The 57,671-nt window shown below is 52.4% G+C and carries 48 protein-coding genes and 1 other RNA gene (1 of these 49 running past the window's edge); 9 read left to right on the top strand and 40 right to left on the bottom strand.

From position 1 onward, the window contains the following. Nucleotides 1–288 carry the 3' portion of a hypothetical protein gene (locus tag JW953_12475; GenBank protein ID MBN1993507.1) on the top strand. 450 nt of this gene lie to the left of the window's left edge, so 288 of the gene's 738 nt are visible here — the last part of the coding sequence; its start codon lies off the left edge, out of view; it ends in the stop codon at nt 286–288. Between the two features lie 750 nt (nt 289–1,038). Here the strand turns inward: JW953_12475 and clpX are convergent. The 3 genes from clpX to tig are packed head-to-tail and all read right to left on the bottom strand — an operon-like array spanning nt 1,039 to nt 4,604. After that, nucleotides 1,039–2,445 (bottom strand): ATP-dependent Clp protease ATP-binding subunit ClpX, encoded by a 1,407-nt coding sequence (gene clpX / locus JW953_12470; GenBank protein ID MBN1993506.1) that lies wholly within the window; start codon nt 2,443–2,445, stop codon nt 1,039–1,041. Nucleotides 2,446–2,450: 5 nt separating this feature from the next. Next, nucleotides 2,451–3,104 (bottom strand): ATP-dependent Clp protease proteolytic subunit, encoded by a 654-nt coding sequence (locus tag JW953_12465; protein ID MBN1993505.1) that lies wholly within the window; start codon nt 3,102–3,104, stop codon nt 2,451–2,453. A gap of 30 nt (nt 3,105–3,134) precedes the next feature. Next, on the bottom strand, nt 3,135–4,604 hold the full coding sequence (tig, locus tag JW953_12460) for a trigger factor (GenBank protein ID MBN1993504.1): 1,470 nt from the start codon (nt 4,602–4,604) through the stop codon (nt 3,135–3,137). 294 nt (nt 4,605–4,898) lie between these two features. On the opposite strand from tig, the gene ssrS reads away from it, so the two are divergent. Then, nucleotides 4,899–5,082: non-coding RNA, 6S RNA (gene ssrS, locus JW953_12455), on the top strand. Nucleotides 5,083–5,117: 35 nt separating this feature from the next. Here ssrS and JW953_12450 read toward each other — a convergent pair. Beyond that, on the bottom strand, nt 5,118–5,339 hold the full coding sequence (locus JW953_12450; protein ID MBN1993503.1) for a hypothetical protein: 222 nt from the start codon (nt 5,337–5,339) through the stop codon (nt 5,118–5,120). A gap of 141 nt (nt 5,340–5,480) precedes the next feature. Between JW953_12450 and zwf the strand changes: the two genes are divergently transcribed. Together zwf and pgl are read left to right on the top strand one after the other, a co-directional pair. Beyond that, nucleotides 5,481–7,031 carry a glucose-6-phosphate dehydrogenase gene (zwf, locus tag JW953_12445; GenBank protein MBN1993502.1) on the top strand — a complete coding sequence of 517 codons (1,551 nt, stop codon included), beginning with the start codon at nt 5,481–5,483 and terminating at the stop codon, nt 7,029–7,031. Then, nucleotides 7,032–7,778, top strand: coding sequence for a 6-phosphogluconolactonase (pgl, locus tag JW953_12440; GenBank protein MBN1993501.1), 747 nt, complete (start codon nt 7,032–7,034; stop codon nt 7,776–7,778). A gap of 73 nt (nt 7,779–7,851) precedes the next feature. Here the strand turns inward: pgl and JW953_12435 are convergent, their stop codons facing one another. The 25 genes from JW953_12435 to JW953_12315 all read right to left on the bottom strand — a co-directional run bounded on the left by JW953_12435 (nt 7,852) and on the right by JW953_12315 (nt 38,908). Continuing rightward, nucleotides 7,852–8,433: a peptidylprolyl isomerase gene (locus JW953_12435; protein ID MBN1993500.1), complete on the bottom strand. Its 582-nt coding sequence runs from the start codon at nt 8,431–8,433 to the stop codon at nt 7,852–7,854. A gap of 69 nt (nt 8,434–8,502) precedes the next feature. Then, on the bottom strand, nt 8,503–8,958 hold the full coding sequence (locus JW953_12430; GenBank protein MBN1993499.1) for a peptidylprolyl isomerase: 456 nt from the start codon (nt 8,956–8,958) through the stop codon (nt 8,503–8,505). Between the two features lie 68 nt (nt 8,959–9,026). Continuing rightward, entirely contained in the window at nt 9,027–13,010 is a 3,984-nt protein-coding gene (locus JW953_12425; GenBank protein ID MBN1993498.1) for a tetratricopeptide repeat protein, read from the bottom strand. A 51-nt stretch (nt 13,011–13,061) separates the two neighbouring features. Beyond that, on the bottom strand, nt 13,062–14,024 hold the full coding sequence (locus JW953_12420; GenBank protein ID MBN1993497.1) for a methyltransferase domain-containing protein: 963 nt from the start codon (nt 14,022–14,024) through the stop codon (nt 13,062–13,064). Between the two features lie 68 nt (nt 14,025–14,092). Next, nucleotides 14,093–15,283, bottom strand: a complete 1,191-nt coding sequence (locus JW953_12415; protein ID MBN1993496.1) for a glycosyltransferase family 4 protein — start codon at nt 15,281–15,283, stop codon at nt 14,093–14,095. After that, a complete protein-coding gene (locus JW953_12410; GenBank protein MBN1993495.1) occupies nt 15,283–16,386 on the bottom strand; it encodes a glycosyltransferase in 1,104 nt (367 codons plus the stop codon). Before JW953_12410 ends, JW953_12415 begins: the two co-directional genes overlap by 1 nt. Further along, entirely contained in the window at nt 16,386–18,314 is a 1,929-nt protein-coding gene (asnB, locus tag JW953_12405) for an asparagine synthase (glutamine-hydrolyzing) (GenBank protein ID MBN1993494.1), read from the bottom strand. Before asnB ends, JW953_12410 begins: the two co-directional genes overlap by 1 nt. Nucleotides 18,315–18,415: 101 nt before the next feature. Then, nucleotides 18,416–20,008: a hypothetical protein gene (locus JW953_12400; GenBank protein ID MBN1993493.1), complete on the bottom strand. Its 1,593-nt coding sequence runs from the start codon at nt 20,006–20,008 to the stop codon at nt 18,416–18,418. A 63-nt stretch (nt 20,009–20,071) separates the two neighbouring features. Then, nucleotides 20,072–20,860 carry a class I SAM-dependent methyltransferase gene (locus tag JW953_12395; GenBank protein MBN1993492.1) on the bottom strand — a complete coding sequence of 263 codons (789 nt, stop codon included), beginning with the start codon at nt 20,858–20,860 and terminating at the stop codon, nt 20,072–20,074. A 42-nt stretch (nt 20,861–20,902) separates the two neighbouring features. After that, nucleotides 20,903–22,036 (bottom strand): glycosyltransferase family 4 protein, encoded by a 1,134-nt coding sequence (locus tag JW953_12390; GenBank protein MBN1993491.1) that lies wholly within the window; start codon nt 22,034–22,036, stop codon nt 20,903–20,905. Between the two features lie 363 nt (nt 22,037–22,399). Beyond that, the gene (locus tag JW953_12385) at nt 22,400–23,209 is read right to left on the bottom strand and encodes a class I SAM-dependent methyltransferase (protein MBN1993490.1); all 810 of its coding nucleotides are present in this window, start codon (nt 23,207–23,209) and stop codon (nt 22,400–22,402) included. Nucleotides 23,210–23,231: 22 nt separating this feature from the next. Then, complete coding sequence (locus JW953_12380; protein ID MBN1993489.1) at nt 23,232–24,824, bottom strand: polysaccharide biosynthesis C-terminal domain-containing protein; 1,593 nt, start codon at nt 24,822–24,824, stop codon at nt 23,232–23,234. 24 nt (nt 24,825–24,848) lie between these two features. Then, nucleotides 24,849–25,715 (bottom strand): glycosyltransferase family 2 protein, encoded by an 867-nt coding sequence (locus JW953_12375; protein MBN1993488.1) that lies wholly within the window; start codon nt 25,713–25,715, stop codon nt 24,849–24,851. After that, complete coding sequence (locus JW953_12370; protein ID MBN1993487.1) at nt 25,712–27,487, bottom strand: hypothetical protein; 1,776 nt, start codon at nt 27,485–27,487, stop codon at nt 25,712–25,714. The genes JW953_12375 and JW953_12370 overlap by 4 nt, the downstream gene beginning before the upstream one ends. A gap of 45 nt (nt 27,488–27,532) precedes the next feature. Further along, complete coding sequence (locus JW953_12365; protein MBN1993486.1) at nt 27,533–28,660, bottom strand: glycosyltransferase family 4 protein; 1,128 nt, start codon at nt 28,658–28,660, stop codon at nt 27,533–27,535. Nucleotides 28,661–28,675: 15 nt separating this feature from the next. Then, entirely contained in the window at nt 28,676–29,359 is a 684-nt protein-coding gene (locus tag JW953_12360) for a hypothetical protein (protein ID MBN1993485.1), read from the bottom strand. 475 nt (nt 29,360–29,834) lie between these two features. Next, entirely contained in the window at nt 29,835–30,638 is an 804-nt protein-coding gene (locus tag JW953_12355) for a class I SAM-dependent methyltransferase (GenBank protein MBN1993484.1), read from the bottom strand. 33 nt (nt 30,639–30,671) lie between these two features. Then, a complete protein-coding gene (locus JW953_12350; GenBank protein ID MBN1993483.1) occupies nt 30,672–31,610 on the bottom strand; it encodes a flippase-like domain-containing protein in 939 nt (312 codons plus the stop codon). Beyond that, a complete protein-coding gene (locus JW953_12345) occupies nt 31,610–32,791 on the bottom strand; it encodes a glycosyltransferase (GenBank protein MBN1993482.1) in 1,182 nt (393 codons plus the stop codon). Before JW953_12345 ends, JW953_12350 begins: the two co-directional genes overlap by 1 nt. Nucleotides 32,792–32,795: 4 nt before the next feature. After that, the gene (locus JW953_12340; protein ID MBN1993481.1) at nt 32,796–34,439 is read right to left on the bottom strand and encodes a glycosyltransferase family 39 protein; all 1,644 of its coding nucleotides are present in this window, start codon (nt 34,437–34,439) and stop codon (nt 32,796–32,798) included. Further along, complete coding sequence (locus tag JW953_12335; protein MBN1993480.1) at nt 34,432–35,052, bottom strand: methyltransferase domain-containing protein; 621 nt, start codon at nt 35,050–35,052, stop codon at nt 34,432–34,434. The genes JW953_12340 and JW953_12335 overlap by 8 nt, the downstream gene beginning before the upstream one ends. 1 nt (nt 35,053) lies before the next feature. Beyond that, entirely contained in the window at nt 35,054–36,496 is a 1,443-nt protein-coding gene (locus JW953_12330; protein MBN1993479.1) for an FAD-dependent oxidoreductase, read from the bottom strand. Then, nucleotides 36,474–37,421, bottom strand: a complete 948-nt coding sequence (locus JW953_12325; protein ID MBN1993478.1) for an NAD(P)-dependent oxidoreductase — start codon at nt 37,419–37,421, stop codon at nt 36,474–36,476. Before JW953_12325 ends, JW953_12330 begins: the two co-directional genes overlap by 23 nt. Further along, nucleotides 37,406–38,374, bottom strand: coding sequence for an NAD-dependent epimerase/dehydratase family protein (locus JW953_12320; protein ID MBN1993477.1), 969 nt, complete (start codon nt 38,372–38,374; stop codon nt 37,406–37,408). The genes JW953_12325 and JW953_12320 overlap by 16 nt, the downstream gene beginning before the upstream one ends. An 18-nt stretch (nt 38,375–38,392) precedes the next feature. Beyond that, entirely contained in the window at nt 38,393–38,908 is a 516-nt protein-coding gene (locus tag JW953_12315; GenBank protein MBN1993476.1) for a winged helix-turn-helix transcriptional regulator, read from the bottom strand. Nucleotides 38,909–39,864: 956 nt separating this feature from the next. Here JW953_12315 and JW953_12310 point away from each other — a divergent pair. From JW953_12310 to JW953_12300, 3 genes are all read left to right on the top strand, one after another. Beyond that, on the top strand, nt 39,865–40,095 hold the full coding sequence (locus JW953_12310; GenBank protein ID MBN1993475.1) for a hypothetical protein: 231 nt from the start codon (nt 39,865–39,867) through the stop codon (nt 40,093–40,095). A gap of 83 nt (nt 40,096–40,178) precedes the next feature. Further along, the gene (locus tag JW953_12305) at nt 40,179–42,029 is read left to right on the top strand and encodes an ABC transporter ATP-binding protein (GenBank protein ID MBN1993474.1); all 1,851 of its coding nucleotides are present in this window, start codon (nt 40,179–40,181) and stop codon (nt 42,027–42,029) included. 192 nt (nt 42,030–42,221) lie between these two features. Continuing rightward, complete coding sequence (locus JW953_12300) at nt 42,222–44,042, top strand: ABC transporter ATP-binding protein (GenBank protein ID MBN1993473.1); 1,821 nt, start codon at nt 42,222–42,224, stop codon at nt 44,040–44,042. A gap of 52 nt (nt 44,043–44,094) precedes the next feature. Here the strand turns inward: JW953_12300 and JW953_12295 are convergent, their stop codons facing one another. The 10 genes from JW953_12295 to JW953_12250 form a co-directional block, all read right to left on the bottom strand. After that, nucleotides 44,095–44,301, bottom strand: coding sequence for a hypothetical protein (locus tag JW953_12295; GenBank protein MBN1993472.1), 207 nt, complete (start codon nt 44,299–44,301; stop codon nt 44,095–44,097). Between the two features lie 181 nt (nt 44,302–44,482). Next, a complete protein-coding gene (locus JW953_12290) occupies nt 44,483–47,041 on the bottom strand; it encodes a glutamate synthase (GenBank protein MBN1993471.1) in 2,559 nt (852 codons plus the stop codon). Beyond that, nucleotides 47,038–50,031, bottom strand: a complete 2,994-nt coding sequence (locus JW953_12285) for a 4Fe-4S binding protein (protein MBN1993470.1) — start codon at nt 50,029–50,031, stop codon at nt 47,038–47,040. The genes JW953_12290 and JW953_12285 overlap by 4 nt, the downstream gene beginning before the upstream one ends. A 2-nt stretch (nt 50,032–50,033) precedes the next feature. After that, on the bottom strand, nt 50,034–50,966 hold the full coding sequence (locus JW953_12280; GenBank protein ID MBN1993469.1) for a methylenetetrahydrofolate reductase: 933 nt from the start codon (nt 50,964–50,966) through the stop codon (nt 50,034–50,036). After that, a complete protein-coding gene (locus tag JW953_12275; protein ID MBN1993468.1) occupies nt 50,963–51,634 on the bottom strand; it encodes a methylenetetrahydrofolate reductase C-terminal domain-containing protein in 672 nt (223 codons plus the stop codon). The genes JW953_12280 and JW953_12275 overlap by 4 nt, the downstream gene beginning before the upstream one ends. Next, nucleotides 51,631–52,062 carry a hydrogenase iron-sulfur subunit gene (locus JW953_12270; GenBank protein ID MBN1993467.1) on the bottom strand — a complete coding sequence of 144 codons (432 nt, stop codon included), beginning with the start codon at nt 52,060–52,062 and terminating at the stop codon, nt 51,631–51,633. Before JW953_12270 ends, JW953_12275 begins: the two co-directional genes overlap by 4 nt. A 115-nt stretch (nt 52,063–52,177) precedes the next feature. Beyond that, nucleotides 52,178–53,257: a 4Fe-4S binding protein gene (locus tag JW953_12265; GenBank protein ID MBN1993466.1), complete on the bottom strand. Its 1,080-nt coding sequence runs from the start codon at nt 53,255–53,257 to the stop codon at nt 52,178–52,180. Nucleotides 53,258–53,361: 104 nt separating this feature from the next. After that, nucleotides 53,362–54,201, bottom strand: coding sequence for a kinase/pyrophosphorylase (locus JW953_12260; protein MBN1993465.1), 840 nt, complete (start codon nt 54,199–54,201; stop codon nt 53,362–53,364). Then, complete coding sequence (locus JW953_12255) at nt 54,198–54,353, bottom strand: hypothetical protein (GenBank protein ID MBN1993464.1); 156 nt, start codon at nt 54,351–54,353, stop codon at nt 54,198–54,200. The genes JW953_12260 and JW953_12255 overlap by 4 nt, the downstream gene beginning before the upstream one ends. Before the next feature lie 109 nt (nt 54,354–54,462). Continuing rightward, nucleotides 54,463–54,621 (bottom strand): hypothetical protein, encoded by a 159-nt coding sequence (locus JW953_12250; protein ID MBN1993463.1) that lies wholly within the window; start codon nt 54,619–54,621, stop codon nt 54,463–54,465. Nucleotides 54,622–54,667: 46 nt separating this feature from the next. Here JW953_12250 and JW953_12245 point away from each other — a divergent pair, with 46 nt between their 5' ends. Together JW953_12245 and JW953_12240 are read left to right on the top strand one after the other, a co-directional pair. Continuing rightward, on the top strand, nt 54,668–55,495 hold the full coding sequence (locus tag JW953_12245; protein MBN1993462.1) for a pentapeptide repeat-containing protein: 828 nt from the start codon (nt 54,668–54,670) through the stop codon (nt 55,493–55,495). Further along, nucleotides 55,488–56,306 (top strand): hypothetical protein, encoded by an 819-nt coding sequence (locus JW953_12240; GenBank protein ID MBN1993461.1) that lies wholly within the window; start codon nt 55,488–55,490, stop codon nt 56,304–56,306. The genes JW953_12245 and JW953_12240 overlap by 8 nt, the downstream gene beginning before the upstream one ends. 4 nt (nt 56,307–56,310) lie before the next feature. Here the strand turns inward: JW953_12240 and JW953_12235 are convergent, their stop codons facing one another. Further along, complete coding sequence (locus JW953_12235; protein MBN1993460.1) at nt 56,311–57,288, bottom strand: hypothetical protein; 978 nt, start codon at nt 57,286–57,288, stop codon at nt 56,311–56,313. Nucleotides 57,289–57,671: the final 383 nt, after the last annotated feature.

The following is a 57,671-nucleotide window of genomic DNA, read 5'->3' as shown; positions in this document are numbered from 1 at the left end:
GCCCCTAATGAGGGACGCCAGACCGAATTGCGGGAAAAGTTCAACCAACGTCGCTTGCAAGAAATAGAGCAACTGATAGAGCAAAATCGAGCAGCGGTAGTTCAGTTCAGGGGAATCCTGGAAACAAAAGGCGATAACTTGTGGGTTGTGGCCGGTCACACCATTTTCCTGCCGCCTGATATTGAAATTGAGAAAAACATTCATGAAGGGGATACCGTAGAAATAATAGGTTTGTTAAGGGCCAATAATAGGGTCTTGATAGCTGATACCATTAGCGTGGTCAAATGAGTATTGAGAACCACCTACATTAGCAAAACTTAAAAATCTCCTCCGCCTCCACTATCCCCTTTTATTTATCAGGAATTTGAGATATAATATTATTATTGATTTGAGGGTCATCAGTACCTTTATCCTAATCTCAATCTGGTGGTTATCAAGTTAAAATAGAAAGTAGGATTTTTATGGTAGTTTGACTTTTCACCAGAAGAGAGTCACTTGTTCAAATCAAAATTCAATAGAAAGGAGGTTAATTGCCTCAATGTTGTTCTTGCCCCAAGAAGAAGGTCAGGGCTTGGTCGAGTATGCGTTGATCCTAGTTTTAATGGCTATTGTCGTTATCGCTATCCTGCTAATACTTGGCCCGGCTGTTGGTAATGTGTTCAGCAACATCGTTTGCAATTCTTTCTGGAATGATTGTTAACGGTGGCCCGGATTGTTGAACTCACAAAATCCCAATGGGATACCATTTATCTTATTATTTGTTAAGCAATTTTTTATAAATTAGGTGGGTTCACCAAAAAACTAAAACTCCCTGGACTTTATTTAAGTAAAGTCAGGAGGGAAAAAGTATGACAAAAAGGGTGTCAGCAGCGCCCTTTTTGTTTTTAAGGCGCAAGCGGCCGCAGCGTTCGCTGTCTTTCATGACAGAAGCCTCCTGGGTTGGGTCACTCAACCCAACTTTACCCGAGAGGCTTCTTTTTTTCAATGCCCTGGAGCAAAGGTCAAACTCCGGGACTGCTTTTTTAATTTTCCGGCCCCTTAAGCCGCCTTATCCATATCATCCAGGGCCATTCCCACCGGACGCCCGTATTCATCATACAACTCCGGCCTGGTTTTTCCCCTGATCACGTCGGCCGTAACTACGCATTTTTTTATTTCTTTGCGCGAGGGGATCTCGTACATGACCTCCAACAACGCCTCTTCCACAATAGCCCGCAAGCCGCGAGCGCCGGTTTTATATCTGAGGGCCATGTCGGCCGCTAGGGAAATGGCTTCTTGCGTGAAAACAAGTTCCACGTCATCCACCATAGCCAGGAGGCGCTGAAATTGTTTAACAATAGCATTGCGGGGATCGGTAAGAATGCTCATAAAGGCAGCGTGATCTAAGGGTTCAACAGTAACCACCACCGGCAGGCGTCCGGCAAATTCGGGGATCAGGCCATAAGCCAGTAGATCATCCGGCGTTACCTGGCTCAACAATTGAGCGGAATAAACAATATCCTCTTGTTCCTTCAACCGCCGCTGTTCTTCTTTGGACAAAGCCGTGACCTCTTGCAGATGACCGCCCCGGCTCGGGGCAGCCGTTGTTTTTCCTTCGTCCGTTTTGCCAAACGTTTTGCCCTGCCCTTTAACAAAACCCATCCGGCCCTTGATGCCCAGCCGTTCTTCAATCATCTTATCCAGGTTATCAAAAGCTCCGCCGCAAATAAAGAGGATGTTTGAGGTATCAATTTGAATAAAATCCTGGTGGGGGTGTTTGCGTCCCCCTTGCGGCGGCACATTGGCCTGCACGCCTTCAATAATTTTTAGCAGGGCCTGCTGCACGCCCTCGCCCGAAACGTCGCGCGTAATCGAGGGGCTATCGCCCGATTTGCGGGCTACTTTGTCAATTTCATCAATGTAGATAATGCCCTGCTGGGCTTTCTGCACATCGTAATCGGCCGTTTGAATCAGGCGCAGCAAAATATTTTCCACATCCTCGCCTACGTAACCGGCCTCGGTAAGGGCCGTAGCATCGGTAATGCAAAACGGCACGTCTAAAATGCGGGCCAACGTTTGGGCCAACAGGGTTTTGCCACAACCCGTTGGCCCAATCAACAAAATATTGCTTTTTTGCAATTCAACATCGTCTTCGCCGGCCTGGGGGCGATTAATGCGTTTGTAATGATTATAAACGGCCACCGAAAGAACTTTTTTGGCCCGGTCCTGACCCACAACCCACTCGTTCAATTGCTCATAAATCTCTTTGGGCGAAGGGATACGCTTTTGCTGAAAATCAGTGGCCGCCGTAGCAGGCGTATCTTCTGCCAGAATGTCTTGACACAGATCAACACACTCATCGCAGATAAATACCTGATCCGGTCCGGCGATGAGCCGGTTTACCTCTTCTTGCGTCCGCTTACAGAATGAACAAACTTGTAGGTCAGAACCAAATCTGTGGGCCATTGACGCTATTCTTTCTTGTTAGTGTTAGATTCTTCAGCGTTACTTTCCATCGGCTCAATGGCCGACTCGCCCAGGATGTCGTCAACCAGGCCATAATCTTTGGCCCCATGCGCATCCATAAACCGGTCTCGCTCAAAATCCTCGGCAATACGTTCAACAGGTTGGCCGGTGTGCCGGCTCAGAATACCGTGCAGCAAATCTTGCATCCGCTTCAACTCTTTGTATTGAATCTCAACGTCCGGGGCATATCCCTGGGCACCACCGCCGGCGGGATGCATGTGAATGGTAGCGTGGGGCAAAGCATAGCGCCGGCCCTCTGAACCGGCAGCCAGCAAAACGGTGCCCATACTGGCGGTCCAGCCTACGGCAAACGTGCTGATGGGCGCCGGAACTTGCTGCATGGTGTCGTAAATAGCCAGGCCGGGGTAAATTGCCCCTCCGGGTGAGTTAATATACATTTGAATTTCACGTTCAGGGTCTTCTCGGCTCAAGAAAAGCAGTTGGGCAACGATCAAATTGGCCACCTGGTCGTTAATGGGGGTACCCAAAAAGATAATTCGTTCTTTTAACAATAGGGAATAAATGTCATAGGCCCGCTCGCTGCGCCCGGTAGTTTCGATGACCATGGGCACTACGGCTTGGGGTAAATAAACTGACATTTTAACAGCAACTCCTTTCAGTTTTAACGCTTATACTGTCTGCTCAACATCTGTTTCGGCCACCGTTTCTTCAGAGGTGGTTTCCGCAGGCAAGGTCTCGGCAGTTTTAGCCTCGGTTCCTTTAGCCACAGCGGCCGGTGGCTCATCATCCTCGGCCATTTCTTCCGCTTCCGCTTTGGCGCCAGGTTCGGGCGCTTCGCCTTTAGCAATGGCGGCCAATCGTTCAAAAATCTTGTCGGTTAACACATCATTGGCAATGGAAGCCTGGTGGGCCGGCGAGGACAACACCCTCTGCCAAAACTGCTCGCCTGCCCCCGACAAATCGGCAATGGCCCTAGCCCGCTCCAGAATTTCCATGTTGCTGATCTCCAGGCCCTCCAATTCGGCCACTTTGCTCAACACCAAGCTGTTGCGCAAAGTTTCAATAACACTCTCTCGGATCTCCTCACGCAGTTGCTCTTTGTTTTTGTGCTGCATGTTCAGGAAACCATCCAGGGTTAAACTGGCTTGTTTTAAGCGCTCTTCAAAACGTTCCAATTCCTGGTCAATCCGGTGTTCTTCCAGGGCTTCCGGCCATTCCAATTTTTCCACTCCGGCCAAGATTTCGTCCAGGGCTTCGTGGCCTAATTCATGATCATATTGAAATTGTCGCCGCCGGGCAAGAGTTTCTCGGATCTGCGTCTTCAATTCATCAAGGGTCTCAACATCGCCCACTGTTTGGGCAAAGTCGTCATCCAGGGGGTCAAGCTCCTTTTCTTTAACACTGCCAACTTCAACCGTAAAGTTTATCTCTTTGCCCGCGTGCCGTTCCGCCGACCAATCTGCGGGATAATTGATGGTAAACGTTTTGCTCTCACCGGCGCTCAAGCCAAGCAGGGGCGTAATAAAATCCACCTGAGCCGCGTCTGGTTCGTCATCATCCTCGTTCTCTTCATCAGGTGGCGTCAACTCAAATTCCACCGCGTCGTTTTCGGACAGCACTTCATCGCCGTGTTTTTCAACCACCGACATAGTGAGCAGGTCGCCCATTTGCGCCGGGCGTTCAACCGGGGTCCAGGTGGCGTTTTGCTCTTGCAGCGTTTGCAGCGCCTCGGCCACCTCCTCATCGCTAATTTCTACTGTTTTGGCCTCAAGGCGAACGGCGCGGTAATCGCCCAATTCAACCACCGGCGGGCCGGGCACTCTGGCCTTGATGGTTAACGGTTCCCAGGTAATCTCGTCAAACTTGAGCGGCGCCTGGGGATCCAAACCGGCTTCATCCAGGGCATCCGTTACTATTTTTTCGCCCGAATGTTCCAGCACTTCTTGCTGAATGGTTTCCAGGCCAAAACGGCGGACAATGGTATGATAAGGGGCCTTACCGGGCCGGAAACCAGGGATCTGGACCTGGCGAGAAATTCGCCGCGCGGCCTTTTTGAGCAAATCCTGTTCCTGGGCCGGGTCGGCCTGAATGGTCATTAAAATTTCACATCGTTCTAGTTCTTCAGTTGTAACCTTCACCGGGGTAAACCTCGTCTCTAATTAATTTAAGAAAGTGAATTTATCATAGCATAAAGGAGAACCCCAAGCAAATTGTTGTAAAATTCGGTCACAATGAAACAATGAGGAAAGATGATGAGCAACCGGCCGGCTGCTCAATTTTAAGGAGCTTAAGCTTGAATCCAATGATACCGGCATTAGTAGTTTATGTCAAGTCACGCCCGCCAATATTGACCCCCAATCTGGTCAATAAAGCGCCTTAATAACAGAATTCCGGCAAACTTGTCAATCCAGGCTGTTTGTGCTAAACTGTGATTAACCCTGCTGTTCGCGTGATGCTCCGTGCGTCTTGAGCCAACATTTCATAGAATGGGGGCTGCTGTTTTAGAGGGGATGCGGTAGCCTGCGGCAAGGCAAGGCAACACCTTCTATCCACGCCCCCCCCTGCTTAAAGCAGGTTCAAAGACAAATGGATGGCACACGGTCCAGCGGGGGGACTTTAAAGCGCGATTCTAAAGAATCGTGCTTTTTTTATTACCAATCCACGTGGCAGCAGCCATCTCGCCATTCCAGGGTGAGATTGCCCTGATTGGTATGCAGCCGGATAAAGTTTTGGCCAATGTGTACACCGGCGTCGCAAATTCTCCAAAGCATAACCACACTGAGCAGGGCAATGGTGATTAACGTGGGCAGATGGAAAAAAGTATCCAAAAATTTAGGCAATAGAGCCTGACTTTCTCTTGATGGGTTTGACACGCCGCCTGACCTCTGTTGGATAATTTTACGCTTGATTATACCCGAACCGGCCAAATTTCTGAATTTTTCTTTTCTTTCTTCTATGCTAGAATACCTACTTGCCGTTCCAAATTCATTCCCAATTATTTAAGGAAGACGTAAATGGATAAGGTAGACCTCTCCATCGCCCCTGAAGCGGTCAAAGATACTTTACGCAAAGTGCCCGCCCCTTGCGTGGTTATTATTTTTGGCGCTTCGGGGGATTTAACCCGGCGGAAATTGATGTCGGCCCTGTTCAGCCTGGCCTGCGAAGGACTAGCGCCGGATAATTTTGCCGTGGTGGGCGTGGCCCGCAGCAATCTAACCAATGATACTTTACGGTCCAGAACGCTGGAAGGCATCGAGGCTTACTCGCGCATCAAACCGGACCATCTCTGTGAGAAATGGCCTCATTTTAGCAACAATTTGTTCTATCACCAGGCTGATTACAACGACCCGGCCGGCTACCAGGGTTTGATCGAACAGCTCAAAAAAATCAATAAAGAACGAAATATTAGCTGCAATTATCTCTTTTACCTGGCCACACCGCCCACCTTGTACCCCGTCATTGTCAAACAACTCGGCCAAGCCGGCCTGGCCCAACCAACCAGGGATAGCTGGCGGCGCATCATCATCGAAAAACCATTTGGCCATGATCTGGCCTCGGCGGTGGAGTTGAATAAACAAGTTCATCAAGTTTTTGACGAAAGCCAGGTATACCGGATTGACCATTACCTGGGCAAAGAAACGGTGCAAAATCTGCTGGTTTTTCGGTTTGCCAATGCCATTTTTGAACCGCTATGGAACCGGAACTATATTGACCACGTGCAAATTACGGTAGCGGAGGAGGTCGGCCTGGGCAGCCGGGCCGGCTATTACGATACGGCAGGCGTGATGCGGGATATGTTCCAAAATCACCTGCTCCAACTGCTTACCCTGACTGCTATGGAGCCGCCAGCCGAATTCAACGCTACGTCTCTGCGCGATGAAAAGGTGAAAGTACTTAAAGCCGTCCGTTGCATCAAACCGGAAGAAGTCGGCTCATATACGGTCCGCGCGCAATATCGCACCTACCGGGATGAGCAGGGGGTCGCGCCCGGCACCGAAACCCCCACTTTTGCCGTGCTCAAATTATTTGTAGACAACTGGCGCTGGCGGAATGTTCCTTTTTACCTGCGTTCCGGTAAGGCTCTGGCCAATAAAGTCACCGAAATTTCGGTGCAGTTTCGCCATGTGCCTCACCTGATGTTTCCGCTGGCCCCGGACCAGCAACTGCCCCCCAACGTTTTAGGGCTGTGCATCCAACCCAACGAAGGCATGAACCTGCGCTTTGAAACCAAAATACCCGGCGCCGGCATGCGCACCCATCCGGTGGATATGACCTTTCTCTACGAGCAAGATTTTGGCAAAGGCATCCTGCCCGACGCTTACGAGCGGCTCATTCTGGACGCTCTGCACGGCGACGCCTCGCTCTTTACCCGCAGCGACGAGATTGAACTGGCCTGGAGTCTGGTTGACCCCATTCTGCAAGGCTGGTCAAAAAAAGACGCGCCCGCCCTGGCTTTTTACGAATCCGGCACCTGGGGCCCCGGCGACGCCGAGGAGTTCATTCGAGCCGATGGGCGCCAATGGCTGTACGGGTGCAGCGAAAAAACATCTAGCGGATGTGGCTAAATGCAAGCTAAAATTCATTTTCACTCATTCTCCACGCCTGAGCAATTGAGCCTGGCCGCCGCCAAGCACGTGGCTCGTCTTTCGGCGCAGGCGGTGGCGGCCCGGGGCCGCTTCACGGTAGCCCTGTCCGGCGGGTCTCTGATCAAACTATTAGGCCCGGCGATAGTGGCCGAGCCGTGGCGCGACCGGGTGGATTGGTCAAAATGGCATGTGTTTTGGGCCGATGAACGCTGCGTGCCCCTGACCAACCCGGAGAGCAATTATTACCTGGCCCAAAAATATCTCCTGGCCTACGTAAACCTGCCCCCGGCCCAAATTTATCCCCTGGACGATTCGCTTGACCCGCAGGCGGCGGCTGAGGCTTATCAAAATACGTTGGCCCAAGTTTTTAGTCCCGGCGCGGGACGTTGGCCTTGTTTTGACCTGATCCTGTTGGGTTTGGGCGAAGACGGCCACACCGCCTCGCTGTTTCCCCAACACGCCTTACTCAACGAAACAGAACGCTGGGTGGCGGCCATTTTTGACTCACCTAAGCCGCCACCGGAACGCATCACCCTGACCTTGCCCGTCATCAACCACGCCCGCCAGGTTGTTTTTATAACCGCCGGGCCAGGCAAAGCTGAGGCTCTGGCCCAAGTATTTGATTCGACCTTGACCCATAAACTCCCTGCCCAACTGGCGCAGCCAATCAATGGTGAAGCTCACTGGTTTGTGGATGAAGCGGCAGCAGCCGACTTGCCCAGATGATCCGGCCCCATAATAAAAAACCCCTGGAAATCAGCCAGGGGTTTTTGTATTTTTTACGGCCGGGCCGGCCAGCCTACTCTTCAATCACAATCCGGTCAATGGTATCGCCAACCTCAATTGAGCGAACCACGTCCATGCCGGCCTCCACTTGGCCAAATACGCTGTATTGGCCGTCAAGAAACGGGGTAGGGGCCAGGGTAATGTAAAACTGGCTGCCGCTCGACTCGCGCTGGGGATTGACCTGATCCGGCAAACGGGCCATAGCCAGCGCTCCTTCGCCGTGGGTTAAATTGAACTCGCCGGGAACGGTATAGCCGGGGCCGCCTTTACCCACCCCCAGGGGATCGCCTCCCTGAATCACAAAATCAGGTTCAACCCGATGGAACGTCAAGCCATGGTAAAAACCTTCTTTGCTCAAAAAGACAAAGTTATTCACGTGCTCCGGCGCGGCTTGAGCGTTCAACGAAACCACAATTTCACCTTTATTGGTCTGGATAATAGCCCGATAGGTTTTTTGGAGGTCAATGGTGAGTTGGGGCCTGGCCGAATAATAATCGGCCCGTTGTGCTGCCGGTAAAGCAGCTACCCCTTCGCTCTGCGGCGTATCCTCCGGCGGCGGAGGTTCCGGGGTGGGGGTACTGCCGCAGCTTACCATAAACATCAGCAACACAACAACCCAACATACCAGAATAAATCTGCCGATTGGGATTTTCATGACTTTCACCTAACTCTCGGTGATAATGACCTGATTGATCACATCGCCATTTTGTAGCGATGTGACCACGTTCTGCCCGCTGGTGACCTTACCAAAAACGGTATGTTTGCCATCCAAATGAGGCTGCGGTCCGTGACAGATGAAGAACTGGGAGCCGTTGGTATTGGGGCCGGCATTGGCCATGCTCAAACTGCCCGTTTCATGCTTTTGCTTAGAATTACCGCGCGTCTCATCCTCAAAGCTGTAACCTGGTCCCCCCCGGCCATCTCCGTTGGGACAGCCGCCCTGGGCCATAAAACCGGGAATCACCCGGTGGAACGTTAAACCATCGTAGAATTTATCACGGGCCAGAAAAACAAAATTGTTCACGGTTTTGGGCGTATCAGCCGCAAATAGATCAAGCTCAATATCTCCTTTGACGGTTTTCAGCGTGGCTTGATACCTTTTGGTGGAATCAATGACCATTTCTGGATAACTACTATATTGTTTAGGCACAGTTTTCTCCTTAATTTAAATTTTTTACCCTATCAATTTCATTCTGAGGCCGGCATTTGGCTCTCGATATCGGCAATAAATTGCTGCCAACTTGGCTGGTCAGACTCTGGGGCCACGGTTTGGGCCTGTTGGGCAAAGCGCAGGGCTTCCGGCCACTGGCCCAGTTGTTGGTAAAGAACGGCTAAGTTCTTTAAACTGTCGTAATCGTTGGGCAGTTGCTGCAAAACCAATTGATTTTCCTGGATCGCTTCTTGGAGGCGGCCTTGGCGGGCGTGAATAAAGGCCAATGCGCTGTGGGCTTCCACGTCGTTAGAATTGTTTTGGACCAGCATCAGGTAAAGCGGCAATGCCTGGTCAAATGCTTCTGAATTCAGGTAGATGTTAGCCAGGTCCCGGATAGTTCTATCCGAATTATCGCCCAATGCCCGGCATTGTTCTAAATGAAGGGTTGCCTGATCATACTGGCCGGCCAGAAGATAGGCGCGACCAATGGTGCATTGCACCTGGGCGGCGCGTTGTTGCGCCCGTTTTCTGGTCTCGTCGTCTGCAGCCAAAGCCAGTTTCTCTTCTCTATCCAGAGCCACTTGCTGCATCGCGGCCACAATATCGTCTAACCGTCCGGCAGACACGTAGAAATTGAGACGTTGGTCAAGAAACTGATCGGCAAAGAAAGAGAAGCCATCAGGATCCGAATACCTGGGCGGCAATTTCATAGCTTCACGGTGGGCCTTGAGCGCCTCGTCAACGTTGCCTAGAGCAGCGTAGGTATCGCCCAGCAGCAGCCAGGTGGGGGGATAGCGGGAGTCAATGGCAATGGATTTTTTCAGCCGATCAATGGCCGCGTCGTAATTTTGCCGGATGTAGTGGGTTTGCGCCCACAAGTTATGGTAAATCACGTTTGAAGGTGCCAGGATGGTGGCTTTTTCAAAAAACTCCAGCGCATCCGAAAACCGGCCAGGGTCAAATACTTGCCCCAGGGTGAAGTAGTACCGGCCCATATTGCCCGTGTTGTCGGGATTGTAGGGATTGATCCTCCTGGCTTCCAGGGCAATTTCCTCGCCTTTTTGCCAGCCCTGCTGGCGCCGGGCCGCATCAACATTGCCGTCTTGGGCCATTAATTGATAATCCAGGGCCAACATCAGGTAGTAAAAATCCTCGTCGCTGTCTATTGATTTGCCTCTTTCATGCAGGGCAATGGCCTGGTCCCACTGGCCCTGGTTTCGATAGCGTTCACCGTCCTTTAAGTATAAATCCGCCCGCACCACGTTGATGTTTTTGAACCAGATCAGGCCAAAGATAGCCAGGATCAAAGGAGGATAAAGCCACCAGTTTTCGGCGCGTAAAAATGGCTGGCCCCGCATTTGCCGCCAGGCCAGAACGAGCGCCAGAATCAAAAACAGAACAAATAAAAAACCATAAAACGACAACAAACCCCAAACCAATACATTGGCCGCCGTTATCACGTCGCTGATGCGGGTTACCATCACCTGCACGCCAAGCAGGAAGGTGTGGGTGAGGTAGTGGATAAAGAAATAACTCAGGGACGCAAAAGCGTAAAGGGTAATCAAACGCGTATATTTTTTGTCAATATTGAAAACAAAGAGCAAAAACGCAACCGGCCATAAAAAGAAACCGGCAATACGGCGCAGAATTTGGAGCCAGGTGGCCCGGTCATCCCAATACTCCTGCCAGCGGATCACGGTATCCGAGAGGGCAATAGCCAGGCCCACATACCAGGTAATAACGTACATCCACAATAAACTCAGGCTATCTTTATCGCCAAGGCTGAAAACAAAATGGGGAGTGATGAAATCAAAGGTTAAAATAATTAAAATAATGGCCATAGCCAGGCCCTGGCTGCCCACCCATACAGCCCAGCTCTCGCCTTGCAGCGCTTGAGCCGGCGCTTCACGCGTTTTTGTTTGACATGCATTCGCTCCGGGTGTTTTTGCGCCGGTTCGGCGCCGAGTTCGCCTTTTTTTAGGCCGGCGGACTTTGTTTTCGTAATCAAGAAAGGCAGGTTCTTCCGGTTCAACCGCCAGGGTGGCCATTGTGCCTGTTTCCAGGCCCAATTCCGCTTCTGTTTTAGTAGTTGTTTCCTCGGCCTGGTTCTGAATCTGGTTGATCCTGGAAAGGGCCACCATTAAACCGGCGTAGATCCAAAAATAGGTGTAAGTGGCGGCAATAGAGAAGACAAAGTGAACCTCGATGAAGTGGCCGATGAGCGCTCCCAACAAACCAATCAAGAGCAGGGGATGGGCCGAAAACTCAACCCGGTCCTTATTTTCTTTTTGGGTAACAATGGCCTGCCAAACCAGGTGAATGACCACGCCCGCAATCAAACCCAGCGGCAAACCCAGCGGCATAAAGGTAAAGGGGCTGTCTTCAGCGTCCAGCAGATACGGCGCTACCAGGCCGGCAACGCTGCCCGCCAGCAGCAAAATGATGAGCCGCCACCTGGCCGGCTTATCCGGGACCCAGCCTAACCAGAGCAGGGCGTAATAAAAAAGGCTGGTCATTAAAAAGTAAAAGGCCAGAAACCCCAAAACCCCGGTGATCACCAAACTATCCATGGTTTCGTTATGAGAGCGGTCGGCGGAACTGCCCCGGTTCTCTACCTCAACCAGGTTGGGGGGGTAAACAAAAGCAAAGGCATTGAACATTGAATCCGGGCCGTAGCCAAGCAACGGCCTGAGCAGGTTGAACTTATCTGGAGGGGAAACTTCATCGCCCGGAATGCCCAACGGTTCGTGCGGAGCGACCAATCTCATAGCCGAATCCCAGATGAGCACGCGCACCCGGCCGGTGGCCTGGGTTTCGGTGATGTTAGCCAAACGCTCGAGATAGGGCAATCGGCGGATAGGGTCAAGATAGGGGTCCAGCCCTATTCCCCGAATATTCAGGGCTAACACAAAAATAACGCCCAGCACGGCCAAACCAAACCAACTTAGCCAGAGCCAACGCCATCCCTTCTCAGTCGCGGCCATATACGTGTATAAGCCCAAAAAGCCCAGTAACCCGCCCAGGGCCGCTCCCATTAAAGAGACGCCTCCAATTGAATAATTTAAGGCCAGCAGCAAGTTATCCAGGCCCCACCCCAACAAATAGCCCAGCCCGCCGCCCAGCCCGCCGGCTACGCCCAATAGGGCCATAAATCCAAAGCCCATGCCTATTTCTTTGAAAGAAAGGGATACAGGATTGGGGTGCAAGCGGCGCAGCACCAAGAGAATGAGCAAGCCCATGATAAAACTGGCCCCCAAAATACCCAGTAAAGGGCCGCGACTCCGGCTAAACAAGATGGTGATCACTTGAATGGCCAGGGTAAAAATGTAAACCGCAGCCAGGATGGTGTAACCCCAAGAAGCCTTTTCCTCTTTGATAATTGCGGACATGGCTTCAATCAGGCGGCTCAAAGTAAGCGGCACAATCATAATCAGGTATGAGGCCACAAAAATAGGGTTGCCCATGTTAGAAGCTACCCGGTAAGTAACATCTCCGGCCCAGGGCAGGGGATCAAGGCCATAATGCTGCACAATGCCGTACAAACCCACCGGAATGCTGGCCAAAATAATAATGGTCACCAATCTATCTACCTGCTCGCGGGTGCGCAAATTACCGGCCATCAAAGCAAAAACTACCACGTAAGACAGGTAGGAATAAGTGCCCTGCATGCGCTGGTAGGAGCCCCATAAGCTCACCCTGGGCGAGATAGAAAAGATAGTGCTAATGATATAAACCAGAACCAACAACGCCGTTGGCAAAAATAAGGGGGTTTTGAGCCACCGGCGAAAATGTTCCGACAGCACAAAGCTTGAACCATCAGCCTCACTCACGCCCCGCTCAACCACCGATATAATCCAGGCCAAAATCATCACCCCAACAATTGAGCGCAGCAAGGTAATTTTATCCGGCTCAAAGGTGCGCGCGGTGTAGATGTTAAAAAATAACGGGACCGCTACGGCGGCAGCCAGCCAGCCAGCTTCAATAACGCGGTCACAAAAAATGGAGAGTTTTGTTCTCATAAGAACCTCGGGTTGAAATTATGCTTCATTCCGGTTTGATTACCCGGCAAACTACCTTTTACGGGCCTGAATAAAAGTTCCGCTCGTGGTCAAGTCATTGTCAGACATATTCTTGAATCTTGGGGCCAGCGCTTTCCTTGGCACGGGTGAGGCGTTTTTGATTTTGAGATCACACATAACTTCAAAATCAAACCTTTGGCAGAGTTCAAGATGCGCGCCGTAAGACTGCCGGTTCAAGAGATAGGCTCGCTTCCCCCTGATCAATTTCCACATAAAATCGGAATACGCCCAGTGCCCGTTCCAGGCGCGGGCGGTGTTATGACTCTTAAAATCAATCTGATGCGACATAAAACCGCCGGGTTTGAGCCAACGATACATCATCTCGTAAGTATAAGCCAGATCGTCTACGTGTTCCAATACCGCCTGCGAATAGATCATGTCAACCGACTGCTCTTGCAAAACCTGCGGATCAAACCAGGGGGCAAAATAGGATATTTGAATATTGTGCGGCTGCTTGTGGCCGATATAACGCACCGCCTCTCTGATAGCCGCCAGCCGGGACGGATTCAGGGCTTCTCCCAGCCGGGTTTCCGTTAAAATGTGGGCCGGAAAGTGATAGGCCGGCAAACCGGGCTTGAGGTAAGGGAACTCGCTCTCGCCCGGGATTGGCTCGCGCTTTTGAAACAGAGCAACCAGCTCATCCAAAATCTCCAGGTTACGGGTTTGCCGAACATACTTGACCACGTCAAAAGCGTAGTACCGGCCGGCGCCGGAGAGCAACGCCGCCAGGCCAATGCCCAACGACGCGCCGGGGCCTAACTCGGCCACCACTTGGGGATGGGTGGATAAACCGTTTTCGCCCGCCAGCGTTAGATGTCTTAACCACACGGCATAACAATACCGGGCCGAAACCGTGCCGAACTTTCTGTTCCGCAAGGCCAGCTCTAGCTGAGACAAACCGGGTATGTAAGTAGCCAATCCCCTGGCTATGGCAATTGGATTGGAATACACCATGTTCCTTAAATGGAGTCACAAAGCTAACTTTGCGACTCCATCAGTCACCATTAGTTAATATATAACCACTACCCATATTTTGGGTGATCACGTTGGGTCAATAGTTGAATATACAACTCAGCGATCTCGTTTGCCATTTTTTGCGCGCCAAATTCGGCGGCGCGTTGCCGGCCGGCCGCGCCCATGGCCGCGGCCACCTGCGGGTTTTGCAGCAGATCAAGCACGGCTTGGGCCAGGGCCGCAACATCGCCGGGCGGAACCAACCGGCCATTGACACCATCAGTTATCGCTTCGGCGTTGCCGTCAATGGCGGTGGCCACAATGGGCAAGCCCGTGGCCATGGCCTGCGGGAGCACGCGCGGCAACCCCTCCCATAACGACGAAAGGACAAAGATATCAAAGGCGGCCATCAGTTCCGGGATGTCCCGGCGCAAGCCGGTCAAAACAAACCGTTCAGCCAGGCCCAACCGGGCAATTTCGGCTTCAACCTGGGCGCGTAACGGGCCGCCGCCGACCAGCACAAACCGGGCTTCGGGCGCGCTGGAGGCAATTATACCCGCTGCCTGCACAAAATCAAGCGGCGCTTTTTGCGGCGACAGCCGGGTGACCGTGCCCACCACCGGCGCGTCTACAGCAATGTTCAACGCAGCACGGGTTTGGGCCGGGGCAACCCCGGGGTGTCCAAAACGGTCCAGTTCAATGCCGCTGCGAATCACCACGTAATCTTCGGGCCGACCAATGCCATCGGCCAGGCCCTTTTTAATGTTCAGCGGCGAAACCACCACCAATTGTTTGGTAATAAACAAACTCAATTTTTCCAGGATGATATACAACCGGCGCACCAAAGGGTGTTGGTATTCATGATGCCCCCATCCGTGCACGGTATGCACAATAACGGGCGCGCCGGCCAGCCAGGCGGCCCAACGCCCCAGGATACCGGCTTTGGAGCTGTTGGTATGGACAATGGTGTAGCGATTCCGTTTGATAAAGCGGACCAGCCGAAAAAACGCCCGCAAATCTTTTAGCGGATTGATCTCGCGGACAAGAGTTGGTTCAATAGTGAGGGAGATGCCCCGCTGGCGGATACTATCAATCAAACTGCCCTCCGGGCCGGTTTGCGGGCCGCTGAACACGTCCACCTCAAAACGGTCCGGGTCCAGCATATCGGCCACGAGCATTACGGTTTCCTGCGCCCCGCCGATAATGAGCCGGGTGATCACCTGGAGCACTTTTACTCTGGAAGTTTGGGAGACGCTCATCAATCCTCTACTTTTATAAGCAATTCTTTGTACAAGGATTCGGTCCGCTCAACATTCTGTTGAATATCAAAATGCTGCTGTACCCGCGACTGTCCGGCCCGACCCATTTGACCCCGCAAATTGGTATCAACCAGCAGGTGATGTATCGCCCCGGCCAAAGCCATAGGATCTCCCGGAGGCACGATAAGGCCGGTGACGCCATCTACCACCACTTCCGGCGTGCCGCCCACGGCCGTAGCCACCACCGGCAGTCCGGCGGCCATTGCCTCCAGGATTGTATTTGGCAGGCCCTCGTGCCAGGAGGGCTGGACAAAGAGATCAAAGGCGGGCAGCAGGTGGGGAACATCGGCGCGATAACCGGCCCAATGAACCTGCTGGGTTATCCCCAGGTCGCCGGCCAGTTGGGTCAGGTTGGCTCGTTCAGGGCCATCGCCGACAACCACCAGGCGGGCATGCGGCACCTGAACCAACGCCCGGAGCAAAACATCCAGCCCTTTGACCGGCGCAAACCGGCTGACCGCGCCCACAACCAGGCTCTCAAGCGGCAGCCCCAGGGACTGCCGGGCCGCAGCACGAGCCGGAGGCGGCGCCGGGTTTAACTCTATGCCGTTGGGGATGACCACCACTTTTTCCGCGGGCAGGCCAATATGGGAAAGGCAGAACTCCCGCACGTTGGCTGAATTGGCAATCACCCGATCAACCAATTTGATGGTTGAACGATTGAGCCGGTAGCGCCACTCGCTTTCCATCACCATCGTGCGTTCGGCGCAGATGATAACCGGCACGCCGGCCAGCCGCCCCAGCACCCGGCCAGGCAGGTTGGCGTGGAACAGCCAAGTGTGCAAAATGTCCGGCTGCTCACGGCGCAGCAAGCGATAAAGTCGTCCCAAGGCATCCCCGCGCCACTTGGCCGTCATTCCTAAATCAAAAACGGGGATATCCAGGTTGCGAATTTCGGTGGCTACCGTCCCCTCTCCATTGTACAGGCAAGCCACCACCGGCGCAAACCGGTCCCGGTCCAGGTATTTCAACAGGCGAAATAGAGCTTTTTGCGCGCCGCCAACGGAGAGTTCGGTGATCAGGTGGAAGAGTTTGACGGGCATCAAAGAATCCCTTCGGCCGAGCCGAATAGGGCTGACCGGGGGCGGTCAACATAAGTACGAAACCAAAGTTCAAGCATCAATAATTGCCAAATCCGCTGCCAGTGATTGGCCCGGCCGCTAACGTGCTCGTTAAGCATTGTTGTGACCCCGGCCCGGGCAAACAAGCCCCGGTGCAGCGTGGCGGGATCAAGTAACACCGTTTCGGCCACCGGGCGCAGTTGGTGCCGGAACCAGCGGCCAAGGGGCAAAGCAAACCCCTGCTTGTCGCGCCGCAGAACGGCTTCCGGCAGGTGACGCCGGAGGGCATGTTTGAGAATATATTTTGACACCCGCCCCCGCAGTTTATAGTCAACCGGCAGTTGGGCCGCAAACTCGGCCAATTGATGGTCCAAAAAAGGGGAGCGCGCCTCTAACGAATGGACCATGGTGGCAATGTCTACTTTAACCAATAAATCGTCGGGCAAGTAGAGATGGGCGTCTACAAACTGGGCCTGCTCAACCGCATCGTTAGTATCAGCCGCAGCGTAAAGTTGCTCAATCAGGTCCAGCGAGTCAACCGCCGCCAGCCGGGCCTGGAAATCCGGCGTGTAGAGCCGCGCCTTATCCGGGTTAGACAGCAGGACGGTCCACCGGGCGTAACGTTGAGACGGGGCGGCATCGGCAGCCAGCACAAACCGCTTCAAACGACGCCAGAAATCCTTGCGCCCGGTGGTTTCCGGCAGTCGCTGCGCCAGGGGATTGATGACGCCCCGGCGCAGCCAACGCGGCGCCCGCTCATAACGGCCGGCCAGACGCAGGGCCAGGTAACGATCATAACCGGCAAAGGCCTCATCGCCGCCATCGCCGTTGAGGGCCACAATTACGTGGCGACGGGTTTCGCGGGCCACGTAATAGGTGGGCAACGCCGAGGAGTCGGCGTAAGGCTCGCCATAGGCCCAAACCAACTCCGGCAGCACGGCCAGGGCATCGGGCCTAACAATGAACTCGTGGTGGTCGGTGGCGTACCATTCCGCCACCTGGCGGGCGTAGGGCAGTTCATCAAACGATTGTTCGGCAAAACCAATAGAAAAAGTTTTGACCGGCTCCGGCGTGGCTTGAGCCATCAGCGCCACCACCGCGCCGGAGTCAATGCCTCCACTGAGAAAAGCGCCCAGGGGCACATCGCTCATTAAGCGCAACCGCGTGGCCTGACGCAGCAGTTCCAGCAGGCGTTCAGCCGCTTCCGCCTCGGTCAGCTTCAATTTGGGAGTATAGCGCAAACGCCAGTAGCGTTCAATAGAAATGTGACCATTTTCCCAAAAGAGCGTGCTGGCCGGCGGGAGTTTACGAATCTGACTAAAAGCGGTGAGCGGGGTGGGGATGTAGCCGTAGGTGAGGTAATGATGCAGGGCTGTTTCATCTACGTTGCGGGAGACAGCGGGGTCCTGGAGTAGCGCCTTGATCTCGGAAGCAAAGGTCAGGCCGTCAGCCGTTTGGGCGTAGAGCAGGGGTTTTTGGCCAAAACGGTCGCGGGCCAGCAGCAGGCTGTGCCGGCGCTCATCCCAGAGGGCAAAGGCGAACATGCCCCGCAGATGCCGCACGCAGTCGCGGCCATATTCTTCGTAGAGGTGCAAAATGGTTTCGGTGTCGGCTACGCCCCGGTAATGATGGCCGCGCTTTTCCAGGTTGGCCCGCAATTCCAGGTGGTTGTAGATTTCGCCGTTAAAGGTGAGCCAAATTGCGCCGTCCTCATTGCGCATGGGTTGGCGGCCGGTGGGGGAGAGGTCAATAATGGCCAGGCGGCGCTGGCCCAGGCCAATGGGGCCGTTACTCCAAACGCCGTCATCATCTGGACCGCGATGGATCAGCAGGGTATTCATGCGATGGATGAGGTTTTCATCCACGCTTTGATGGGGGTCAAAATGTAGTTTGCCGGTAATGCCACACACAATAAATTGTTTGATGATCAGGGCGCAAAGAATAAAAGATTCTTTACCCCCCCGATAATACCCTTTGTGATTTTCACCTGGAAACGCAGCTATTTTGCAACTCAGGGAAAATAAACCAACCGCGCCTTTTTAATGATGAAAGGGATATAGATGTAATAAATCCGCAGGGCCGTAATGCCGGCCCTGGCAGTATTGTTGAGGGTGACCGTCTCCACCCGCGTGCCGGTAATCACGGCCGTGTTGATCAAGGTGGCACTCCGCGGCAAACCAGGATCAATCACTCCACTGATGGTGATCACCCCGCCCTCTCCCTTGTTCAATCCGGCTACCGCAAATACCTCCGCCGTGGCCGTGGTGGTGCGGGTCAGGGCCACCCCGCTGCTGCTGACACTCTGCACGGTGAAGGTAGGCAACGGCACGTAATCGGTGAGAACGACCGCAAGAGCTGGCGTGTCGTTGAGGTTGGAAAAAGCCAGGGTATAGGTGATGGTCTGGCCCGGCATTACCGGCGTGATTGGCGCAACCGATTTGTGTAGCGATAGATCCGGCGGATTGAGTGAAGCCTTGTAGATCTTTGAGTTGATGTTGTGAGTGGAATCGTTATTATTATTGGCTACGGCCAGGTAGGAGTCGTTGTTGAAGGTAAAATAGCGCCAATCAGCCGCCCCGGTGGTGGAAATAACCTGGTGTTCAACAAAGCTGGCGCCATTCCAGCGGTATAGTCTGGAATTGATGCTTCTGGTGGCGCCGTTATAATAATTCGCCACCGCCAGGTAATGGTCACTCCCGCCAATGGTGAAATACTCCCAATCATAGGCCCCGTTGGTGGCAATAGATTGACATTCCACAAAGCTGCTGCCGTTCCATTGGTAGATTTTTGAGTTGATGTTGTAGGTGGAGCCATTGTAGTGGTTGGCCACTGCCAGATAGTGGTTGCTGCCAATGGTGAAATACTTCCAGGCTGTAGCGCCATTCGTGGGGATTTGTTGAATTGGGATTTGTTCAAAGTCAGCGCCATCCCACCGGTAGATCTTTGAATCTCTATTGTAGGAGGAACCGTTGTATAAATTGGTTACCGCCAGGTAGTAGTCACTGCCAATGGTAAAAAACTCCCAATCTTCAGCGCCACTGGTAGAAATTAATTGAAATACCTCAAAATCAGCACCATTCCAGCGATAGACTTTTGAATCAATGTTGAAACTGGAACCATTATGATAATTGGCCACCACCAGGTAGTGGTTGCTGCCAATAGTAAAAAACTCCCAGTTCTTCGCTCCATTGGTGGCAATGGACTGAAATTCAGCAAAACTGGTGCCATTCCATCGGTAGATTTTTGAGTCAAGATTCCAACTAACACCGTCAGCCGAATTGGCCACTACCAGGTAGTGGTTATTATCAATGGTGAAGAACTCCCAATCTTGAGCGCCAACTGTAGGGATGGATTGAAATTCGACAAAACTGGCGCCATTCCACTGGTAGATCTTTGAATCCACAAAATGCGTGGTTCCATTTGAAACATTGGCCACCGCCAAATAATAATTACCGTCAATGGTGAAGAACTCCCAGTCCATGGCCCCATTGGTGGGAATGTTCTGTGCCTCGGTGAACTCATCTATGGCTTGGGCCAAAACAGGATACAATAATACCAAAAACAGAATGCCGGACAACAAACAGCTTAAAATGACTCTTTTCATTACTCCCTCCAGAGATCTAAAGTATTGATTGCAGTTGGATGGCAGGATTATATTCGGTTTAATTCATTTGTCTAAATATTTGGTATCTTTGCGGATGAAGACAAACTGATTGCACCCGATGGTCTTTGTTGGCACTGAATTTTGCAGAACAAATCCCCTTTGCCGGCAAAAACGGGCCACTTCCGCCAAAGAAGCATATTCGTAGGGCAATCCGCCGGCCCAATCTATGGCGTCGTAATAAACCGACATGCCCCGGTTATCTCGTAGGGGAGGCCTGCCCTTTAACCACCTCACTCCCACCCGGGGGATGACCAATAACCAGACCAGCAACTTTTTGCCCCAATTCCCGGAACGATTATAAATCTGTTTAAACTTTAACCACAAGCCCGACGACCAATGCCGGTTATAAATGGAAATAACCAACAAGCCGCGCTCATTGACCAACGTAGTCGCATGGTCTATAGCCTGCCACATAGCCCCGGTATGGTGAAGCGCGCCCCAGGCGTAAACAATATCCGCCCGGGGCAAACGGTTGAGCAGCTCTTGATCAAGGATTGAGCCTTCCAGAATGGTCCAATGGGCCGCGTCGGCCTGCTGTTTGATCTTTTGGCAAGCCCGGATGCTTTGGGGGTCGGCATCCAGGCTGACAACCGTTTGCGCGCCCATGTTCACTGCGGCCAGGGAGAAAATGCCGCTTCCGGCCCCAATGTCTATAAAGGTTTTGCCGGCCAAACCGGCCAAACCCAACAAGCCGGCCAGAGACTGCTCGGCCTCCCTCAACTTCTCTTCATCCAAAGTTTGAATATAGTTGAGCCAATTTTCGCCAAAGGAAAAGGTTACCGGCTGCGTCATGGATGCTCCTTACTTTCTGCTCAACAACCACGATTTCACCATTCAGTTGGGCGAAAGTTCGCGATAAAGTTGCAGGTAATGTTCGGTCACAATCTTCATTGAATAATTATGCTCTACGTGTTGGCGGGCGGTCCGGCCCAAGCGGCGGCGCAGATTGGGCCGGGTGAGTAACTGAACCAGGGCTTGAGTGAGGGCGGCAACATCCTCCGGGGGCACCAATAGCCCGGTTTGGTCTGGGGTAATGAGGTAGGGGATACCGCCCACCCGGGTGGCCGCAATCGCCAGGCCAGAGGCCATGGCTTCTAACACGGCATTGGGCATTCCTTCGGAACGGGAAGGCAAGACAAAAATATCCGCTTGTTGCAGATACCGGTCAATACCGGTGGTAGCGCCCGTAAAAACAACCCGCTCGCCTAAAGCCAGTTGCTCCCGTAAAGCTTCCAGGTCAACCCGTTCCGGCCCATCTCCAACAATCAACAGAGTAAACTCCCCCGGGATTTTAAGTTGCAAGACCTCTTTCCAGGCCAGCAATAAGAGATCAAGCCCCTTTTCATAAGACAGCCGACCCACCGACACAACGGTCAAAGAACGAGATTCCATTTTTCGTTTAACAAAGGCAAAACGTTGGGTATCAACGCCATTTACTCCCCGCACAATCTGGTGACGAGCAATACCCAATTGGCCAAGCTCTTGGATACTTTCCTCATTCAGAACCAAAAACCTATCAGCCTGACGCAGCAGGCGCCGGCGCAGGGTTAAGCATGGCCGGCGGCGAATTTCCCTTATTTCCCCATAAGCGCCACTGCCGGCCACCTTAATCAAAACAGGTTTCCTGGTGCAAAGTTTAGCAATCAGAGCGGCCATGGCCGGGGACAGAGTTTGATGGGCATGCACAACATCATATAAACGAGCATGCCAAATTAACCATACAATCACCCCGCCCGTAAACATGAGGGTGGAAATATAGTTGTTATTGCACCCCCACACCAGCAAACGATAAATGGGAAGACCATCCAGAACCTGGTATTTTGAAAGGCCAGGGTATTGCCGGGTGAGGATACAAACCTCAACTCCCCGCTTGAGCAGGTGCATGCTCAAGGCCTGGGCCTGTTTTTCCGTTCCGCCAATAATGGGGAAAAAACTGGAGATGACCATTACAACACGTAATTTTTTCATTTTACTCTTTGAGTTATTTCCGGCTTAAAATACTCAAACGTTGACCCCCGGCTTGAGGGAATTTTACCACTGCACCGCTAAAACAAATCTGACTCCTGCCAAGTAAAGGCGAGGCAACTCGGAATGGAGGTACTTTTGGAAAGATACGTTGCTTTCTGCCTCGCCCCTATCATCTCACCGGGATAGCTCCATTATAACAGTGTTCCAAAAAAATTGAACACTGTTCAAAAAAATTATAACAGTGTTCAAACATGATTTGAACACCGTTCAAAATCATCTTGAGTAGATTTGCGGATGAAACCTAATTGACTCTCACCCGGCAGGTGATCAAGGCGCTCTTTTTCTTATCCAGGTGGGGAAGGGTTAGCCAAACTCAATCCTTTGCGCTTCAATTATTTGAACCTGCCCCCGTTTACGTAAAAACGGCAACAATACAGCCAATACTTTAGATATCCAGACAACAATCTGCCAAATTGCAACATATCTATGCAAACCTAAAAAGGTAAGCGGGAAAATTGGCAGAATTAAGGTGCTGATATTAACCTTCATGCCGGCCTGGTTGAAGAAGTGACAATATTGCGCAGGCGTACAAACGCCCACATGCAGTTCGTCTTTCTCAACTTCAGACCTAGACACTGGCCGCTTAACCTGCCATTGACGTAGTCTGTAATATAAACCGGGTGGTATCAAAGCTTTATAAAAATCCAGGGAATTGAGGTAAGTATCGCCGTTTGGCTCCAGGGCCAATAACCACCCTCCCGGTTTAAGCAAACGAGAAATTTCAAGAATGGCCAACTCTGGATGGGGAAGATGGTGGAGCGTGCCCAGGCTAACCACTGCATCAAATGTCTCGCTAACCAGGGGTAACTTTTCCGCATCGCTTTGAATCCAGCCTGCCCTGGCATAGGTAAAAATACGTTCTCTGGCCCGGTGAACAAACTGCGCCGAAATATCAACGCCGATGACTAAACTTTCCACGGCGGCCAAACGAAACGCCGTATGGCCATGGCCACACCCCAAGTCCAACACTCGCTTATGCGCTAAACGGTCACCCCAACGCTTAAAAGTATATTTTGAGCGCATTAAATTCATGTAGGCGCTTCGCTCAGATTTATCTTCATACTCTCGAAAAAACCTATCGTAATGTTCACGCTGTTTTTCTTTAATATCCACTGACCTACCTCACAATAGCCCGTCAGCCAGACCCAAAATACCTGGATAAAATTGTCGTCAAAACTTTTAACTCTGCCAGTTTCAGCACGGATGCAACCAACAAATAACTAATAGTACCGATGAACACAGATATTGCCACCAATAATATTAACGGCAATGAGGATAATAGGATCAGCGTCAGATACAAACCAAGCCCCATACTTAAAGCAGCCAGGCTAATCTTGGCCAGGGCGATCCATAAAATACGTTCTCTTAATGAACCAAGTTTACGATTTAAAAACCACAGGCTCACCAAGGCCATCACAAAAGCGTCCATAGAGGTGGCCAGGGCAACGGCCAGATGGTTCATGAATTTGATCAGGGTGGCGCTGAACAAAACATGGATAACCGCTCCGGTAACAACCGTAAAAAGAATCAAATACGACTCTTTACGGGCCAAAAACAGCCGAACAGCAATAAAGACGATGGCTTGAGGGACCAGGCCCAAGGCATAAAAGCCCAGGGCCGAGGCGGTCATAGTTGTATCTTGGGCGACAAACGCGCCACGCTCGTAGAGCAGTTGAACGATGGGTTGGCTGAGCACCATCAAAGCCACGGTGGCCGGAATTAAAAAGAATGCGGCAATTCGCACGGCCAGGGAAAAATCCCGTTTGAGCGCCGGCTCATCCTTTTGGGCCACATGCCAGGAAAATTGGGTGATCACTACGGTGGTTACGGCCAATACGCACACCTGGAACGGCAATTGGTAAATATTTAGGGCAAAGCCCAAGGCCGCAATACTGCCTGCCGGTAAATGCGAGCTGAGACTGCGGTCCACCCAACCAACGCCGATCCCCACCAGACGGACCCAAAACATCAATAAGGTAAACGCGCCCAATGTTTCAAAGACCATGCGGAAATTCAAACGAAACCTCACCCGCATCAAGCCCCGCCGAACCAGCCCCCTCACCAGAATACCCGCCTGCACTACCGTGCCCATCACCAGGCCCCAGGTGAGGCTCTGGATGCCAAGGCCGCCGGAAAACAGCCACATCGCCCCAATGGTCACCAGGCTGACGCTGAGCGGGGAAAGGCCAACCAGAAGATAGGCTCGATGGGCGGTTAAGGTAGACAGAAGAAAGTTAGCCAGCGGCAAAAACAGGGCCAGCAGCGCCATCACGCGCACAATGTGGGTAGCCACCCCAAATGTTTCCGGGGGGAAACCGGGGGCAACCAATGAAACTAATTGGGGAGAGAATAGATACATCCCCACCGCCAGGCTGCCGGCGACCACGAACACCAGCACCCCCACCGTTTCATATACCACTTGCGCTTTTTCGCGGTTGCGGGCCAACTGCTCAACATACACCGGGATAAAGGTGTCTTCAACCAAAGGGCGGGCGACAATGGGCGAAAAACCGGAGATATACAAACCCACGTTAAAGGCATCGGTTAAGGCGCTGGCCCCAAAAAGAGCGCCCACCAACATTTCTCGGGCCAGGAGGAAGGCTTTGGCCAGCACTTGAGCCAGCATCAACAGGGCCACAGGTTTCACCACCCGGCTGGCGGGCAAGGCCTTTTCATCAGAAAGGGGCATCCCTATTTTAGCCTCATTTTGAGCCGTTTCACCTGCCACTTGAACCTCAATCTTACGCCTACCTCAACTTCGATGCCGCAAACTTACAATTAAATCGGCCAGCAAGCCCATGGCAATAATCTGTAATCCGGATAAAAAAAGAAAGATAGGGGCCTGGGCAATTCCAAACGTGAGCATAAGCTGATACAATCCCATGCCTAATCCTAACAGCACTAACGCTGCTCCCGGCGGCAAAAATACTTTGAGGGGGTTAAAGAGCAAGGCGGTGCGGACAGTGAGGGCAAAAAAGTAAAACGCATCCGCCGGTTTGATTTTGGATTTTCCCACCCGCCGGTGATAGGCAATGGGCAGGTACTCAATAATCCCGCCGTCGGCCAGGGTCAACAAAGTGATGGTGGTGGTAAAAGAAAACTTGTTGGGCAAAAGCGGCAAGTAGCGCAAGGCATCGGCGCGATAAAAAGCGCGCAAGCCGGAGTTAAGATCGGGAATTTGGGCCTCGGCCACGTATTCGGCCAGCTTTCGTAAAAACCATTTCGCCGGGCGGCGTAAAACCGGGATCCGGACGTTGGGGTGGGTGCGCGCCCCCACCACCATATCCGCCTGGGCCATTTGGGTCAACAGGTCAGGGATACGGTTGTTGGGATAAGTGCCGTCGGCGTCGGTGATAACAATGATCTGGCCGGCGGCATGGCGAATACCGGCCTTTAAGGCCGCGCCATAACCCCGATTAGAGGGAAGGCGCAAAACCTTGACCTGGGGGCAGGTTTGCGCCACTTGGGCCGTATTATCACCGGAGCCGTCGTCCACAACAATGATCTCATACCGGGGCGTTGCGCCGTTTAAGATTTCAACTACCTGCTTCAGTACAGGGCCAATGGCGACTTCCTCGTTATAGGCGGGGATGACCACACTAACTGTTGGGCCGGTCATTTCAATTTCCATATTCTTGCCCCAAACTTATCCAACACCAATTCAAAATGTTGATCGTCACGCGCAATTGTGTCCCAGAACTGAGGGTATGGATTAGGCACGGGCGCAAAGTAGATATAGTCTACCCGCGCTTGTTTAAGTTTCTGATAAAGATATTCTCCATCACCTGAAACATCAAACTCCCGGTTGGTAAGAAAGATAAAATCCGGGTCCCAAAACCGGGTCAAACGATATGCTCGTTTTTGATCATACCAATGAACAAAACTATGGTAGACCAACACGTTCACGGTATTGCCCTCGGGCGCGTGTGTTTGAAAATATTCCTGAACGGCCAGGTGGTGCGGCTCGGCATAGTAGGGGACGGGGTGTTTAAGGTAAAGAACGCCTAATTCAAAAGCCATCAGCAGGGCTAAACCAAGAGCAAACCACGGCCAAGATAAACAACGGGCAATCCGTTTTTGCGCCCAAACAACAATGGCTATCACGGCCAGGCCGCCATAGAGGGCATAAACAGCCACATAGGGGTAAAAATATCGTTCTAACCAGCGCGCGCCGGTAACCACCAAAAAAAGAAACGTCAACAACACAGCCAGCGCCACTATCCAGGGCAGCGGTTGTTTGCGACAGCGGATCATTATCACCACCGCCAATGGGGCCAGGGTAAAACTGAGAGCCATATCCTTGATGAAGGCCAGGGGCGAGACCCAGGCTATTTGCAGAATATCGCCGGTCATTGCCGCGCCAAGCAAACTTAATGTACGGATCGGTTCATGGGTGGGGAACAAACTAACCATAAACGGATAGAGGGGATTGCCCCAAACAAGCGCATTTCGGCCCAACCAAAGCAAGGCCGGTAGGGTCGCTATCACGCCTAAAAGCAATTTCACCGGCAAACGGCGCGGCTGAACCGCCAAAGCGATCACAAGTACTAAAGCTACCGGAATAGGCGCTGAAAACTTAGACAGCACCGCCAGGCCGGCCGCCATCGCCAACATGGCGTAGCTTACCAAAGATTTACCGTTAAAGTAACGCTCCAGCCAATAGAACATTGCGGTCACAGAAAAAAGCAACGGCGGTTCCTGGATAATGCCAATGAAAGAACGAAAAAAAGCCTGGCTGATAATAAGCACCCCGGCCAGTAAATAAGGCGCTGCTTTAGCTGAAGTATGCTCAGCCCCCCAGCCTATTAATAACAGTAGGGTTAAGGTGGAAAAGAAAACAGGAATACCGCGAGAGAACTCATCGTTACGCCCCCACAGAGAAAATTCCCAGGCATTGTAAAGCATCATCAGGGGGGCATTGCTGTAACCCAATTCCAGGCGGGTTAAATCCAAAGTGGGAATCCGGCCGGTATAGGCCACCTCGGCGCCGGCGCCCAGATACTTGCTCCAGGTATCGCTATGATAGGGATAATGACGAATAAACAACGCTCCCAGGCAAAATAATAAAAACAAGGTCAAGACCAAGATATGATGATAATTTATTTCCGGCCCACCGTTAAATGTAGGAGAGAGGAAAAAACGCCGGCAGCAGGCCAGGGCCGCCACCAACACCAGGGCCGTTCCGCCAACGCTCCATAGATAAAACCAACCGGCCAGCCCCAATCCGATCATCACGGTGAGCAGGATAGTATTGGCCACCAGAACTGAAACGAGCACATGTTGAAAACGGCGGCTATAGCCAAATGCGATCCCATGGAATAAGAGGGGCAGGGCAAGAAGCCAGATCAGGCCTAATAAAGTATTGAGGAGCAGTAATAGATATTCGGTCAAAGTTGAACCTTTGCTGAGGGTAGGGATGAAGACGTTATCCGCTCATTAACCCCAAACTGCATTGTCTTTTTTCATAGCTCGATACAGATCGGCCAGGCTTTTGGTCATCTGCCGGTAAGTGTAACGTTCTTGAACAGCACAATATCCGGCCTGGCCCAGTTGGAGCCGTTTTTCTTTGTTTTTAAGTAAGGCCAACAAGGTTTGTATAATTTGAGCTTCATCCAGGGGATCAACAATATAACCACACTTTTCCTTTTGCACAATCTCGGCCACGCCCACTCGCCGGGAAACGATAATGGGTAAACTAAAGGCCATCGCCTCCAAAACAACTACCTCAAAAGCGCCAAATGTGGCAATGTCTATAAAAATATCGGCATTAGCATAGTAATCCAAAAAGTTCACGCCATCGGGCACTTCGCCAATAAAGTCAATAACATTATTCAGATTCAATTTGTCAATCAGTTGTTCCAATTTTTGGGCATATCCTTCACGGTGACGCCTCCCCACCAGCATACACTTGACCGGCCGGCCGGCGCTATTACCAACCGCCCGCATACAACGAATCAGGGTTTCTAAATTTTTATCAGGATGTTTACGCCCCACAAACAGAATCTTTAACGCTTGCTCTTCAACATAACCGTTTTTTTTCTTCTCATCATAGTGAGAGCGTAACCGCGATACATCAATGCCCAAGGGCACTTTGATAATTTTTTTTTCATTCACCCCAATGCTGACCAGCCACTGCTTTTCCTCTTTGGTATAAGCCACCACAGTATCTGCCAGCAACCAGGCCAGGTGGGAATTTAACCGCCACAGCGCGGCTTTCCGCACAATATGATCAGCCGTTGTTACCACCAACGGTTTGCGCCGCATTTTAGCCACCACCGCGGCCAGGGTACAGATAGGAAACGCGGTATGGTACACATGCACCAACTCCGCCCAATTCACCAATCTGTACAGTAACCGCCAATCACCGGGCCAGATGGGTATTCCCTTGATTGTTTTGAACTGATAGCCTTCTAAACCCGGCGCTGTAAGGGCCGGCTGTTGAGCCTGGTAATTACTGCCGGGCACAGCCAACTTACACGCTATGTCCCACTCGGGGAAGGCCCGGACATGGTTGCCCAAATAACCGGCCCGCGTAAAACCTGGCCCAATCACAGTTATGTTCATGCTTCTCCCGTTAGTTCAATCTCGATTTAACCGGTTCTCAATTAACTCCAACATTCTTTGCACTACCAATTCATTGCCAACAGGTGTTACGTGAGAATAGTCGTAATAAATCTGAGACGCCTGATCGTCAAAAACATCAGCCAGATAATAAAGATTATCGTACCCGGTGATCAGTTGTACTCTCTCATAAACAAGGTAATGAAGTTCAATCAGATTAGGGTCTATGCCGGCGACAATAAACTCTTCTTCAACCGTTAAAGGCTTTTTGCCAACAACAAGAACAGGCTGCCAGAAGAAGTAGTATTTAAAATCATACTGCCGGGCCAATGCCTCCACAATCTTATAATTGCCAAGATAAATTTGTATAATTGCGTCTGCAAAACCAGGAGCATCAAAGCCCCCACGCTGATAGGTTGCAAATTCAGTTTCTTTGGGTTTGAGCCTATCAATTAATTGATAAAACGCAGAAGATGCTTTTATTACTTCAACAACGTGAGATAGTAATCCTCCCTCCAGTTTGGTCGTGATTTCCTGGAAATGGGCGTGCGCTCCCGGCAGCCCCGAACGATACGCATTGAAAACGTCGTTGATACCGTCGTAGAATATCACTAAATCAGGAACGTTGCCGGATTGCAATTGTAACTGCAACTGAATGAGGCTTTGGGTTGAAACATAACCGGCCTCGCCAAAATTTATCACACAAACCGGCTCAGCTTTTAAGGCGGCCAGGTTGGTTTGTAAATACCCGGGAATAGTGGCCCAACCGGGAGACCCGCTGCCCCACATGGTGGAACCGCCAAAAGTGAATACCTTATAAGAAGATTCGCCGCAGTCCGCTCCGGGTGTCTCTCTGATACCGTTCTGATCAACATTGATCATTGTTCCGGCAAACGGCGCCCTTCGCCAGAGAATCCAGGGGCGATAGGCTATCTCATGCGATTGTGCATCTTCCTCCCAATATTTTATGGCCCAATCCTGAGAAACGTAATATTCCGGTTTGGTTGTATTAACTTTGGAATTTGAAAAAGAATTCCAAACCCTCAACCCCAGCCTGGCTCCCAGCTCTAAACAAACAAGTAAAACTAAGGTATTTAAAATAAGAACGGCTATGGCTCGGTACAGGGTTATTATTCGACGCCCCCCGGCCCTCCAGTCGGGTAAATTAACTGTTGGTCTACCCATCTTTTGCCAGATGACCTCCTACGGCTTTAGAACACAAGAAGACGCCCACACATTTAACCGCACCCGCTGAATTCTGGAGGGTTAAGGCTGTTTTTTTATCAATCCTAAGCCAGTCCCTACCGTTTATGTTTGAAAAAAAGTGTTCTTGTTTCATCTCAAATCTGCTCAACAAATCATAAATGTCTTCCCCATATACCCGGTAATAGGGAGGAAAAATCTGTTCCACGCCAAATGGAACCGTAAGAAAAAATTGCCCCCCCTTCTTCAACAACTCAAAAATTTTACCAACGATCAAGTAGTCAGCCCGGTCATAAACCTGGCCCGAGTAATAATCTAAGCCGGTATGCTCCAGGGCAGACACAGCCGTAATGAGGTCAAATGAATTAACCGGAAAATCCATATTAAGAAAATCCCCCCTGACAAAAGAGAAATTAGGATGCTGGAGCAGATATTCTTCCAGGTCAACGCCAACAACCTGACACCCTAAAGAAGCCAGTTGGATGGAAACTTTGGATTCATTGCAGCCAAACTCAAGAACTTGCATGCCGGGTTTAATAGTGACCAGGTGGAACAGGAGCGGCACTTCAACAATCCGCTCATTCACCTGAATTGAAATATTTCGCCGCAAGTAGGAGGGAATGAGATACGTACCCCAGGCTATCATAGCCAAGGGAGCCAGCCATACTTTTAAAAACAAACCGTGGGGTACAACATTTATCGGTTCATTCAGCGGAAATCTAAAAATTGGCTGTCGCAAGATCGAGACAGTTTTGGCCCAAACTCGACGAATTCTCACAAGAATATTTTCTCCCCGTCAATTACTCCCCGGTTATACCTTGGCCCTGATTGTATCTTTGGCCCGCAGGCGATACATGAGCAAGCCGATGCCGCCTTGGGCCAGGGCTGTGATATACGCAGCCAGGAGAATGATAATGGACAAGATACCAAGGCGTTGATGATCAACCGGCATATTCTCGGCCAAGAGGGTGGTAAACACAAACTGACTGGGGCCAATGCCGCCGGGTATGCCGGATAAAACGCCGGCGAGTGTTGTTAAGGCAGATACCTGGATTATTAGGGGAATGGGTATGGTTAAATTTAGGGCCGTGGCGCCCACCACTTGAGCCAAAATACCTATGAACCAGATGCCTATAGTATGGGCCAAAAAAATAAACCAGGACCCTGTTGAAATCTGTTGCGCGATCGGCCAAAGCCAACGCTCTTTGAAAATATTCCGGCGTAACACAAAATTCAAAATACGTTCCGCATTGAACAGGGCCATTACCCCAAGCACAATAATTATTAGCAAAATCGCAAAGCCTCCCATGTATCTCTGAAACATCAACATCCCATAGACCCCGGCCAGCACCAACAAACCAAAATCAGCCAGCTTTTCAAAGATAAAACAGGCCGCCAGATTTTTTTTATTATCAAAAAACAAAATTTTGCCCCCTTCCCCGGCCCGCGCAGGCGTTACAATGGCCAAAAATGAGGCAATGTAATTAGAAAATATACTCTGGGTCAACGTCATCGGCGATCTCACCGCGCGGACCAATGCATAAAAACGAAAACTACGGATGGTTGTGCCTAAAATTCCCAAAAGACAAGTGGCCACAAAAGGCCACGGCCGAATTTCTGCCAAATAACGCCAACTTTCCCCAATATTTATCCACTTAAGAAAAAACAAGGCCAGAGCCAGGCCTAGCCCCACCTGTAATCCCTTTTGCCAACTAAACCTTAACCACATAGTAAGTTTTTTTGGTCCCATTATTTGGCCGCGCCAAGATAAGCCCGGGCCATTTGTAAAACACTAAAACGTTGCCGGACGAGAATTTTGAACGCTTCAGCCATCCGCTCTGCCTGTTCAGGATGCCGAAAAACAAATAATACTTGCCGGGCCAAATTCGATACATCCTCCGCGCCAAAACGAAGGAGATGCTCTTTCTCCACCAAACCGTAAGGAGTAAGATATTGAGGTTTAAAATTGGCTATTACCGGCAACCCGCATGCCGCGGCCTCAAATATGGTCAAAGAAGGAAACCACTCCCCATAATGAGGCGATACAAACACGTCGGCCACGTTAAGAATTTCGTTTAGCCGGCTATGTTCAACCGCCCCCAACAAAGTAACCCGGTTGCTTACTCCTACTTCAGCGGCCAGGCGATGCAGGTGAGGCCATTCAGGGCCGTCCCCGGCCAAAACAAAGTGAATATTTGGAATATGCTGCTGCAAGAGGGGTAAAGCGCGAATAATCAAGTGTTGTTCTTTGAGCGCAATACATCGCCCCACATTCAACAACACAAATTTATCCGCCAGGCCCATTTCGGCGCGCCTGGAATCACGCAACACCGGGTCCGGTTTATATAGGTCAATGGGCACACCCTGGAAATTCAAAAGTAGATTATGATGCAAAAGGCCATCCGTTTGGGCCAACTCAATCAAGTCGGGGGTGCCAAAGTGGATGGTTTCAAAATCACGCAATGCAAACCGAAGAAGCAATTTACCTAAAAATGGAACTGAACGCGGCACGCGATAGTCGCTGCCGCATATCCGAATTAACTTGCGGATACGGCGGCGACGCAGCAAACCTCGCAAAGGAACAGAAAGCAAAGCGCCGGGCACCACAAACTCAAAGTCAATAACGTCGGGCTGAAATGTTTGAACCTGGCGATACAAATTCATCCCTCCCTTGATTAAAAATTCAACCATATACCAAACGGCGTCCAGTTTACCACCCTGTTCTTCGTAACGCGGACAAGAGAAAGGAAACCTGCTTATCTGGAATCCATCCCGTTCCTCAAATAAGGGATCCTGTTCACCATACCGCACGGTTAAAACCCGGACCTGGTGGCCCATCTCCGCCCACGCAGCCGCTACCGGGACCAAAAATTCGCTATCAATGGGGTAACGGCGATTGGGGAACGACTGGGTAAACATCAAAATGCGCATAGAGTTAGTACCAGCCCTTGGTCATCTCCTCTAAGAGCACGTCCCTGCCCGCCGAACCTGCCCATTTAAAAATACGTATCTCCACAGCAGTCTGAACAAAATACCACAACGATGTTCGCCCTACATCAACCACAGGCATGAACTCGGCCACTACTTCATACTGCGCCAACAAATCTCTGGCATTAGGCTGCGCCCGATACTGCCGCTGGCTGACGACCAAATACTCAGACGGATTTTGGTAAAAGTTATCCCCTTCTTCCTCATAGACCCTTAAGGTATATAATTTTTCTGTTCTTTCAGGATGATGGTAAAGCTGGTTCAAAATATCGGGGCTATCCCAGTAAGGTTGATCGTAGATCAAGCCAATGGTTGATTCCCTGGGAATATTTTCTAAAATCCACGCGGACGCATCAGCGCGAACCGTATCGGTCAGAAAAAAGGCATCGGCTTTAACGCTACTCCCTAAAGAAACCAGTAAAACTAACGTTAACAAACCTATCCCTACTTTTTTCAGCAGGGGTATCTGACCATGTTGAACCCAGAACATACCCACGACTCCCACCGCCGGCACCACCAACATATAAACAATCGGCAAAATACGTCCCACCACCGGGGTATTGGCATTCATCGCCACCAACAGCGAGGGAATCAGCCAGGCGAGAATCAATATCTCACCTTTACCTTTGCCCCGCTTGAACAACATCCAGCCAAGGCCAATCATAGCCAGCAGGTACGTGCTCCAGCTCAGAGCCAGGGGCATAAAACCTCCCAACCACAAATTATACATTCGCTCCGCTAACGGTTTGCCCAAAGGAGAGGCATAACGCATCGCCCACCATGCTTCCTGGATAAAGGCGAAAAAATCCAGCAAGGCATACGGCATCAAGAGGGAAAAACCGACGGCCATAGCCCCATATCCTGCTCCCAACTGCAACAATTGAGCACGACCCCATCTCGCGCGGCTGCTTTTGAGCACGTGAGCCAAAAAAAGATAGGGTATTAAAAGGCCGGCGGTGTAACGAAAGGCTATGCCAATACCAATGGCTAATCCGGCCAAAACGTAATCACGCCATTGTCCGGTTCTCAATACTCGCAGCAAAAAGTAAAATGACAACCCTATCCAAAAAACAACGGGGGCATTATATGATAGGAAATGGGCATTAATGACCATCCCCGGCATCACGGCTACCAGGGCCGCGCCAAACAGGGCCAGCCAGATTGGTTTTTGAGAATATAACTCCCGTAAAATGAGATACATGACTCCTACGCTTAAAGCAACCGCCGCCACCGAAATGAACCGGCCAATCAAATAAAACCTGGCCCATTCTTCAATATGGTCATAATAATACTCGCTAGACGAGGTAACCTCTATCCATCCCCCTATTTTGGCCAACATAATGCCTGCGGCCAGAGTGTAGGGCACGCCGCCGCCTAAACGAAAATTACCTGGATGAAAATCCAATTGGGCCGGATTCATTCCCCGCAGCATGTTAAGAAAGGCCTGTTCATCCCCCTGATAAGAAACAAAATGATTCTCATTGGGTAAGCCCCACCGAATGCCCGTTATATTCAAAACTAACGAAGCCGTTATCAGCCCAAAAAGAACAATATATTCCGTTTTAACCCAGGCTAAATACTTTTTATTCATATTTTTTCAAAGTAACCCAGTAATACATATTCAAGGCAAACGGCAATTGCCTCAATGGCAGCGCATACGCGGCAGATACCTTAAAATCCTTTCCGGCCATGCGCCGGATACGTCGGGGCGAAATCCAAGAAAGGTGATCTGGATAACGCGGCGGCCACTTGAATAGAATTAAGCGCCCCAAACTCATCCACACATCATTGGGCACCAAGATGGCCACCTCACCGCCGGGTTTGAGGATACGACTCACTTCGGACACCATCCGCTCCGGTTGGCTAACGTGTTCGAGCACCGCAATCAATAAAACCCCCTCAAAGCTGGCCTCAACAAACGGCAATTCCAGCCCATCGGCGCAAAGCAAACGAGCATTTTCATTACGCGCCTTATTTAAACGATGTACCGAGATATCCAGTTGGATAACTTCAATATCCAACCCGCGCAGTAAAGTGCCTTCGCCGCAGCCTATCTCAAGCGCCCGAGCCTGGGGTAAGCGGGCCAGGAATTCAAAGGTAGCCTGGCGGTAGAAATTGTAAAACCAACCAACAATTCCCTGAAGTTGCGCCTCGTGGCTTTCTGTTTGAGCCACCCGTTCGTGCAGGTCACGTTCACTGTTCATCCTATCTTCCATAATCCTCTAACTGGGTCCACTTTAACACATTTTGCCACCAAACCCCTCTTGATTCAGCCTGGGCAATATGTTCAGCCACCCGCATGCCCATCTCCACATTCTCGTCCATGCTGTTATTCATATACAACCCATGCCGGCCAATTGTGTAAAAATTATCAAATTGATGTAGATGTTCCAACAAATCGTGTAGTTTTTGCTCAAAGCCTAATTTATAAATTGGATAGGCATGCCGGATTCGCACAACGGCATGTCCCTCCACTTCCCCGGCCTTAAGGATACCCATTGCTACCATATCTTGGATCGCCAAGCCGGCCAGGGACTCGTCGGCCATTTGCCAGCGATCATCCCCATATTCACAACCGGCCTCAACACACAAAACTGTCCATTGTTCCGGCAACAGATCCGGGCTAACGTTCTTCTGCTCCGAAAAACGATTGCAGGCAAACTGCGGCTCAATCAAATAACACCAGTGATAATCGGTGAGCCAGGAACGGTTAACCCTCAAAAAAATCAGGATGAGACTACGATAGTGTAAGCCAGACGCTCCGGCCAAGATTGTTGGCGGCAAGGCGGGCGTCATCATTGCCGTTAACTCGGTGAGGGGCAAGGTTGAAACCAGATGGTTACAAAACACGGTATGTTTCTGGCCGTCTTGTTCATAAACCACTGCCCTTATCCGTTGCTCATCAGTCTCAATGCGCGTGGCCGTGGCCTTTAAATGAATAACGCCGCCACGCGCCTTTGTTTCCTCGGCCATCCGCCGGTACAAGGTGCCAATGCCCCCATGCGGATAAAGATACTCCACAAAATAGGTATCCGGGTCGGCCTTGACTTTGAACATGCGCAGGATGATGTTCTTCAGATTCAACTTGGCCACGCGCTGAGCCTGGCGTGAAGAAACCTGGGACATCGGGATGCCCCAAACTTTCTCGGAGTAAATGCCAAAAAAGGTATCATAAAGGGTGCGGCCCAGGTTTCGCACCCCCCAATCCTCAAACGAGTCCTCTTGTTGCGGAGGATGTAGGGCGTATCGAATCGAGGCATACAAGTAGTCCCATACAATCCGAAACCCCAACCCCACTCTGACCTTACGTAATACCTCCTGGAATTTGGGCGGATAGGCTAAATACTTACCCTGCAAAAAAAGCCGCGTGCCACGGCCCAGCACCGTGTACTGACGGCCAAGTAAGCTTTTTATCTCAGTCACAATCCACCGGCTTGTTTCTGTTTCGCGGATGTGAAACGTATGGGGGCCATAATCGTAACAAAATCCCTCCCAATGAGAAACGGTTTTAGCCAGGCCACCCACCACGCTATCACGCTCAAGCACCACCACCGGCGCGCCTCGCCGGGCCAATTGCCAGGCCGCCGACATCCCCGCCGGCCCGGCCCCAATCACCACCACCGGGTCAGGCATAGTCACTTTGCTCACTTTGCTTCAAAAAATCGGCTAGCCGCTCCAGGCCATCCGGCAGGGAGATGGTTGGCTTAAAATCAAACAAACGCGCCATTGGTTCGGCGGAAGCGTAAAAATTGATGTATTCCGGCACGTGCCCTATGTGCTCAATTTTCACCGGGTCAAGGTCAAACGCTCGCGCGGCGGTGCAGACCAATTCATTGATGGTCAAGGGTGTACCGCTACAAAAATCAAGGGTCAGATTGGCTTTATCGCCTGCCAAAATAGTATAGATACCCGCAATTGTATCGGCCACGTACATGGCGTCAATATAGTTTCGGCCATCGCCGCGAATGGTGAATTGAGGCTGGCGATCAAAGGCAAAACGGCGCACCAGTTTGGTGTAAATTTTACGGCCCGGTTCATAAGGGCCGTAAGCGCCAAAAAAACGCAGGTTCACGTACTGCCCAATCCGGCCTTGATGAGTGAAGGCCCGCACGTAATGTTCGCTGGCCCAATTGGAAATGGCGTAAGGTAAACGCGGCGAAACAGTGGCCCCAGGAGAGATAGGCCCCTGCCAACCATCATAAACGGCCCCCGATGAAAAGTAAATAAATTTTCCCACCCGGAAATGGCTCAAAAAATTCAATACGGTTATAACGTTGGCCTGTAAATCCTCAACCGGATGGTCAACAGAATAAGCCGGGTCGCCATTTGCGGCTAAAAAAACACAGGCGTCAAAATCAGAGCCAACCTGATCGGCCAGCCTGCCGACCGCCGCCTGGTCGGTCAAATCGCATTGCACCGCGCTCACCTGAGACAAGGCCAATTGCTCAACCCACGCCGGAAAATCGTGACTGTGGTGATAACAAGCAATCACCTCCCAATCGGCAGGCACAGCTTGAATCAAGTTACGTCCAATGAATCCGGAGGCGCCGGGTACAATTAAACGTGTGCCCATTTTGAACGCTCCTGATACCACCTAATCGTCTGGCTCAACCCCTCTTCCAAGCCGGTAGCCGGTTCGTAACCCAATACTTGCCTGGCTTTGTGAATAGAAGGCACCCGCACTTGCACATCAGGCATAGTTGCTTCTTGAAACTGAATTTTAGCCTGGCTGCCTGTCAACCTGACAATGTGTTCGGCCAGTCCCAAAATCGAGACGGTCTGTTTTGGATCGCCCAGGTTAAATACCTGGCCCACGGCTTCTTCTTTTTCCAGGGCCAGCAGCACGCCATTCACAAAGTCATCAACATAACACCAGGCCCGGATTTGATTACCATCCCCATAAATGGTCAACGTCTCCCGACGTAGAGCAGCCATAATGAAACGATGGACCGCTCCTTCGCCAACCTGCCGGGGGCCATAAACATTGAACGGGCGAATGGTCACCACCGGCAGTTTGTATTCTTCATAATAACAATGCGTCAAATGTTCAGCCGCCAATTTGCTCACGGCATAACTCCAACGCATCTCGCCAACCGGCCCCTGGGTAGTCAAGCCGTTCTCGTCGGCCCGATAAACGTAAGGGCCATACACTTCACTGGTTGAAAAATCTACAAAGCGGGTTACTCCGCTTGCCTGAATCGCCGCATCCAAAGCATTTTTGGTGCCCAGCAAATTGACCTGCATGGTGATGATAGGTTTTTTGATCACCGAATCAATGCCAGCAATGGCCGCCAGATGAACCACCATCTGGCAATCTTGCATCGCCCGACACAATTGGGCGGTATCTAAAACATCCCCTTTAATAAAGGTAACGTTGGGCGCATCAAGCAAGTCAGTATATTGAACGGCGTCTCGATGGCCATTATCATAAATGACAAGTTGGTTGTGCGCAGCCAACCGCTCACCCAAATGCGAACCAACAAAACCGCCCCCGCCTGTGATCAAAATCCGTTTGCCCTGGATCACTTTTCTCTCCAATTCTCATTACGCTTGTTCGCTTCGTTTCCTATCATTTGACCTTAACATCTCCCCCGGCCAATCCACCACTGTCTTAAAGTCCTCTATCCTGAACGCCGGATAGGCAGGGTCAATCTCCTGCTTAACCCTTATCTTTGCTTCCAGGCAACTCAAATAAACAATCTCGGCCAGGTCGCCATCTCCTTTGAGGCACACAGTATCGTACCCCGCCTTTTTGATCTCGTCCAGAAGCCGCCGCGAATCCCTGCGCGTCACCCGGTACCAGTGCAGCGACATTTGCATAAACTCTTTGGTCAAACGGGTCTTTTCGGCCATCCCTTTTGGGGTTAGCAAATAGCGCAGCCGGCGGCGCTCCATCTGGGTTACTTTAATGCAACCTTTGTTGATTAACCGCTTGATATACCAATTGACACTGCCCACCGCCACATCCAATTGTGTGGCCAGATCCGCCTGGGTGGTATCAGGATTTTTCTCAATATGATTGAGAATTTGTAAATCATAATTTTCTGACGACTTCATCATACCGGCAAACAGAGGCTTCTTCAAAATTCAAAATTTGAATTTCAATAATTGAATTATATACAGTTGATAGAAAATAACCAAGATGACCAAAGTCCCACTGCCGGGTTTGATAAGTCAACCTTAAAAAAGTTGGCGGGGGGGTTGACGGCCCTCAAAACTTGTGATATGCTATCCTTTGCGTTTTAATTTAACCTTAACGAAAGGAGTGCAGACACAGATGAATATGTTTGATGATGATAAGGCCACTGCTCTTGTTTTTGCCGTGCCCAACGGTGATTCTGTTGCGCCTTGTCGTAGTGTGTCTGCTGACTCCGGAGGTTGAGCTGATTTAAGCCAGAAACCACAGAGCCGCAGACAGCACTACCGTCTGCGGCTTTTTGTTTGGGTTCAATCCCAGCACCCAGGCCGCAGAGCACCCCACTGCGGCTTTTTGTTTTTGTGGTGAAAACTTTTTATCAAAGAGAACGTAAAATTAAAAAGGAGGGGCTATTATTATTATGATGGAAAATCCATATTTAGTAAATTTGTACATTCTTTTAAACTTAAAACTTATAATTGAACAGAAAGATTTAGCAGGTCCTAACATGTTTAATACAGAACTATCTTATTTGGTGTACCAGGAAGAATCTAAAAACCGCTTACGGGAAATCAACCGTCGGCACTTACTGCAAAGGGTCAAATCAGAACAAGGCCTTACCTTAAAGTTGTACCGGCAGGCGGTCAATTGGCTGGGAATACAGTTGGTGAAATGGGGTACCAAACTGGAAACCTATGGTTCAACGACCCCAGAAATACTGACACAGGATGTCAAGAACCATCGGTTAAGATACTCATAAGGCAAAAGCCCCCCAGAGGTCCCGGTCTCCCAGGGAAACTCATGGGAACTGATGAATGAGACGGAGCCAACCGTCACAAACCCGGCGGTTTTTGCCTCTTATAGTTAGGAGAGTTTAACCATGCTTACGTTAGAAACGCATCACCTCGTCTATCAAGAACAAGTAAAGGATTGGTTGCGGGAAAAACAATATCGGCAACTGTTGGGAAACGCCGGGCGAGACAATGGGGTCAGCTTAAAGCTGTATCGCCGGGCGGTCAATTGGTTGGGCATGCAGTTGGTAAAGGGTGGCTTAACTTTGCAGAATCTGGCCACGGCTTCGCCGGCAGAGCATGTCACCGTCAATCGGTAAAGAGATGGGGCGCAGAGGCAAACAATAAAGCCTTTGCTTCTGCGCCAATTTGTCTTACCCTATTCAATGTTGGGAGATGTCTGATGAAGCAACATCCTATTTATCCACCGCTAGATTTAAAGCAGACGTTATCGTCCAAACGCCTGGTGGGGATGTGGCGCTTACTGGCCGGTTTTCACTGGCTTTACCTGGGCGCAATACTTAGTTTGGCCCTGGCCACGGCGGCCAGAAGCGGGATGTACCTGCTGCTGCAATACTTTGTTGACGATATGCTCATCCAGAAAACCGTCACCATGCCCTTTTACCTCATTGCCCTGGGCTTTGTGGGGCTGTCGGTTTTTCAGGGCGGTTTCACCTTTATCAGCGGCAAAATGGCTGCTCGCTCGGCCGAAGGGGCAATTTTGCGGCTGCGCAATTACCTGTTTGACCACCTCCAACGCCTGAGCTTTAGTTATCACGACCACGCCCAAACCGGGGATCTGGTGCAGCGTTGCAGTTCCGACGTGGATACTATTCGCCGTCTTTTTGCGGAACAGATGATTGGCGTGGGCCGCATTGCCTTACTTTTTATCATCAATTGGGCAACCCTGTTGAGCCTGAACGTGAAGCTGGGCCTGTTCTCAATTATGTCCATGCCCATTGTCCTGACCATCTCGATCCTGTTTTTTAGAAAAATTCACACCGCTTACGAATTGCACCAGGAACAAGAAGGACTGCTCTCCACCACCCTGCAAGAAAATCTGAGCGGGGTGCGGGTGGTCAAAGCCTTTGCTCGCCAGAAATATGAGATCAATAAATTCGACGAGGTCAACCAGGGACAATTTCAACGCGGGCGGCAGTTGTTGATGCTACATGCTTTTTTCTGGCCCATTTCTGAGATCATCTCCGGCACGCAAATGGTGTTCATCTTTGTGTTGGGCGCGATCATGGCCATCAACGGTGAAATCACCATTGGCACATACATGGCGGCAGCCGGCTTGGTCATCTGGATTATCTGGCCGATGCAAAACATGGGGCGTTTGATTATCCAAACCTCAATGGGCTTGGTTTCTTACAATCGCATCAGCGAAATTCTTACTAAAGAGCAAGAACAATTGGGCCAGAGTACGCTCAAGCCGACTAAACCCTTGCGAGGCGCCATCGAATTCCGGGATGTCTCTTTTGAGTACGACGGCAGCGCCACGGTCCTGCACAACGTCTCCTTTCAGGCTGAACCGGGGCAAACCATTGCCCTATTGGGCGCAACCGGGTCCGGCAAGAGCAGCCTGGTCAATCTGCTGCCTCGTTTTTACGACTACGAGGGCCACATTCTGCTGGACCAGATTGAATTGCGCGACTACGCCAAACACGAACTGCGGCAACAAATTGGCATTGTGGAGCAAGAGCCTTTCCTCTTCTCCCGCACCATCCGTGAGAACATCGCCTACGGCGTCAATCGTCAGGTGACGGATGAGGAAGTGGAAGCAGCGGCCAGGGCGGCGGCTATTCACGATGTGATCATGACCTTCCCTGAAGGGTACAACACCCTGGTTGGGGAAAAAGGCGTTACCCTGTCCGGCGGCCAAAAGCAGCGGGTGACCATTGCCCGCACCTTGCTGAAGGACCCACGCATCCTGATCTTTGACGATGCGGTTTCCTCGGTAGACACTGAAACCGAGGCGCACATTCACGCCGCCCTGGAACGGCTGCAAAAGGAACGCACCACCTTCATCATCGCCCACCGCATCCAAACCGTGATGCAGGCCGACAAAATTCTGGTGCTGGACAAAGGCCGGGTGATTCAACAAGGCAATCACCAGGACCTTATGACCCAGGAGGGAATTTATCGCAAAATCTATCAATTGCAGGCCCGGGTGGAACAGGAAGTAACCAAACCGGCGGGCCAGCCAAACGGTAAACCGGGCAATGGGCGGGTGAAGGAGTTGGTGCGCTGACTTAAAGGAGTTGGTGCGCTGACTTAATTGATCAGTTATTCATACCTGGCCGGCGGGTGGCTGCGCCGCAGCCCCAAGGGTCTGCCCCAATTTTTAGGCCATAGGGTAGGGACAGGGTAATGTCCTGTCCCTACTGCCAAAATCTTGGGATGCACCCCAGCCCCAACCGGCCTGATCTTCGGGAGAACCATCATGTCGGATTATTACTTTGAAGAAGAAGAATTCACCACTGAATTCAACGGCAAAACCATCAAACGAATAGCTCAACAGGCCCGGCCCTACTGGCGGCGAGTGGTGGGTTTTGTGCTGCTGATTGGCATAGTCTCAACAAACGACTCCATTTTTACCTATATTAACAAGTTCGTTATTGATCAGGGGATCATTCCCGGCAACCTGGAACGGCTCACCCAGCTTTTCACCATCTACGCCGGGCTGATGGTGGTGCAAGCAATGGCAGTGTTCGGTTTTATCTACCTGGCCGGTATCCTGGGACAGCGCATCCAGTATGATATGCGAGGCATGATGTTCAAACACCTGCAAAATCTATCGCTGTCATACTACAGCAAAACCCCGGTGGGGTGGATCATGTCTCGCGTTACCTCCGACGCGACCCGCATTTCCGAGTTGATTACCTGGGGCCTGATTGACATCACCTGGTCCACACTGAACATCACCACGTCCTTGATCTTCATGTTCATTATCAACTGGCGCCTGGGCATGATTATGCTCCTGATTATCCCGATCCTGATCGTCATTGCCACCGTGTTCAAAAAGAGGATTCTGGTAGAGTATCGCCGCGCCCGCAAGATGAACTCCAAGCTGACCGGCGTTTACAACGAGAACATCACCGGCGTGCGGGTAGTCAAGGCCCTGACCCGCGAAGAGAAAAACCTGGCCGAATTTGACGACCAGGCCAGCGCCCTTTACCGAGCCGCTTATCGCGCAGCCTGGCTGTCGGCCCTGTTTCTGCCCACGGTGCAAATTACCGGCGCCGTTGGTTTGGGCGCGATTGTGTGGTACGGCGGCTGGCAAATCCAACTGGGCCAGATGAGTGTGGGCAGCTTGCAAGCCTTCATCTCGTACCTCACCTTTATGCTCTTTCCTATCCTGGAATTGGCCCGGGTCTACGCCGAAATGCAAAACTCGGTGGCCTCGGCCGAGCGGGTTTTCTCCCTGATTGATGCCGAGCCGGAGATTGTGGATCGGCCCGATGCCGTTAATCCGGGTACTATCCGGGGCGATATCGAGTTTGACCATGTTGACTTCTATTATGAAACAGACAAGCCGGTGCTGAGTAATTTCAGCCTGAAAGTCAAACAGGGCGAAACCATTGCCCTGGTAGGGCCAACCGGCGGCGGCAAATCAACCATCGTCAACCTGATCTGCCGCTTCTATGAACCCAAACGGGGTTTGATTCGGATTGGCGGCACAGACTACACCTCGTTCACGCTGGAATCCATCCAGTCGCGCATTGGCGTGGTGTTGCAAACGCCGCACCTGTTCTCGGGCACCATTCGAGATAACATTCGCTATGGACGGTTGGATGCTACAGACGAAGAGATTGAAACCGCGGCCAAACTGGCCCATGCCCACGAGTTCATCGTAGGTATGGAAAAGGGTTATGATGAAGAAGTAGGTGAAGGCGGCGGCCTGCTTTCAACGGGCCAAAAACAACTCATCAGCCTGGCCCGGGCCGTGCTGGCCCAGCCGGAAATCTTCATTATGGACGAGGCCACCAGTTCCGTGGACACGCTGACCGAAGCCCTGATTCAGCAGGGCATGGAAACGCTCATGGCGGGCCGCACCAGCTTTATCATTGCCCACCGGCTGTCCACTATCAAAAAGGCCGACCGCATCCTGGTCATCGAAGCGGGCCGTATCACCGAGATGGGCACGCACGCCGAACTGATCCAGGCCGGGGGACATTACCATTCTCTCTACACCAAGCAGTTTCACCGCCAGGCCGGGGCCAGTTACGAGCAGCTCTTTGAACAAGCAATGGCGAGCGCGTAGCACAGCCGGAGACCAGATAGACCAACGACGAACGACCAACGACCAATAAGCTCTATCGTTGGTCGTTCGTACTTCGTCGTCCGTCGTCAATTACACCAGGATTCTTGCCCTCTCCCACCATAAAACGAGCGCCCAGGGTAAACAAAAAACCGGCCAGCACACACAACGGGGCCAAGATAAGCACAATAGCCCCGACCATGGGGATGAACTTGACAAAGGCGCCCGGGGTAACGCCCAACAACGTCCGCGCATAACGCACAAGCGTGATTTGCGTAGTAATAACCCGGCCAGCACCAGGCCCAGCGCAAACGTACCCTGCCCTAACCAAGGACGCACCGCCAGCCTGGCCAGTCCCCACGATCCTATCGCTACCCAGGCCAGCCAGGCCATCAGTACCAGGCCAAAGAGCAACTCAGAGCAATTTTCATAGCGATCTCGACTCACCGGCGAGGCTGAATTTTCCGGTAAACTGTTTGAGGCGATTTTCTGACCCCAGCGACGGTCAACAGGTCGTGCTCGATGGAGATGCCAAAATATTTCTCGTTGGCCTCAAGATAGGGGAGAATCAGATGCCAATCATCATCCGTTAGCTCGGCAAATTCGCCGCCATTGAGCTGGTCTGGCACGAGTTTGTGATCAGGGTCTCGCACGTAAATTGCCCCACCTGAGGCCAGAGAAAACAGGTTGGCGCCGGGATACGGATTTTCAAGCGCCTCAACATTTCCCCTGTCGTCAAACCGGACCCCGTTCAAAACCACAAAGCCACCGCCATTCAGCGGATCGCCGGCCATAAAGGACTCGGCCAGGAAATCAAGGCACGTGCCGTTGATCACGACCCTCGGTTTGCCCACAGCGTTGATCAGCGGCCGGCCGGCCGCGTTACCCAGAACATACACCTCTCCCCCCTTAGCCCCGTACATAAAGGCTTGACCTACGTCTCCATAAACCACCAGCTTGCCGCGCTTCATGATCTGGCCCAGTTGGTCCTGGCCGTTGCCATGCACCTGGATTTCCATACCGTCAATACCGGAGGCCAGATAGTCGCCCGAACTGCCAAAGATGTCCAGCCGGACCTCGTCCGACCCAGGGCCAAAACCGCAGCCGGTGAATCTCTGCCCTTTGAGACCGTACACGATAAACTTTTTCCAGCCAAGTTCACGCGCGGACACCAATAGACGCGCGTCGCACTCGTCGCCCTCCGGCGGAAAGTCATGGGCGTAAATAACGAGGGTCGTCTCATTGACTTTTGGCGCGCGAAGCGCAGCGCGAGTTTGCCAATCTACCCGGCGCACATGACTGCGACCGTTTTCGCAAATCAGCGGCACTGCATTCAGGATCGCCTCAATGGCTTCCCTGACCAACTGCACCACCATGCTTCTGCGCATACGTCCGCAGTCATACCGCCTGTCGTTAAGGAGACAGAGCAGCGCCATAACCCAGGCAAAACTGGCAGCGTCACGGCCAGCAAGATCAACCAGCTTGCCGGTCAGCCAGCGTAGATGGCTAAACTCCCAGCCGGTGATCCGGCTCACGATCAGGTTAAAGACTTCAGAGACAGTTCCGTCCGCCGCCGCCTCGATTTTCGCAACAATTTCAGGGTAGCCTTCCGGCGCTTCAGGTTCAACACTCCGGTCGAATCTCCAGTCTCCCGGCGGGCAGGTAATGGCCTGGCCAAACTTGTCTGCGCAGGATAGTTTTGATCCGCTCACGGTGAAGGCAAACGCGCCGCCATCCGTATGACTGCCGCCGCGAGCATTCCAGTATCTATCAGCAATCGGCCAGAACCGAGAATCCTCCCGGGCCAGGGTTTGCAACGTGGCATCAATGGCCTGCTTTTCCGAGGCGATCAGGCCAATAGATACGTCGCCTGCCTGGAGCGCAAACACCTGCGGCCTTAACATGGCGGTATCGGTAATGCCGATGAGTTGATAGGTGTCCTGGTCAGGGTTACTGCGGGCAATAATAAAGAACCAGGGGCCGTCAGGAGACCCGTGGATATGACTGGACTGAACGGCCCGGTAAATTTTCTTCTTCTCATCTGGCAAACGGTCAAAGTCAAGCTCCGTGGTTGGGGCCAGCGCTTCGATCACGTATTCCAGGGGATAACCGAACGTGCGGTTGAGCAGATCAAAGGTCAACACCGACACTTCGGTATCCGTCAAAAACTGGGAGACCACGTTATGCTGCCGCAAGTATTCCACAATGCTGAAATAATTGGCAAAGTCGCCGTTGTGCACCAGGGCTTCGTTAAGCCCGATGAAGGGGTGCGCGCCGGCCGGATGCCAGACCCGCCCTTTGGTTGGATAGCGTTGGTGACCGATCCACACGTAAGCCTGCATATCTGCCAACCCGTAATACTGCATCACCTGTTCGGCGTACCCGACGATTTTGAAGATCACCAGGTTGCGGGCGTGGGACATCACAAACGCTTGCTTTTCACCCAAAGAAGCGTAGAAGCGCTGGTTCAGCTTAAAACTGTTTTGGTAGATAAATTCGTCCTCAACCAAACGCGGGGGGGCGTCCGTCAGACCATTCTCTTCTGCAAAACGGGCCAGGGCAGCTTCCTTGACCCTGACAAAATAGCGCATCACGTCCGGCGGTCTCACCTCAAGGCCAATAGCCCGATAATCAGCCAGGGTCTTGATCTTCCCCCGGTAGTCTATGCGCAGGTCGGGGGAAATAAACCCGTCCTCAACCGCCTGTTCCACCTCCGGCTTGAGCAGGGCTATTTGCAGGATGTAATCGTTCTGCAAGGTGTCAGCGTCCACCCCGACCTGCTCAAATACCAGCCCCGCCGCCGCAATGCCGCCGCCTTTTCCGTTGCCCCGATTGTGCATCTGGATGGAAGCTTCAAAGATATTTCTACCGCCTACTGGCACACTGGCCGCAAAACCCACTACCCCGCAGCCGCCTTCGGCCTCGGGATTACCACCCAAACGCGACGCATCGGCTACAAGTTTGCGTTTAGAAGCAATGAGTTGTTTGGTGAAGTGTTTCATCCACGATTACCCTTCAGACTGCCCGACCCGTGTAGAGCGCCTGCCGTCAAATAATCCAGGTGCTCAAGCAAATCAAAACGACCGACCAACTCCCGGATACTCCTCATCCCCAGCCGCCACAGGATATGCTGAATCTGAATGGACCAGGCGTGAAAAAGATTGACCAACCTCTGCGCGGCCCAGTCCTGAGAATACATCGCCGCCAGTTCCGGGTCCGTTGTGGCTATCCCGCGGGGACAGCCGCGGCCACTCTCGCACGCGCCGCAGCGGATACACTCCAAAGCCACCAACTCCACAGTGCCGATGACAACGACGTCCGCCCCAAGGGCGATGATTTTTACCAGGTCCCAAGCCGTCCGAATGCCGCCCGAGGCGGCCAGGGTAATTTCCTCTCGAACCCCCTCTTCGATGAGAAACTGGTGCACTTTGGGCACCGCGTATTCAATGGGCATGGCAATATTCTTTTTGGCGATGTCGGGCGCTGCGCCGGTGCCGCCATAACTGCCGTCAAGATGAACAATATGCGCGCCCGCGTAATAACTGCCCACCGCCACCATGTCCACGTCACTCGCGCCGGAGACCTTCACCGAGATCAGCGCGCGGGGGTTTATCTCCTTGGCCCAGTCCACGTGCTTTTTGTGGTCTTCCACAGAGTAGACTGAATGGAAAGGGAACGGCGAGAACAGCGGAAAACCCTGGACGGCTTCCCGCATTTTGGCCACCGCCGGCGTATTTTTATCGCCCAACAGATGGCCGCCCAGGCCCGGCTTAGCGCCCTGGGCATATTTGAACTCAACGATCCGGGTGCGCTGAATAGTCTCTTCCCTGACCCCGAAAAGCCCGGTGGCCACCTGGGTGATAACATGATCCTTGTACGGCTCAAGCGCGTCCGGGTAGCCGCCCTCACCGGTGCAGGTGAATGAATCAAACGTGGCAAAGGCCCTGGCTCTGGCCAGGATCGTATCAAGGCTGATAGAGCCAAAACTCATCCCGCCGCCGTACATGGGTATCCCGATGGTAACGTCCGGCCGATCATCGCCGGTGCGCCGGTTGAGCGGCACGCTGAGGTCAACGTCCGCAGGGCCAAATTCAGTTGGCCCTTCTCCATCTGGAAACTTGAGGCAGATTCTGTCAAACCCGCCGCCTGAACTACCGACCTTGTATTCGATCTTTTCCTCGGGCGGATAGCCTGTTTCCGCTTGCTTCCAGGTGGCTATGAGCAGGGCCGCGGTCCAGCGAGGGTCGCCGAACGCATTCCACATAGGATCAAGCCCAATCCTGATGGCGTTCGTCGGGCAATGATTCAGGCAAAAATGTTCCGTCCCCCGGCACACATCAAAGCCGCGACAGAGATGAGAACGGGGAGCCAGCATCTTCTGCCCCGCCTTGACATGCACCCCATAAGGACAAACCTCCGCACACTTACCACAAGCAATACAATCAGAGGTCCTGACCACCTTATAGATGCCCAGGCTGTTCCTGAAACGGGTCGGACACGCTTTTACTTGCCCGCTCGTAAGCGCGAATTGGTGCTCCGGCCGGCCTATATCCTGCCCGGCAGACGGCGCTGCCTGCTCGAAAGCGTCCTGAAGGGTCTCATCAAGCGAACGTTTTCGTTCCCCAAATACCGGCCCAAAATTGTCCTTTTCCAGGTCCTCAAAGAACATCACCCGCCCCAATTCCCCCCGCAGCCGCCGCACTTCCCGCAGGCCCATAGCGCCCATGACCTCGATGAGTTGGGCATGCCAGGCCCCCAGCAAATTAACAATGCGCTGGGTTCCAAACTCAACCGGCACATCGTCAATGTCTACGGGGCACCTGACCCTATCTGCACAGTCACCGCACAGTCTACATTCCAGGGCGACCAGGAGGACTGTGTCGAGGATCGCGCCGTCCGCGCCACAGGCGATGATCTTGGCGACATGCTCCGCCATAGCCATCCCGCCGGAAACAAGAACCGTAATTTCATCTCGAAGCGATTTTTCGAGCAGGGCGAAGTGGACTGCCTGAACCAGCTCGATCATGAACCGGTCCCGCTTCTGACCCAGGCCGTGACCGTTACGGTCGGCTTCAAGGTGCAGCATTTCGACCCCATCTTCAGCCAAGACGACGGCCCGCTCACCGGCATTTTCATCCAACGGAATTTTCACCGAAATGATGATATTGCTGTCAACAGCCTTAATTGTGGCAATTACTTCTTTCAAACTATCCAGATATGGAATCTCAACCATCCTGAATCCCGGCAATTGGTGGGCATCGTCGCGGGCCGGATCAAAGTGAACCATGAGGTGGTCTCTGTGCCCCTTGAGGCCATTGACCGCATCAGTAAACGGCATGCTGGCAAACGTACCCAGTTTTCCCGCCGCGCTGGCAATCGACTCTTTCGCGCCTTGTTTGACAAACCCAACCCTCGGCAAGCGAAGCACGACGGGGATGGGAATTTCAACAAAAAGCGGTCCATCTGTCGCCAGACTGCCATCTGCATTGAACTTGAGATAGCCGGGCTTGCGGCCCAGTTCAATCACGGTGCTGATATACTCGCGGCCGTGGATGCCGTCCCGGGTCGGGCGGACAATTTCAGACATGTCTGTCCACATAGAGTCAAAACCCGGCCCGCAGAAAGGGCCGCGATACCCGGCCCCGGAAACCGGTATCTTGCCGTTTTGCGCTTGTTGCCAGATACTGGCAATCAGGCCCGGACGCCAGTAGCTATCACCCATTCGCTCGTATTGGGGGTTACGAGTCCGGGCCAGGATGTTCTTTTTACATTCTTGCACGCAGCGCATACAATTGATACACAAAACATCCGTGGTATCCACCACCTGAGACGGGTTGAATTCCTTTTTCCGGTAGACGTCGTAAACACACGCGCTCCGCTTCACGCATATCCGGCAGCCCAAACAACCTTCCGTTTCCATGGCGTTGAGTTTGGCAATGGGCACGAATCTTGGCGGAGTTTCTGCTACGTGAACTTGATACTTGATTGACATGATTAGGGCCTCGGCAACAATCCCGCTTGTTCTATCAATTCCGGCAGTAGGTGTTCGGCCTCGATAGCCTGTAGGTGCACTCCCTTAACGCCGGGAATTTCTTTCACACCGTTGATCAATTCGAGGGCTATCTGGAGACCTTCTTCCCTGGGCCTGGCCGCGGATTGCAACCGCGCGATCATTTCCTCGGGCACTTCCACCCCGGGCACGTTAGCCTGCATATACTTCAGCATGCCCGCGCTCTTGGGGAAAATGATGCCCGGCAAAATGGCCACCCTGTCCGTCAGTCCGGCTTCATTTGCCCGGCGCATGGCCTGCTTAAAACGGCCCAGGTCGTACACGGCCTGGGTCTGGATGAAGTCTGCCCCGGCCTCAACCTTTTTGGCCAGCCGGATCGTCCTGAATTTCTCCGGGGGAGCCAGCGGTGTCCACGCCGCGCCGATAAAAAAAGAGGCCGGCGACTCGAGAGAGTCGCCACCTTCCTGGACACCACTCCCGAGGCCCTGCAAAACCGATAGCAGTTGGATCGAGTCAATATCGTAAACATTTTTGGCCCCCGGATGTCCCTTGAGCTTGCCCCCGGCCCCGGCGCTCTGGTGGTCGCCCGAGAGGCAGAGACAGTTCCGTATGCCCAAAACCCACGCGCCGAGCAGGTCGGACTGGATGGCAATCCGGTTCCTGTCGCGGCAGACCATCTGCATGACCGGTTCCAAACCTTGCTCCATCAAGATTTTGGAGGCCGCGATGCTCGACATCCTGACCACGGCGGTCTGGTTATCGGTCACGTTGTATGCGTCAGCCATCCCCTGGACTACCTCTGCCTTTTTCCTGAACGCTGCGGAATCAGGCCCCCTGGGCGGACCCACTTCAACCGTTACCGCAAAATGTCCTGCGACCAGCACCCGTTCCAAATTGCTGCCGGATTTTAACGTCATTGTCTCATATCCTCCCGAATCACCTGCTTGGGTCCGCCATGCCGGGAGTTCGACCAATTTTTGGCCTTTCGTATCCTGGCCAGAGAGTCGAGTTGGCCCCGTTCGGCCGCGCGTTCCACAATGAGGTTCCAAACGCAGTCAGTCTCTTCGTCAATTTCGCATTTTCCGTTTGGCCGCGTGCCCCCGCACGGTCCATTCAACAGGCTTTTGGCGCAGCGCGTGATGGGGCAATAACCAAACGTGTCGCCGAGAACGCAGTCGCCGCAAGCGGCGCAGCGAGCCGCCCAGGCCCCCGGCTTCTCCCGGATGGCCAGGGCGGCCGTATTGACTCCCGGAAAAACCGGCTTATCCGCAAAACGTTCAGCCAGGGCCTGAACCCCGATGCCACAGGCCAAACTGAGGATAGCGTCAACCTGCCCGGCCTTTTCGGCTAAATCCTCCACAAACTCCCACTCGCACTGCTTTTCAAGGGTGCAGGCCAATATCTCTACGGCCTGGCCCTTTTCTTTGTAGGAGAGACTGAGCAGCGGGGCCAGCGTCTCGACTTCTTTTTCCCCGCCCGCGGCACATTCCGCCACACACGTGGCGCAGCCCACCAGCAGCACCTTGTGGTAACCGTTGAGCAGGTTCATTATCTCATCAATGGGTTTCCATTCTGCAAAAATCACGGGGCATCTCCTTTTTTCCCAGGCGTCCGCACCGCCTCGGCCCGGGCCACGGCTCTTTCGATCAATTGTTCAGCCGAAAGTTCGGCGCCTCGGCTGAGGCCCAATCGCTCGCGGCTAATCCCGGCTTGCTGCAGAAGCCCCTGGGCGTAGGCGATTCTCTTTTCCGCCCGGCGGCTGCCCACCAGAAATTGGCAGGTGTGTTCAGGACAGGCCACCACCTCAACGCCGTCGGCCCCGTTATCCAGAATCTTGAACAACTCCGCCACCTGAACTTTACTACTGCACGGCATCATCACAGTTTTCAGATGAAGGCCGTTCACTTTTTCGGCCGCCAGAGCAATCTTGGCGCCGTTGGAAAGACAATGCTGGCAATACAGCACCACAATTTCCGGCCAGGCTTCAGCTACAGGATTGTGTTTCGTCATCATTAACCCTACCACTTTGAACATGATGGCTCATGATACGCACATTAAGATTTTTGCCAAAATAGTATGTTATGAAGAAAACCTGCGGTTGGAAAATAATGAGGAGCGCCGGCGCAAGTTAAATGTCGGCCATTGAAATGTGGCGCTCCTCGGCGCGTTGGACCATCCACGCGGTGAGATCGGCCGGTGGAGGGGGGACATCACCTTCAGTCCGGCGCTCCAGGTGCAAGGCGCCTGTGGAACAAACTGTGGCGCATAACCCGCAGCCTACGCAACGCGTAGGGTCAACCAAACACACCTCCGCGGGGATGGCGAGCGCCCCAAAATGACAGCGTTCCAGGCAATCGCCGCAACCGGCGCATATTTCAGGCTCTACCACGGCCAAAAAATCGGAATGAGCCACGGCCGTAGCCAGGCCAAACTCGGCCACGCCGCGCATGATTCCGCAGCAGCAGGGACAACAGTTGCAAATGTAAAAATGCTCATGGCGATAATTGCCGGCGGAGTGGACCAGCCCGGCCGCTTCAGCCTCGCGCAGAATGCGAAAGGCTTCTTCTTTGGTGATGGCCCGATTCACCCCACTGCTGGCAAAAGCGTTCTCCACCGGGGCAAAGATCAGGCAATTTTCAACCGGGCGGTCGCAACCTTTGCCCACAAGCTGCTGCTGGACGCGGCAAATGCAGTCGCGCACCGCCCAGGATTTGGCCCCGGCTAACAGTTCCGAGGCTCGTTCGTAGGGAAAAATTTCTATGTCAACCGGGATTGATTCCTCCACCGGGATGACCCGGTGAATAGCCGGAAGATCGTGGGTCAGACTACCGCCCTGAGTCTCCTGGTAGTATTGTTCAAACAGGGCGGCCAGCTCCGCATCCAGGCGAGACAACTGCTCTTCGTAGATGCCCACCGCAAAGGGCATCAGTCCAAAAACAAGCTGGCCCGCTTGCCTATTCGCCCGGATCTGTCCCTGGCGAGACATTTTTTTGAGGGTTTGATAGGTTTGGGCGGGGTCCTCACCGGTCCGCGCGGCAATATCAGCCGCCGGCTCCAACGTGAGGCGCAGCACGCAGGCCAGGGCCGCTTCAGCCGGTGAAAATATCTTGGCCAGCAGGCGCAGTTCCACCCCGCTCTCGGTGGGCGAAAAGCCATTGGGGATAGTATCCAACCGTTGCGCCAATTTACGATAGACATCTTCAGACATTGCTGTTCTCCTTATGTAAATAGCCTTTGTAGGGACAGAATATTATTCTGTCCCTACAAATTTTCACCTTTGATGGTGAACGCAGTTAATGAAAACACCTTTGCTTAATCAAGCGTTTTTACCTTCAGCCGCCGGTTCATCAAAGCAATCACTTCATCGGCACATTCCTCGATGGGTTTGTCGGTGACATCCACAATAGCGAATCCGTTCTGGCAAAAAAGTTGGCGGGCGGCTTTGACTTCCTCGTACAATTCGGCCGGATCAGTATAGGCCGATTCGCCTTGCACGCCCAGCCGCCGCTGGCGCTGCTGGCGATGGGAGATGAGTTGGCCCGGATCAATGGTCAGACCCACCACTCGCCGGCAGTCTACCAGGAATAGTTGGGGGGGCGGCGGTATCTCCTTAACCAGAGGGACGTTGGCTACCTTCCAGCCTCGCACCGCCAGGTACATACTCAAAGGAGTCTTGCCCGTGCGCGACACGCCCAACAACACAATCTCGGCCTGCAACCAGCCGTCGGGTTTCAGACCATCGTCATGTTGCATGGTGAACTCAATCGCCTCAACCCGCTCAAAATAGTCCTGTCGTAACTGGCGGTATAAGCCGGGTTGGCCCACCGGCTCCTGGCCTAACACATGGGCCAGGTGAGACAGCAACCGGCCCATGGGATCAATGGCCACCACATTCCGGTCGCGCGCCAAACGCATCATCGCCTGGCGTAAGTCTACGTCAACCAGGGTGTGGATGATGAGGCCATTGTTGCTGGCCGCTTGTTCCACCACCGTTTCAATTTGTTCCATCTGCCGCACGTGGGGCACAATGCTCACCTCCACCTTGGCGCCCTCAAATTGAGCCAGCGCCGTACGGACTAACTGCTCGCCGCTAACGCCCATTCCCCCGGAAACAACATAAATCGGCGGGCAACAGGTTTTCTTTTGCTTCATTTTTCTTCTCCAAATACAACGGCCGTAATTGAGGCCGCAATCATCTGGCGGACAATAGCCGGACCGCCCATTTCAATAGCAGACAGCGTGGCGCTATCAACGCGCCGGGCATCGGCCTGTTGAGGATAGTGAGAAAGGTCGGACGAAGCAATAACGACCGCCCGCCTACAGTTTCAGTCTGGACCCGGAAACTGTGTTGTCGCAAACATTCGCCCACAACCTCCGGCTGAATCGTACAGGAAGCTTTTAACCTGGCTTAGATTATACCATACCTGCCTTACCGCCGACAATGCTTTGTGCCAAACCGCACAATTTTGCCTGTTCTTTAAGGAGTATTGTCATTGCTTCCAAAGGCACATTGTGTATAATTTGGGTACGCATTATTTGGGTTAAGGCATGCAGCATCTTCTTCATTTTCATGCCTCAACTCACCCCCAAATCAAGCAAACCAGGAGGGCAAAATCAAATGGGCATCAAATTGACCCGGGAACAAATTGAAGAAAGGGTTAAATCTGCCTGGCAAAAGGGCGAAAGGCCAAGTTTGAAAGAGATAAACCTCAACGGCATGGACCTTAGCGGCCTGAATCTGAGCATGGCGGATCTTGGCGGGGTGGATATTAGCCAGGCGGACCTGCGCCGAACACTCTTTAGCAACGCCAACCTCATTGGGGCCAATTTTAGCGAGGCCGACCTCAGCGGGGCAGATTTGAGTGAGGCCCTGGCCACCGGGGCCAAGTTCAAACGGGCTAAACTTAGCCGGGCCAATCTCAGTGAAGCCAGTCTTAATGCGGCCAATTTTACGGCGGCAGACCTCAACCAGGCCAATTTTGAGGGGGCCAACCTGGGCGGCGCAAATTTCAGCGGGGCCAATCTCAGCCGCTCAGACCTGCGCGCCACCACTTTGCATTGGGCCAATTTCACCCAGGCAGATTTGCGGGGAGCAGAACTGGGTGGGGCCAGTCTGCGGGAGGCCAAGATTGACCAGACCACCCAACTTGATGACAAGTGGCGGCTGGTGTGGGAGATTGCCAATCAAAGAGCCGCAGACCGGAACCTGAACGAGGCCGATTTGAGCGGAGCCAACCTCCGCCGGGCCGACTTGCGCCAGGCCAATCTGACGGGGGCCAAACTCAACAACGCCGACTTGAGCCGGGCCAATTTAGAGCAAGCTACCCTGACCGGGGCTAACATGGAGAATACGATTCTCCTGGAGGCCAAAGTTAGCAACGAACAATTGAGTGCTGCCAGGAGTCTGGCTGGCGCTACTTTGCCCGACGGCACAATGCATGAATAAAAAATATGAGAGACCGATTCGTAGGGTAATTCTGGAAGATTTTCCACCCAATACCTCCCTCCCCCATCCCTGGAAAATCTTTGTCACCGGCGACGGGGCGCTGGATTTCAGAGGCGACGCCTTACGTTTTTTCAACACCAACACCAGTGCCACACGCTACACAGATGCCCAAATTGACGATTACCAGAACCTGAAACGTCGTGATTTTTTGTGGCGGCCTCCACTTCAAATGACGGTCCGCGCTCGTTTCTCCCATCCGGCGGGCGAATTGAGCGGCACCGCCGGTTTTGGCTTTTGGAATGACCCCTTTATGATGACCGGTCTACGCTGGCCGGCCCTGCCGCGCGCCATCTGGTTTTTTTACAGCTCGTCCCCCTCCAATATGAAACTTGACCGGCACACCCCCGGTCCCGGCTGGAAAGCGGCCACGCTGGACGCCATGCGCTGGCCGTTTTTTGCCCTACTGCCCACCGCCCCCCTGGCCATCCCCTTGCTGAATATTGATTTTCTCTACCGCACGTGTTGGCCCATTGGCCAACACGCCATCAACGTCAGCGAGGCGTTGGCGCCGGTTGATATGACCGGGTGGCATACCTATGGGCTTGACTGGCAAAAAAAGACCGCCCGCTTTAGCGTGGACGGTGACCTTGTGTTGGACTGCCGGACTGCGCCGCGCGGCCCGTTGGGGTTTGTGATGTGGCTGGACAATCAATATATGGTGGCCACGCCGTGGGGCCGTTTTAAGTATGGTTTGCTCGATGGGCCGGGGGAGCAGTGGCTGGAAATGGAATATTTAGAAATTGGAAATTAGAAGGCTATTCTGTTTGTTCTATCTTTAGCGTAGGCTCGGCGACGACGATCTCCGCCGGTAGATAAACGGTAAAAGTGGAACCCCGGCCAAATTCGCTTTCCACCGAAATTCTACCCCCCATCATCTGGCAAAAATGCTGGCAGATGGTCAACCCCAAACCCGTGCCCCCATACTTGCGCGTGGTTGAACCGTCAACCTGGGTGAATGGCTCAAAGATACATTCCATCTGGTCGGGCGTGATACCAATGCCGGTGTCAATCACCCGGAAGATGATTTCGTCCGGCGATTGGCAGGCATGGTTCATTGCTCCAGGTGAAGGATTGCCCGCGGCCGCTGGCCGACGCTCAATGATCAGTTTGATGGTGCCCTGCTCGGTAAATTTGGCGGCGTTGCTGAGGAGGTTGAAGAGGATTTGGCGCACTTTGGTCAAGTCGGCCCGCATCACGCCAACATGGTCATCAAAGTCAACTTCCAGGGTATTGTTATTTTTTGTCACCAGCAATTGGGCCGCGACCACCACGTCCTCAATCATTTTGGCAATCTCAAAGGTTTCCAGGTCCAGGTCCATCCGGCCCGCTTCAATTTTGGAAAGGTCAAAAACATCGCTAATAAGGGCCAACAATTGTTTACCGGCCGACTCAATCATCTGGAGGTCGAGCACAAAGTCATCCTGGCCCAAATTCTGCGCTTCTTCCAACAATATTTCACTATAGCCAATGATGGTATTGAGGGGGGTGCGCAACTCGTGACTCATATTGGCCAAAAAAGTGCTGGTGGCTGTGCTGGCCTCGAGCGCCCTTTCCTGCGCTTTCATAAGTTCGGTGGTATGGGCCATGGCCACTTCTTCCAGGCGCTTGGTCAATTGGTGGATTTTTTGGTGGGCCTGCTGGAGTGCCAGCGAGTGTTGTTCGGCCAGATGTTCCGCTTGTTGGCGGGCCTGCCGTTCCTGCTCCAGTTGTTGTTTGAACTCAGTTTCATTCATAGGCTTTCTCTGGCCCGGTTAGAAAAAACAAACAATCGCTAAATCCTTCTGCCGTCAATTATAGCAGTTTTTGGGGCGATGACAACGGGCGAAAAAGTCCTAATGACACGACCTAATAGAAACAGATGCCGGATTATTAACGAAGCTTACCCACACAACACTCCTCTAAAAATAAGAGACCCCGCCTTTCAGCGGGGTCTCAGGATAGGGATTTCTCGGCCTACGGTCTACTAATTACACAACCAGGGTCATTGTATGAAGACCCTAAAGGTCTCAATGAAGATTAAATAATTATAGATACTGTTGGCGAATTTATGTAAAGCAACAAGGTCAAGGCCAATATGACAAATACTCCAAAACGAGGCACAATTTGCCGCACCATT

It is taken from the genome of Anaerolineae bacterium (assembly GCA_016931895.1).
Taxonomy (GTDB): domain Bacteria; phylum Chloroflexota; class Anaerolineae; order 4572-78; family J111; genus JAFGNV01.
This window is presented reverse-complemented; position numbering and strand designations above follow the sequence as displayed.

Bases quoted from the DNA above. Each gene is read 5' to 3' on its own strand.
- clpX (MBN1993506.1), bottom strand. From the start codon at position 2,445: ATGGCCCACAGATTTGGTTCTGACCTACAAGTTTGTTCATTCTGTAAG.
- JW953_12465 (MBN1993505.1), bottom strand. From the start codon at position 3,104: ATGTCAGTTTATTTACCCCAAGCCGTAGTGCCCATGGTCATCGAAACT.
- zwf (MBN1993502.1), top strand. From the start codon at position 5,481: ATGGATAAGGTAGACCTCTCCATCGCCCCTGAAGCGGTCAAAGATACT.
- pgl (MBN1993501.1), top strand. From the start codon at position 7,032: ATGCAAGCTAAAATTCATTTTCACTCATTCTCCACGCCTGAGCAATTG.
- JW953_12435 (MBN1993500.1), bottom strand. From the start codon at position 8,433: ATGGTAAGCTGCGGCAGTACCCCCACCCCGGAACCTCCGCCGCCGGAG.
- JW953_12430 (MBN1993499.1), bottom strand. From the start codon at position 8,958: ATGGTCATTGATTCCACCAAAAGGTATCAAGCCACGCTGAAAACCGTC.
- JW953_12425 (MBN1993498.1), bottom strand. From the start codon at position 13,010: ATGAGAACAAAACTCTCCATTTTTTGTGACCGCGTTATTGAAGCTGGC.
- JW953_12420 (MBN1993497.1), bottom strand. From the start codon at position 14,024: ATGGTGTATTCCAATCCAATTGCCATAGCCAGGGGATTGGCTACTTAC.
- JW953_12415 (MBN1993496.1), bottom strand. From the start codon at position 15,283: ATGAGCGTCTCCCAAACTTCCAGAGTAAAAGTGCTCCAGGTGATCACC.
- JW953_12410 (MBN1993495.1), bottom strand. From the start codon at position 16,386: ATGCCCGTCAAACTCTTCCACCTGATCACCGAACTCTCCGTTGGCGGC.
- JW953_12400 (MBN1993493.1), bottom strand. From the start codon at position 20,008: ATGAAAAGAGTCATTTTAAGCTGTTTGTTGTCCGGCATTCTGTTTTTG.
- JW953_12395 (MBN1993492.1), bottom strand. From the start codon at position 20,860: ATGACGCAGCCGGTAACCTTTTCCTTTGGCGAAAATTGGCTCAACTAT.
- JW953_12390 (MBN1993491.1), bottom strand. From the start codon at position 22,036: ATGAAAAAATTACGTGTTGTAATGGTCATCTCCAGTTTTTTCCCCATT.
- JW953_12375 (MBN1993488.1), bottom strand. From the start codon at position 25,715: ATGACCGGCCCAACAGTTAGTGTGGTCATCCCCGCCTATAACGAGGAA.
- JW953_12365 (MBN1993486.1), bottom strand. From the start codon at position 28,660: ATGAACATAACTGTGATTGGGCCAGGTTTTACGCGGGCCGGTTATTTG.
- JW953_12350 (MBN1993483.1), bottom strand. From the start codon at position 31,610: ATGGGACCAAAAAAACTTACTATGTGGTTAAGGTTTAGTTGGCAAAAG.
- JW953_12345 (MBN1993482.1), bottom strand. From the start codon at position 32,791: ATGCGCATTTTGATGTTTACCCAGTCGTTCCCCAATCGCCGTTACCCC.
- JW953_12340 (MBN1993481.1), bottom strand. From the start codon at position 34,439: ATGAATAAAAAGTATTTAGCCTGGGTTAAAACGGAATATATTGTTCTT.
- JW953_12335 (MBN1993480.1), bottom strand. From the start codon at position 35,052: ATGAACAGTGAACGTGACCTGCACGAACGGGTGGCTCAAACAGAAAGC.
- JW953_12325 (MBN1993478.1), bottom strand. From the start codon at position 37,421: ATGGGCACACGTTTAATTGTACCCGGCGCCTCCGGATTCATTGGACGT.
- JW953_12315 (MBN1993476.1), bottom strand. From the start codon at position 38,908: ATGATGAAGTCGTCAGAAAATTATGATTTACAAATTCTCAATCATATT.
- JW953_12310 (MBN1993475.1), top strand. From the start codon at position 39,865: ATGCTTACGTTAGAAACGCATCACCTCGTCTATCAAGAACAAGTAAAG.
- JW953_12305 (MBN1993474.1), top strand. From the start codon at position 40,179: ATGAAGCAACATCCTATTTATCCACCGCTAGATTTAAAGCAGACGTTA.
- JW953_12300 (MBN1993473.1), top strand. From the start codon at position 42,222: ATGTCGGATTATTACTTTGAAGAAGAAGAATTCACCACTGAATTCAAC.
- JW953_12290 (MBN1993471.1), bottom strand. From the start codon at position 47,041: ATGAAACACTTCACCAAACAACTCATTGCTTCTAAACGCAAACTTGTA.
- JW953_12285 (MBN1993470.1), bottom strand. From the start codon at position 50,031: ATGTCAATCAAGTATCAAGTTCACGTAGCAGAAACTCCGCCAAGATTC.
- JW953_12280 (MBN1993469.1), bottom strand. From the start codon at position 50,966: ATGACGTTAAAATCCGGCAGCAATTTGGAACGGGTGCTGGTCGCAGGA.
- JW953_12270 (MBN1993467.1), bottom strand. From the start codon at position 52,062: ATGATGACGAAACACAATCCTGTAGCTGAAGCCTGGCCGGAAATTGTG.
- JW953_12265 (MBN1993466.1), bottom strand. From the start codon at position 53,257: ATGTCTGAAGATGTCTATCGTAAATTGGCGCAACGGTTGGATACTATC.
- JW953_12260 (MBN1993465.1), bottom strand. From the start codon at position 54,201: ATGAAGCAAAAGAAAACCTGTTGCCCGCCGATTTATGTTGTTTCCGGG.
- JW953_12250 (MBN1993463.1), bottom strand. From the start codon at position 54,621: ATGAAAATGAAGAAGATGCTGCATGCCTTAACCCAAATAATGCGTACC.
- JW953_12245 (MBN1993462.1), top strand. From the start codon at position 54,668: ATGGGCATCAAATTGACCCGGGAACAAATTGAAGAAAGGGTTAAATCT.
- JW953_12240 (MBN1993461.1), top strand. From the start codon at position 55,488: ATGAATAAAAAATATGAGAGACCGATTCGTAGGGTAATTCTGGAAGAT.
- JW953_12235 (MBN1993460.1), bottom strand. From the start codon at position 57,288: ATGAATGAAACTGAGTTCAAACAACAACTGGAGCAGGAACGGCAGGCC.